The sequence below is a fragment of the Streptomyces sp. NPDC018964 genome (assembly GCF_044390325.1).
Taxonomy (GTDB): domain Bacteria; phylum Actinomycetota; class Actinomycetes; order Streptomycetales; family Streptomycetaceae; genus Streptomyces.
Window position 1 is genome coordinate 13,734 of sequence record NZ_JBIRYZ010000032.1, and the last position, 56,802, is coordinate 70,535.

At 73.3% G+C, this 56,802-nt stretch carries 49 protein-coding genes and 1 pseudogene (1 of these 50 cut by a window edge); 24 read left to right on the plus strand and 26 right to left on the minus strand.

Annotated features, from left to right (window positions below):
* The first annotated feature begins 312 nt into the window (after positions 1-312).
* The 6 genes from ACH5AO_RS33835 (at position 313) to ACH5AO_RS33860 (ending at position 7,406) form a co-directional block, all read left to right on the plus strand.
* Positions 313-960, plus strand: a complete 648-nt coding sequence (locus ACH5AO_RS33835) for a ScbR family autoregulator-binding transcription factor (protein WP_398931446.1) — start codon at positions 313-315, stop codon at positions 958-960.
* A gap of 41 nt (positions 961-1,001) precedes the next feature.
* Complete coding sequence (locus tag ACH5AO_RS33840) at positions 1,002-2,180, plus strand: damage-control phosphatase ARMT1 family protein (protein ID WP_398931448.1); 1,179 nt, start codon at positions 1,002-1,004, stop codon at positions 2,178-2,180.
* Between the two features lie 94 nt (positions 2,181-2,274).
* Positions 2,275-4,434, plus strand: a complete 2,160-nt coding sequence (gene cyc2 / locus ACH5AO_RS33845; RefSeq protein WP_398931450.1) for a germacradienol/geosmin synthase Cyc2 — start codon at positions 2,275-2,277, stop codon at positions 4,432-4,434.
* 186 nt (positions 4,435-4,620) lie between these two features.
* Complete coding sequence (locus ACH5AO_RS33850; protein WP_398931453.1) at positions 4,621-5,052, plus strand: PDZ domain-containing protein; 432 nt, start codon at positions 4,621-4,623, stop codon at positions 5,050-5,052.
* Between the two features lie 211 nt (positions 5,053-5,263).
* Positions 5,264-6,391, plus strand: coding sequence for an aminopeptidase P family protein (locus tag ACH5AO_RS33855; RefSeq protein ID WP_398931455.1), 1,128 nt, complete (start codon positions 5,264-5,266; stop codon positions 6,389-6,391).
* A gap of 49 nt (positions 6,392-6,440) precedes the next feature.
* Complete coding sequence (locus tag ACH5AO_RS33860) at positions 6,441-7,406, plus strand: aminoglycoside phosphotransferase family protein (protein ID WP_398931457.1); 966 nt, start codon at positions 6,441-6,443, stop codon at positions 7,404-7,406.
* Between the two features lie 418 nt (positions 7,407-7,824).
* Here the strand turns inward: ACH5AO_RS33860 and treZ are convergent, their stop codons facing one another.
* On the minus strand, positions 7,825-9,570 hold the full coding sequence (gene treZ / locus ACH5AO_RS33865) for a malto-oligosyltrehalose trehalohydrolase (protein ID WP_398931459.1): 1,746 nt from the start codon (positions 9,568-9,570) through the stop codon (positions 7,825-7,827).
* Between the two features lie 175 nt (positions 9,571-9,745).
* On the opposite strand from treZ, the gene ACH5AO_RS33870 reads away from it, so the two are divergent.
* The 3 genes from ACH5AO_RS33870 to ACH5AO_RS33880 all read left to right on the plus strand — a co-directional run bounded on the left by ACH5AO_RS33870 (position 9,746) and on the right by ACH5AO_RS33880 (position 12,190).
* The gene (locus ACH5AO_RS33870) at positions 9,746-10,297 is read left to right on the plus strand and encodes an FHA domain-containing protein (protein WP_398931461.1); all 552 of its coding nucleotides are present in this window, start codon (positions 9,746-9,748) and stop codon (positions 10,295-10,297) included.
* A 127-nt stretch (positions 10,298-10,424) separates the two neighbouring features.
* Complete coding sequence (locus ACH5AO_RS33875; RefSeq protein ID WP_398931560.1) at positions 10,425-11,768, plus strand: M14 family zinc carboxypeptidase; 1,344 nt, start codon at positions 10,425-10,427, stop codon at positions 11,766-11,768.
* Positions 11,769-11,779: 11 nt separating this feature from the next.
* Entirely contained in the window at positions 11,780-12,190 is a 411-nt protein-coding gene (locus ACH5AO_RS33880) for an SSI family serine proteinase inhibitor (RefSeq protein ID WP_398931463.1), read from the plus strand.
* A gap of 476 nt (positions 12,191-12,666) precedes the next feature.
* On the opposite strand, the gene treY is transcribed toward ACH5AO_RS33880, so the two are convergent.
* Positions 12,667-15,009, minus strand: coding sequence for a malto-oligosyltrehalose synthase (gene treY, locus ACH5AO_RS33885; RefSeq protein ID WP_398931465.1), 2,343 nt, complete (start codon positions 15,007-15,009; stop codon positions 12,667-12,669).
* A gap of 225 nt (positions 15,010-15,234) precedes the next feature.
* Complete coding sequence (glgX, locus tag ACH5AO_RS33890) at positions 15,235-17,358, minus strand: glycogen debranching protein GlgX (RefSeq protein ID WP_398931467.1); 2,124 nt, start codon at positions 17,356-17,358, stop codon at positions 15,235-15,237.
* 281 nt (positions 17,359-17,639) lie between these two features.
* On the opposite strand from glgX, the gene ACH5AO_RS33895 reads away from it, so the two are divergent.
* The gene (locus ACH5AO_RS33895; RefSeq protein ID WP_398931562.1) at positions 17,640-18,911 is read left to right on the plus strand and encodes an SAV2148 family HEPN domain-containing protein; all 1,272 of its coding nucleotides are present in this window, start codon (positions 17,640-17,642) and stop codon (positions 18,909-18,911) included.
* Between the two features lie 108 nt (positions 18,912-19,019).
* Complete coding sequence (locus ACH5AO_RS33900; RefSeq protein WP_398931469.1) at positions 19,020-19,742, plus strand: 3'-5' exonuclease; 723 nt, start codon at positions 19,020-19,022, stop codon at positions 19,740-19,742.
* A gap of 50 nt (positions 19,743-19,792) precedes the next feature.
* On the opposite strand, the gene ACH5AO_RS33905 is transcribed toward ACH5AO_RS33900, so the two are convergent.
* Positions 19,793-20,656: a phosphotransferase enzyme family protein gene (locus tag ACH5AO_RS33905; protein WP_398931471.1), complete on the minus strand. Its 864-nt coding sequence runs from the start codon at positions 20,654-20,656 to the stop codon at positions 19,793-19,795.
* A 182-nt stretch (positions 20,657-20,838) separates the two neighbouring features.
* Here ACH5AO_RS33905 and ACH5AO_RS33910 point away from each other — a divergent pair, with 182 nt between their 5' ends.
* From ACH5AO_RS33910 to mgt, 4 genes are read left to right on the plus strand one after another with little or no spacing between them, the layout of a single operon-like run.
* On the plus strand, positions 20,839-21,777 hold the full coding sequence (locus ACH5AO_RS33910; RefSeq protein ID WP_398931473.1) for a carbohydrate ABC transporter permease: 939 nt from the start codon (positions 20,839-20,841) through the stop codon (positions 21,775-21,777).
* Complete coding sequence (locus ACH5AO_RS33915) at positions 21,774-22,607, plus strand: carbohydrate ABC transporter permease (protein ID WP_398931475.1); 834 nt, start codon at positions 21,774-21,776, stop codon at positions 22,605-22,607. Before ACH5AO_RS33910 ends, ACH5AO_RS33915 begins: the two co-directional genes overlap by 4 nt.
* A complete protein-coding gene (locus ACH5AO_RS33920; RefSeq protein ID WP_398931477.1) occupies positions 22,607-23,887 on the plus strand; it encodes an ABC transporter substrate-binding protein in 1,281 nt (426 codons plus the stop codon). Before ACH5AO_RS33915 ends, ACH5AO_RS33920 begins: the two co-directional genes overlap by 1 nt.
* A 12-nt stretch (positions 23,888-23,899) precedes the next feature.
* Positions 23,900-25,135, plus strand: coding sequence for a macrolide-inactivating glycosyltransferase (gene mgt, locus ACH5AO_RS33925; RefSeq protein ID WP_398931479.1), 1,236 nt, complete (start codon positions 23,900-23,902; stop codon positions 25,133-25,135).
* A gap of 166 nt (positions 25,136-25,301) precedes the next feature.
* Here the strand turns inward: mgt and ACH5AO_RS33930 are convergent, their stop codons facing one another.
* Positions 25,302-27,557, minus strand: coding sequence for an MMPL family transporter (locus ACH5AO_RS33930; protein WP_398931481.1), 2,256 nt, complete (start codon positions 27,555-27,557; stop codon positions 25,302-25,304).
* Between the two features lie 270 nt (positions 27,558-27,827).
* On the opposite strand from ACH5AO_RS33930, the gene ACH5AO_RS33935 reads away from it, so the two are divergent.
* Positions 27,828-28,379 (plus strand): DUF1697 domain-containing protein, encoded by a 552-nt coding sequence (locus ACH5AO_RS33935; protein ID WP_398931483.1) that lies wholly within the window; start codon positions 27,828-27,830, stop codon positions 28,377-28,379.
* A gap of 2 nt (positions 28,380-28,381) precedes the next feature.
* On the opposite strand, the gene ACH5AO_RS33940 is transcribed toward ACH5AO_RS33935, so the two are convergent.
* The 15 genes from ACH5AO_RS33940 to ACH5AO_RS34010 all read right to left on the minus strand — a co-directional run bounded on the left by ACH5AO_RS33940 (position 28,382) and on the right by ACH5AO_RS34010 (position 43,384).
* Positions 28,382-29,119, minus strand: coding sequence for a sirohydrochlorin chelatase (locus ACH5AO_RS33940; protein WP_398931485.1), 738 nt, complete (start codon positions 29,117-29,119; stop codon positions 28,382-28,384).
* 8 nt (positions 29,120-29,127) lie between these two features.
* Complete coding sequence (locus tag ACH5AO_RS33945; protein WP_398931487.1) at positions 29,128-30,024, minus strand: ABC transporter permease; 897 nt, start codon at positions 30,022-30,024, stop codon at positions 29,128-29,130.
* Complete coding sequence (locus ACH5AO_RS33950; RefSeq protein WP_398931490.1) at positions 30,011-30,799, minus strand: ABC transporter ATP-binding protein; 789 nt, start codon at positions 30,797-30,799, stop codon at positions 30,011-30,013. Before ACH5AO_RS33950 ends, ACH5AO_RS33945 begins: the two co-directional genes overlap by 14 nt.
* Before the next feature lie 36 nt (positions 30,800-30,835).
* A complete protein-coding gene (locus ACH5AO_RS33955; RefSeq protein WP_398931492.1) occupies positions 30,836-31,939 on the minus strand; it encodes an aliphatic sulfonate ABC transporter substrate-binding protein in 1,104 nt (367 codons plus the stop codon).
* A gap of 227 nt (positions 31,940-32,166) precedes the next feature.
* Positions 32,167-33,501 carry a sulfate adenylyltransferase subunit 1 gene (locus tag ACH5AO_RS33960; protein WP_398931494.1) on the minus strand — a complete coding sequence of 445 codons (1,335 nt, stop codon included), beginning with the start codon at positions 33,499-33,501 and terminating at the stop codon, positions 32,167-32,169.
* A 2-nt stretch (positions 33,502-33,503) separates the two neighbouring features.
* On the minus strand, positions 33,504-34,439 hold the full coding sequence (gene cysD / locus ACH5AO_RS33965) for a sulfate adenylyltransferase subunit CysD (RefSeq protein WP_398931496.1): 936 nt from the start codon (positions 34,437-34,439) through the stop codon (positions 33,504-33,506).
* Positions 34,436-34,972, minus strand: a complete 537-nt coding sequence (cysC, locus tag ACH5AO_RS33970) for an adenylyl-sulfate kinase (protein WP_030861310.1) — start codon at positions 34,970-34,972, stop codon at positions 34,436-34,438. Before cysC ends, cysD begins: the two co-directional genes overlap by 4 nt.
* Positions 34,973-35,015: 43 nt before the next feature.
* On the minus strand, positions 35,016-35,726 hold the full coding sequence (locus tag ACH5AO_RS33975) for a phosphoadenylyl-sulfate reductase (protein ID WP_030861308.1): 711 nt from the start codon (positions 35,724-35,726) through the stop codon (positions 35,016-35,018).
* Complete coding sequence (locus tag ACH5AO_RS33980) at positions 35,723-35,902, minus strand: hypothetical protein (protein ID WP_398931498.1); 180 nt, start codon at positions 35,900-35,902, stop codon at positions 35,723-35,725. The genes ACH5AO_RS33975 and ACH5AO_RS33980 overlap by 4 nt, the downstream gene beginning before the upstream one ends.
* Positions 35,899-37,614 (minus strand): nitrite/sulfite reductase, encoded by a 1,716-nt coding sequence (locus tag ACH5AO_RS33985; RefSeq protein ID WP_398931500.1) that lies wholly within the window; start codon positions 37,612-37,614, stop codon positions 35,899-35,901. Before ACH5AO_RS33985 ends, ACH5AO_RS33980 begins: the two co-directional genes overlap by 4 nt.
* Before the next feature lie 128 nt (positions 37,615-37,742).
* On the minus strand, positions 37,743-37,898 hold the full coding sequence (locus ACH5AO_RS33990; RefSeq protein WP_398931502.1) for a putative leader peptide: 156 nt from the start codon (positions 37,896-37,898) through the stop codon (positions 37,743-37,745).
* Between the two features lie 55 nt (positions 37,899-37,953).
* Positions 37,954-38,526: a GNAT family N-acetyltransferase gene (locus ACH5AO_RS33995; protein ID WP_398931504.1), complete on the minus strand. Its 573-nt coding sequence runs from the start codon at positions 38,524-38,526 to the stop codon at positions 37,954-37,956.
* 63 nt (positions 38,527-38,589) lie between these two features.
* Positions 38,590-39,861, minus strand: coding sequence for a hypothetical protein (locus ACH5AO_RS34000; protein WP_398931507.1), 1,272 nt, complete (start codon positions 39,859-39,861; stop codon positions 38,590-38,592).
* A 199-nt stretch (positions 39,862-40,060) separates the two neighbouring features.
* A complete protein-coding gene (locus ACH5AO_RS34005; protein WP_398931509.1) occupies positions 40,061-41,350 on the minus strand; it encodes a GAF domain-containing protein in 1,290 nt (429 codons plus the stop codon).
* A 399-nt stretch (positions 41,351-41,749) separates the two neighbouring features.
* Positions 41,750-43,384 carry an acyl-CoA dehydrogenase family protein gene (locus tag ACH5AO_RS34010; RefSeq protein WP_398931511.1) on the minus strand — a complete coding sequence of 545 codons (1,635 nt, stop codon included), beginning with the start codon at positions 43,382-43,384 and terminating at the stop codon, positions 41,750-41,752.
* A 90-nt stretch (positions 43,385-43,474) separates the two neighbouring features.
* Here ACH5AO_RS34010 and ACH5AO_RS34015 point away from each other — a divergent pair, with 90 nt between their 5' ends.
* The gene (locus ACH5AO_RS34015) at positions 43,475-44,614 is read left to right on the plus strand and encodes a YihY/virulence factor BrkB family protein (protein WP_398931513.1); all 1,140 of its coding nucleotides are present in this window, start codon (positions 43,475-43,477) and stop codon (positions 44,612-44,614) included.
* A 128-nt stretch (positions 44,615-44,742) separates the two neighbouring features.
* Here the strand turns inward: ACH5AO_RS34015 and ACH5AO_RS34020 are convergent, their stop codons facing one another.
* Entirely contained in the window at positions 44,743-45,576 is an 834-nt protein-coding gene (locus ACH5AO_RS34020; RefSeq protein ID WP_398931515.1) for an NmrA family NAD(P)-binding protein, read from the minus strand.
* A gap of 81 nt (positions 45,577-45,657) precedes the next feature.
* Here ACH5AO_RS34020 and ACH5AO_RS34025 point away from each other — a divergent pair, with 81 nt between their 5' ends.
* Both ACH5AO_RS34025 and ACH5AO_RS34030 read left to right on the plus strand, forming a co-directional pair.
* Complete coding sequence (locus tag ACH5AO_RS34025) at positions 45,658-46,593, plus strand: AraC family transcriptional regulator (protein ID WP_398931517.1); 936 nt, start codon at positions 45,658-45,660, stop codon at positions 46,591-46,593.
* A 9-nt stretch (positions 46,594-46,602) separates the two neighbouring features.
* Positions 46,603-47,289 (plus strand): annotated as a pseudogene (locus tag ACH5AO_RS34030) (helix-turn-helix domain-containing protein); the annotation flags it as partial.
* Here ACH5AO_RS34030 and ACH5AO_RS34035 read toward each other — a convergent pair.
* A complete protein-coding gene (locus ACH5AO_RS34035; RefSeq protein ID WP_398931518.1) occupies positions 47,272-47,676 on the minus strand; it encodes a VOC family protein in 405 nt (134 codons plus the stop codon). The pseudogene ACH5AO_RS34030 and the gene ACH5AO_RS34035 sit on opposite strands and share 18 nt — an antisense overlap.
* Positions 47,677-47,742: 66 nt before the next feature.
* The gene (locus ACH5AO_RS34040) at positions 47,743-48,864 is read right to left on the minus strand and encodes an NADAR family protein (RefSeq protein ID WP_398931520.1); all 1,122 of its coding nucleotides are present in this window, start codon (positions 48,862-48,864) and stop codon (positions 47,743-47,745) included.
* A 72-nt stretch (positions 48,865-48,936) separates the two neighbouring features.
* On the opposite strand from ACH5AO_RS34040, the gene ACH5AO_RS34045 reads away from it, so the two are divergent.
* Positions 48,937-49,599 (plus strand): ThuA domain-containing protein, encoded by a 663-nt coding sequence (locus ACH5AO_RS34045; protein ID WP_398931522.1) that lies wholly within the window; start codon positions 48,937-48,939, stop codon positions 49,597-49,599.
* A 1-nt stretch (position 49,600) separates the two neighbouring features.
* Here the strand turns inward: ACH5AO_RS34045 and ACH5AO_RS34050 are convergent, their stop codons facing one another.
* Both ACH5AO_RS34050 and ACH5AO_RS34055 read right to left on the minus strand, forming a co-directional pair.
* A complete protein-coding gene (locus ACH5AO_RS34050) occupies positions 49,601-50,827 on the minus strand; it encodes an MFS transporter (RefSeq protein ID WP_398931524.1) in 1,227 nt (408 codons plus the stop codon).
* Between the two features lie 315 nt (positions 50,828-51,142).
* Positions 51,143-52,222: a LacI family DNA-binding transcriptional regulator gene (locus ACH5AO_RS34055; RefSeq protein ID WP_398931526.1), complete on the minus strand. Its 1,080-nt coding sequence runs from the start codon at positions 52,220-52,222 to the stop codon at positions 51,143-51,145.
* Between the two features lie 188 nt (positions 52,223-52,410).
* On the opposite strand from ACH5AO_RS34055, the gene ACH5AO_RS34060 reads away from it, so the two are divergent.
* The 3 genes from ACH5AO_RS34060 to ACH5AO_RS34070 all read left to right on the plus strand — a co-directional run bounded on the left by ACH5AO_RS34060 (position 52,411) and on the right by ACH5AO_RS34070 (position 55,342).
* Entirely contained in the window at positions 52,411-53,961 is a 1,551-nt protein-coding gene (locus ACH5AO_RS34060) for a carboxylesterase/lipase family protein (RefSeq protein ID WP_398931528.1), read from the plus strand.
* 153 nt (positions 53,962-54,114) lie between these two features.
* Positions 54,115-54,882 carry an SDR family NAD(P)-dependent oxidoreductase gene (locus ACH5AO_RS34065; RefSeq protein ID WP_398931530.1) on the plus strand — a complete coding sequence of 256 codons (768 nt, stop codon included), beginning with the start codon at positions 54,115-54,117 and terminating at the stop codon, positions 54,880-54,882.
* 28 nt (positions 54,883-54,910) lie between these two features.
* Positions 54,911-55,342 carry a MerR family transcriptional regulator gene (locus ACH5AO_RS34070; protein ID WP_398931532.1) on the plus strand — a complete coding sequence of 144 codons (432 nt, stop codon included), beginning with the start codon at positions 54,911-54,913 and terminating at the stop codon, positions 55,340-55,342.
* Here ACH5AO_RS34070 and ACH5AO_RS34075 read toward each other — a convergent pair.
* Entirely contained in the window at positions 55,314-56,141 is an 828-nt protein-coding gene (locus tag ACH5AO_RS34075; protein WP_398931534.1) for an MOSC domain-containing protein, read from the minus strand. The genes ACH5AO_RS34070 and ACH5AO_RS34075 overlap by 29 nt on opposite strands.
* A gap of 504 nt (positions 56,142-56,645) precedes the next feature.
* Between ACH5AO_RS34075 and ACH5AO_RS34080 the strand changes: the two genes are divergently transcribed.
* Positions 56,646-56,802 carry the 5' end (the start) of a MerR family transcriptional regulator gene (locus tag ACH5AO_RS34080; protein ID WP_398931536.1) on the plus strand. The gene runs 701 nt beyond the window's last position, so only the first 157 of its 858 coding nucleotides appear in the window; it begins with the start codon at positions 56,646-56,648; the stop codon falls past the right edge of the window.

Genomic DNA, 56,802 nt, shown 5'->3' on the forward strand with positions numbered 1-56,802 from the left:
GGGGGCCCGCCGCCGCCCCCCCCGGGGGGCCCCCCCGGGGGGGGGGGGCCCGCCCCCCCCCCCCCGGGGGGGGGGGGGGGGGGGGGGGCCGGGCGCCCCCCCCCCCCCCCCGCCGTTCCCTTGTGCCCCTCACCCGGCACACCCGGATACCAAACGCGCTGTTTTCTTTCCGAGGGGGCGTTCGCTTTGCCCGATGTGTTCAAGTCCGGTGGGGCGGCCGCGTGATCGGATTCATCGCAGTGTGAGTTATCGTGTACCTGGAGTGAAGGTAAACAGCACGGACCGTTCCTTTCCGGCTGAGGAGTTCAGGCGATGGCGAGGCAGGTACGCGCCGAGCAGACCCGCGCGACGATCATCACGGCCGCCGCCGAGCTGTTCGACCGGCAGGGCTATGAATCGACCAGTCTCAGCGACATCGTCGAGCACGCCCAGGTCACCAAGGGGGCCCTCTACTTCCACTTCGCCGCGAAGGAGGACCTCGCCCACGCCATCCTGGAACTCCAGTCCGCGACCAGCCGCCGACTGGCCCGGGACACCGGGACGCGGGGACACACCTCCCTGGAGGCGCTGATGCGCCTCACCTTCTGCATAGCCAGGATGTCGGCCGAGGACCCCGTCCTGAGGGCCGGACTGCGGCTCGCCACCGGCGGCACCCGCCCGCGCCCCCCGCTGAGCCACCCCTTCACCGAGTGGCTGGACATCGTCACGACCCGGCTCCTCGGCGCCGTCAAGGAGTCCGACGTCCACCCGGACGTCGACATCGACGTCGTGGCGCACTCCCTGGTCTGCTTCTTCGTCGGCACCCGCGTCGTCGGCCACTTCCGTGAATCCGTCGCCCGGCAGCCCCGCCGTACGGCCGAGATGTGGCAGATCCTCATCCGGGGCCTGGTCCCCGTCACCCGGCGCGCCCGCTACCTCAGCCTGGCCGCACGGCTGGAACGCGAGAGCGCGCCGGTGTGACCCGCGGCGCGCGACCATCGGCGCGCGTTACGGTGAGCCGCATGTCCGACCACCCCACCGCGCCCGTCATCGTCGCCGACGAGCCCGGCACCTTCCCGCACAGCGTGCTGACCGAGCGGCACCCCGCGATCATCCGGCAGGTACGCGAGACCTTCCCGTACGGGCCCGAGCAGCACCGCGCGCTCGACGCCCTGCTCGCCGACTGCGCCGGGGGCACGATCGAACCCCTCCCCGCCGACGCGCACGACCGGCGGCACTGGGAGACCTGGGGGATGGACGCCTACGCCGGCCGCTCCTGGTACGACGTGCCGTGGTTGTGGTCCGAGAGCTGGTTCTACCGCCGACTGCTGCACGCGGTGGGCTACTTCACCCCCGGCCCCTGGCAGGGCATCGACCCGTTCCGCCCCGCCAAGCTCGCCGAACTCGACTCGCCCGCCACGGACGAGGAACTCGCCGCGCTCGACGACCTCGCCGCACGCCCGGCGGACGAACGGGCCCGCGCCCTGCTGCACGGCTCCCTGTGGGGCAACCGCGCCGACCTCGGCTTCCGGCTGTCCACCGGGGGAGCGGAGGAGACGGCCGCCGTACCCGCCCTGGTGGCCGACGACAGCGAACGGCTGTGGTCCCTGCTCGGCGCCTCCCCCGCGGGCACGCTGTGCCTGGTCGCCGACAACGCGGGCCGCGAACTCGTCCCGGACCTGCTGCTCATCGCCCACCTGCTGGCGCACGGCCGGATCGCCCGCGCGGTGCTGCACGTCAAGCCGTACCCGTACTACGTCTCCGACGCCACCACCGCCGACGTCGTCGACGCGGTGCGCCGGCTCACCGGTGCCGAGGGCACGGCGGCCGAGTACGGCCGCGGCCTGTGGGCCGCCCTCACCGACGGCCGGCTCACCCTCCGCGCCCACCCGTTCTCCTGCGCGCCGCTGCCGTACGAGGACATGCCGGACGACCTGCGCGCGGACTTCGCCGCCGCCGCGCTCACCGTCGTCAAGGGCGACCTCAACTACCGTCGCCTCGTGGGCGACCGGTACTGGCCCCCGACCACCCCGTTCGCGGAGGTCACGGCCTACTTCCCGGGCCCGGTCGCCGCCCTGCGCACCCTGAAGTCCGACGTGATCACCGGTCTGACCGCCGGCACCGAGGCGGCACTGGTCGCGGCGGAGGAGCAGCGCTGGCGCACCGGCGGCACCCACGCGCTGATCCAGGTCCGGACATAGGCCGGGAACTCCCGAACCGGGCACTGTTCACGCGATGGTGTGATCACGTCCCGGTCTGCGGATGCCGCCACCGGGCCGCGGGTAGCCCCCGGCCATGACGCAACCGTTCGAACTCCCGCACTTCTACCTGCCGCATCCCGCGCGGCTCAATCCGCACGTCGACGAGGCCCGCGCCCATTCGACCGACTGGGCGCGCGACATGGGCATGCTGGAAGGCAGCGGGGTCTGGGAGCAGGCCGACCTCGACGCGCACGACTACGGCCTGCTCTGCGCCTACACCCATCCCGACTGCGACGGGCCCGCCCTCTCGCTCATCACCGACTGGTACGTGTGGGTCTTCTTCTTCGACGACCACTTCCTGGAGAAGTTCAAACGCACCCAGGACCGTGCCGCAGGCAAGGCCCACCTGGACCGGCTGCCGCTGTTCATGCCGCTCGACCCGGCGGCTCCCGTGCCCGAACCGGAGAACCCGGTCGAGGCGGGCCTCGCCGACCTGTGGGCGCGCACCGTGCCGGCGATGTCCGCCGGCTGGCGCCGCCGGTTCGCCCGCGCCACCGAACACCTCCTCAACGAGTCGATGTGGGAGCTGTCCAACATCAACGAGGGGCGGATCGCCAACCCCGTCGAATACATCGAGATGCGCCGCAAGGTGGGCGGCGCCCCCTGGTCCGCCGGGCTCGTGGAGTACGCCACCGCCGAAGTGCCCGCCGCCGTCGCCGGGACCAGGCCGCTGCGGGTGCTGATGGAGACCTTCTCCGACGCCGTGCACCTGCGCAACGACCTGTTCTCCTACCAGCGGGAGGTCGAGGACGAGGGCGAACTCAGCAACGGAGTGCTCGTCCTGGAGACCTTCTTCGGCTGCACCACCCAGGAGGCCGCCGACATCGTGGGCGACGTCCTCACCTCGCGGCTCCACCAGTTCGAGCACACCGCGTTCACCGAAGTCCCCGCCGTCGCGCTGGAGAACGGGCTCACCCCGGCCGAGACCGCGGCGATCGGGGCGTACACCAAGGGCCTGCAGGACTGGCAGTCCGGCGGCCACGAATGGCACCTGCGCTCCAGCCGCTACATGAACGAGGGCGCCCGGTCAACCTCCCCCTGGCAGTCCCCGACCGGCCCCGGCACGTCCGCCGCCGACGTCGGCGCGCTCCTCGCCGGAGCGGGGGCCGAGCGGCTGCGCTCCTACACGCACGTGCCGTACCGGAAGGTCGGCCCGTCGATCATCCCCGACATCCGCATGCCGTTCCCGCTGGAGCTCAGCCCCGCGCTCGACGGCGCGCGGCGGCACCTGCTGGAGTGGTCGCGGCGGATGGGCATCCTCGGTGAAGGCGTCTGGGACGAGGACAAGCTCGAGAGCTGCGACCTGCCCCTGTGCGCGGCGGGCCTCGACCCGGACGCCACCCAGGAGCAGCTCGACCTCGCCTCCGGCTGGCTGGCCTTCGGCACCTACGGCGACGACTACTACCCCCTCGTCTACGGCCACCGCCGCGATCTGGCCGCCGCCCGGCTGACCACGGCCCGCCTGTCGGCCTGCATGCCCCTCGACGCGGGCGAGGTCCCGCCGCCGCCCGTCAACGCCATGGAACGGTCCCTGATCGACCTGTGGGCACGCACCACGGCCGGCATGACACCCGACGAGCGCCGCCCCCTGCGGGCGGCCGTCGACACGATGACCGAGGCCTGGGTGTGGGAGCTGTCCAACCAGATCCAGAACCGCGTCCCGGACCCCGTGGACTACCTGGAGATGCGGCGCGCCACCTTCGGCTCCGACCTCACCCTGGGGCTCTGCCGCGCCGGACACGGGCCGGCGGTACCGCCGGAGGTCTACCGCAGCGGTCCCGTCCGCTCCCTGGAGAACGCGGCGATCGACTACGCGTGCCTCCTCAACGACATCTTCTCGTACCAGAAGGAGATCGAGTTCGAGGGCGAGATGCACAACGCGGTCCTCGTCGTGCAGAACTTCTTCGGCGTCGACTATCCGACGGCGCTCCCCGTGGTGCAGGACCTGATGAACCAGCGCATGCGCCAGTTCGAGCACGTCGGGGAGCACGAACTGCCCGTCGTCTACGACGACTTCCAGTTGTCGGACGAGGCGCGGGCGATCATGCGGGGCTATGTGACGGACCTGCGGAACTGGATGGCGGGCATCCTCAACTGGCACCGCAGCGTCGACCGGTACAAGGACGAGTACCTGTCCGGCCGGGTCCACGGCTTCCTCCCGGACCGCGCACCGGCACCGCCGGTCCCCGTCTGACGCCCAGCACTGCCAGCACAGCGCGTACAGCGTGCACCGACCGCACTGCCGCGGAGGCGAACCATGGAACAGACCCCGTTACGGCCCAGGCCGATGCCCGGTGACGGGGGCGGGGGTGGAGACGGCGGATCCCGGGGCGGGCCGGGCTCCGGCCCGCCCGGCAGGCGCCCCGGGCGCCGGCGGCCGGTGGCCGTGCTGCTCGGAGTGCTGGCGGGGACGGTCCTGGTGCTCGCGGGAGCCGGGCTGGGGGCGGTGGGGGCCACGGTCGTCGGCACGGGCGGGCTCGCCGGGCCGAAGCGGCAGGCCGGGGCGGCCCCGGCACCGGCACCGCGGTCCGCCCCGCCCGTGCCCGTGGTCACCAGGCTCGGCGTGGAGGTGGCCGACGACAGGAGACCCGGGGCGCTGGTCGTCGCCGTGCACGTGCCCGGTCCGGGGGCCTCGGCCGGTCTCGTGCCCGGTGACGTCCTCCTCGTCTTCGGCACCGCCCGCGTCGACTCGGCCGCCGACCTGGCACGCGCCGTCTCCCGGGCCCGACCGGGAGACGAGGTGAGACTGACGGTGCGCCACCGTGGCGGCGGCTACCAGCAGCTGACGGCCGTCCCCGGTATCGTCACGTGACCACGCCGGGGAGACCGGTGGGCCGGCCCTCGCCGTCCCGTACCCGGAGGGGCCCCGTGCACGGAAGGGGAGCGCTCGGACACCGGCCGTGGCGGGGTGCGGGGCGTGGGTCGGCGGGTCGCGGGGCGGACACGGCGAACCGGCTCGCGCCGCCCCCGCCCGCCGGGCAGGATGCTGCCCGTAACCCGCTGTCGCCCTGGGAGGCCCCCGAATGACCGGCGCCGTGCCCGCGTCCTTCACCGCCGACGACTACGAGGCCCGCATGGAGCGTGCGGCGCGGCAGGCCGCCGACGCCGGGCTCGCCGGGCTGCTCGTGGCACCCGGCCCCGACCTGGTGTGGCTCACCGGCTACGCCCCCACCGCCGTCACCGAGCGGCTCACCCTGCTGGTCCTGGCGGCCGGCCGGGACCCCGTGCTCGTCGTCCCCACCCTGGAGGCCCCGGACGCCGAGCGCGCCCCCGGCGCCTCCGCTCTCACCCTGCGGGACTGGACCGACGGCAAGGACCCCTACGCCACCGCCGCCGCCCTGCTGGACGCGGACGGACGGTTCGGCATCAGCGACAACGCCTGGGCCATGCACCTGCTGGGCCTGCAGAAGGCGCTGCCCGGCACCTCGTACGCCTCCCTCACCGAGGCCCTGCCGATGCTCCGCGCCGTCAAGGACGCGGCGGAGCTGGAGCTCCTGGCCGCCGCCGGGGCCGCGGCGGACGCGGCCTTCGAGGAGATCAGGAACGTCGCCTTCGCCGGCCGCCGCGAGACCGACGTCGCCGCCGACCTGGCCGCCCTGCTGCGCCGGTTCGGACACTCCCAGGTCGACTTCACGATCGTCGCCTCGGGACCCAACGGCGCCAACCCGCACCACGAGATCGGCGACCGCGTCATCGAACGCGGCGACATGGTCGTCCTCGACTTCGGCGGCCTCAAGGACGGATACGGCTCCGACACCTCCCGCACCGTCCACGTCGGCGAACCCATCGACGAGGAGCGCCGGGTGCACGACCTCGTGCGCGAGGCTCAGGAGGCGGGCTTCCGCGCGGTGCGGCCCGGAGTCGCCTGCCAGGAGGTCGACCGCGCCGCCCGCGCGGTCATCGCCGACGCCGGGTACGGGGAGTACTTCATCCACCGCACCGGGCACGGCATCGGCGTCACCACGCACGAGCCGCCCTACATGATCGAGGGCGAGGAGCGGCCCCTCGTCCCCGGCATGTGCTTCTCCGTGGAACCCGGCGTCTACCTGCCCGGCCGGTTCGGCGTGCGCATCGAGGACATCGTGACCGTGACCGAGGACGGCGGACGGCGGTTGAACAACACCACGCGGGAGATGGTCATAGTGGACTGAACGGCCCCCTCGACCCCTCCCCGCCTCCCCGAACGGCAACGGCGCGATCATGACCCAGGCACCGACACCCACCGCGGACACCGTCCGCCGACTGGCCCGCTCCCTGCTGCAGGACAGCGGGAAGGGCGGCGGCAAGGGCGGCGGCGCGGATTCCGCCGCGGACCCCGACGTCCGGCCCGCCTCCGCGGGCGCCGGGCCCGCCACCTGGTGGGTCGGCACCCGCCATGTGCTGCGCCTCGCCCCGGACCGTGAGGCGAGCGTGCGCCGCCGCCGCGAGCTGCGGCTGCGCGACCTCGTCCGCCCGCACGTCCCGGTCGCGCTGCCGTCCGCCGTGGCGCACGGCGAGTGGGCGCCCGGTCTGTTCTGCAGCCTGGACACCCGGCTGGCCGGTGGCACGGGGGAGGAGCACGCCGTCTCCGCCGTCGGTGAGGCCGACCTGGCGGGGCTGCTCACGGGGCTGCGGGAGGTGCCGGTGCGACAGGCGGAGACGCTCGGCGTGCCGCACGTCCCCGCGCGCTCCCTGGAGGCCCTGCGCCGGGCCGCCGCGGAGGCCGCCGGGCGGCTCGCCGAGGCCGACGAGTTCGACCCGGCCCGGATGAACCAGCTCACCGCGCCCGCCGCGGTCCAGCTCGCCGTCCAGCCCGGCACGGCCGTTCTCGTCCACCACGCCCTCACCGGCGGACACCTCGTGGTGAGCACGGACGGCAGGGTGCGCGGCGTCCTCGGCTGGGACGCGGCGGTGGTCGGCGACCCCGCCGAGGACATCGCGGGCCTCGCGCTCGCCGTGGGCGCCCCGGCCGCCGTACGTGCCGCCACCCTCGCCGGCTACGGGGCCCGCCCGTGTCTGCGCGGCCTGTGGCTGGCCCGCTGCGACTCCGTGCTCCGCCTCGCCGAGTCCCTCACCGGCAGCACCACCGTCCCGCCGTCCGTCCCGCGTACCCGGCTGGGCCGCGCCTGGGAGCCGATCATGCTGGAAAGGGTGACGGACTTCGGCCGCGCGGACGACACGCCGTAGAGGGCCCGCCCGGCACGATCCCCGGAGAGCCCCGGCCATGACGCGCCCCACCCGCCCCGACCACCGGCGAGACCGCTCCGGAGCCACCCGGTTCCTGGACCGGTCCCGTTCCCGGACCTGGTTCCGGACTCGAACCCGGCCACAGACCCGTTCCCAGCCCCGGACCGTTGCCGGTCTTGACCCGGCCTCGGCCACGGTCTTGATCCGGTTCCGGCCACGATTCCGGCCATGGTCCCGGTCCTGGTCCCGGTCCCGGTCCTGGTCCCGGTCCTGGTCCCGGCCACGGACCCGGTCTCGAACCCGGACCGTTCCCGGTCTTGATCCCGCCCTGGCCGCGGTCCCGTTCCCAGTCCTGAAGCGGGGCCGGGCTCGGGGCCGGGGCAGGCGTGTGGTGGCCTTCGCGGGTGCCGGGCGGTCCTCAGTCCTGGAGGAGGACGACCGCCGAACGGCCCGGCAGCCGCAGCACCCCGTCCGCGCCCGGAGTCTCCACCGGCTCCCACGCCGCGAGGACGCGCGCCCCGGGGACGCCCAGGGGGATCGCCACCGGCTCGGCGCCGAGGTTCACCGCGACCCGGACGTCCCCCCGCCGGAAGGCCAGCCAGCGGCGCTCCTCGTCGTAAGCCACCTTGGTGTCGCCGAGGTCGGGGTCGGTGAGGTCCGGCTGTTCCCGGCGCAGGGCGATCAGGAGCTGGTACCAGGACAGCACGCGCGCATGGGGCTCGCGTTCCGGCTCCGACCAGTCGAGGCAGGAGCGGTCACGGGTGGCGGGGTCCTGCGGGTCGGGCACGTCCTGCTCGGCCCAGCCGTGCGCAGCGAACTCCCGGCGCCTGCCGTCGCTCACCGCCTTGGCGAGTTCCGGGTCGGTGTGGTCGGTGAAGAACTGCCAGGGCGTGCCCGCCGCCCACTCCTCACCCATGAACAGCATGGGGGTGAAGGGAGCGGTCAGCGTGAGGGCCGCCGCACAGGCCAGCAGGCCGGGGGAGACCAGGGCGGCCAGCCGGTCCCCCTGGGCGCGGTTGCCGACCTGGTCGTGGGTCTGGCCGTAGCCGAGGAGCCGGTGCCCGGCCACCCGGTTGCGGTCCAGGGGGCGGCCGTGGTGCCGGCCCCGGAAGCTGGAGTACGTCCCGTCGTGGAAGAAGCCGCCGGTGAGCGTCTTGGCGAGGGCCGCGAACGGGGCGCGCGCGAAGTCGGCGTAGTAGCCCTGCGCCTCACCGGTCAGCGCGGTGTGCAGGGCGTGGTGGAAGTCGTCGTTCCACTGTGCGTGCAGTCCGAAGCCGCCCTCCGCGCGGGGCCGGACGATCCTGGGGTCGTTCAGATCCGACTCGGCGATCAGGAAGAGGGGCCGGCCGGTGTCGGCGGCGAGGGCGTCCACGGCCCCGGACAGCTCCTCCAGGAAGTGGCACGCGCGCGTGTCCACCAGCGCGTGGACCGCGTCGAGGCGCAGCCCGTCGATCCGGTAGTCCCGCAGCCAGGCCAGCGCGCTGTCCACGAGGAACGCGCGCACCTCGTCGGAGCCGGGCGCGTCCAGGTTGACCGCCGCCCCCCACGGGGTGTGATGGGTGTCCGTGAAGTACGGCCCGAACCGCGGCAGGTAATTCCCGGACGGCCCCAGGTGGTTGTGCACGACGTCCAGGACGACGCCGAGGCCGAGGGCGTGGGCCCGGTCGACGAACCGTTTCAGTCCCTCGGGTCCGCCGTACGGCTCGTGCACCGCCCACAGCGAGACCCCTTCGTACCCCCATCCGTGCCGGCCGGGGAACGGGCACACCGGCATCAGCTCCACATGGGTCACGCCCAGCTGCGCGAGATGGCCGAGCCGCTCGGCGGCGGCGTCGAAGGTGCCCTCGCGCGTGTACGTGCCCACGTGCAGCTCGTACAGGACCGCGCCGGGCAGCGGGCGCCCCGTCCACTCCGTGCGCCAGGCGAACCGGTCGTGGTCGACGACGGCGCTCAGGCCGTCCGGGCCGTCCGGCTGCCGGCGCGAGCGCGGATCGGGCAGGACGGGACCGCCGTCCAGCGCGAAGCCGTACCGGGAGCCGTCGTGCGCCTCGGCCTCCCCCCGCCACCACCCCTCCCGCTGCGGATCGCGTTCCAACGCGCGCGTGACGCCGTCGCACTCGAGCGTCACTCGGCCGGCCTGCGGTGCCCACACCTCGAACTGCACGGACGGTTCCCCTTCGTCTGCTCACCGTGATGTAGCCCGTCCATCGTGCTCCATGGGAGATCAATTCGCCGGTGGATCCGCCCTTTTGCGGCAGGTGTCGCCGGGCGGGCCCACGCGTGCGGCCGTTTCCCCGCTTTCTGGACAGCCCGGCCGTCACTGACCGACAATCGGCGGCGTGACGTCGTCCTTCGAGTTCCACACGTACCCCGCGCGGCCCTCCGACGCGGAGCGCGACAAGGCGCTGAGCGTGCTGCGGGACGGTGTCGCCATGGGCCGCCTGTCCCACGACACGTTCGTCCGGCGGATGGAACTCGCGCTCGTGGCGCGCCGTTCCGACGAACTCGCCGGGCTCATCGCCGACCTCCCGCGGGAAAGCCGCTTCTCCCGCCTGGTGTTCGGCACCGTGGAGGCCGTCTCCGGATTCACCGTGCGGCTGCGCCGGGCCTGGCAGGCCGAGAAGCTCCCCAAGCTGCTGCTGCCGCACCCGGCGACCGGCCACCCCCTGCGCATAGGCCGTGATCCCGGCAGCGGGCTGCGGCTCAGCCACGAGACGGTCTCCCGCGTGCACGCCGAACTCCGCCACCAGGGCGGCCTCTGGGTGCTGCGGGACCTCGGCTCCACCAACGGCACCACGGTGAACGGGCGCCGGGTGGTCGGCGCGGCCGTCGTCCGCGAGGGCGACCAGATCGGCTTCGGGCAGATCACCTACCGGCTCGCGACACACTGACACCCGGCGGTCCCCGGCGAAATCCCGGCGATCGTCGAGGTGTTGACGTACCCCCGAAGTCGTGACTGACTGTGTGTACACCACGCACTCCCGGTGAAACGACGGCGCCGCTCCGTGGAGGTGTGTCCTGCCGCCCCTCCCGCACTACCCGACCGTCGACGAACTGGGCGCGCGGGCCGCCGCCCTCGTCGCCCGGCATCCCCACGACGCCCGTCTGCGCCGTGTCGGCGTCTCCCGCGCGGGCACCCCCCTGTGGCTGCTCAGCGTCGGCCACGGCAGCCGCCAGGCCCTCGTCGTCGCCGGGCCGCACGCCAACGAGCCGGTGGGCGGCGCCACCGTGCTGCGGCTGGCCGAGCGCGCCCTGGCCGACCCCCGGCTCACCGAGGGCGCCGACGCCACCTGGAACCTGCTGCTCTGCCTCGACCCCGACGGACTGCGCCGCAACGAGCGCTGGCTGACCGGCCCTTACGTCCTCGGCCACCACTTCCGGAACTTCTTCCGGCCCGGTTTCCTGGAACAACCCGAATGGCTGCCCGACGGCGCGGCCGCCGCCGCGCTGCCCGAGACCCGTGCCCTGCTCGCCCTCCAGGACGAACTGCGGCCCTTCCTCCAGTGCTCCCTGCACGGCGTCGACGTCGGCGGCGGCTTCGTCGAGCTCACCCGTGACCTGCCCGGCCTCGACCGGCGGGTCGCGGGCATCGCCGCCCGCCTCGGCGTCCCGCGCGAGCTCGGCGCCTACGACGCCCTGTACTGGCCCGGACTCGGCCCCGCCGTCTACCGCATCCCGCCCCCGCGCCGCCGCGACCTCGCCGCCGCCATCACCGAGGCCGCCGTCGAGTCGACGTGGTTCCACCCGCACGGGTACGGCACCGTCACCGCGGTCGTCGAGGCACCCATGTGGGGGGTGACGGACGTCGGGGACGCTTCCCCGTACGCCGGCGTGGAGGCGGAGCTGCGGTCCGTCAGCCGCACCCTGCGCCAGGACACCCTGCTGCTGGCGGGCCTGACGAACCGGATCCGGCCGTATCTCGCCGGCGTACCCGACGCGGCGCGGCTGCTCGCCCCGGTCGACGACTACCTCCTGGTCTGCCCGGGGCTCGCCGACGCGTGGGATCCCGACCGAGGGAACGATTCTGCTCATCCGCTGCCGCCCATGACCACCGCCCGCCTCGCCGCCCTGCGCCTCTCCGGACGGCGGCTGGCCCTGCGCACCGCCGGGCTGCTGCACCAGCTGGTGACGCGCTCCGGGCACGACCCGGCCGGGGCGCTGCCGGAGCTGGACCGGCTCATCGACGCGCGGTGCGCCGACTGCCGGGACGTGTTCGGGGCGCGCTGGATCGCGGTCGCACGCCAGGCCGAGTACCAGGCGCGGGTCGTCCTCGCCGTGTTCGGGCTGGCCGGACGCGAAGCCTTCCGTTCGGGTGAGCCGGGGTGGGGTCCGGACACCGTCGTGCCGATGTACCGGGAATGACACACATCTCAGTGAAAACGGTACGGGCGGGACTGGTCACCGCCCTCGTCCTGCTCGCGTGCGCGGTGCCCGCGAGGGCCGGTGCCGGGCACTTCGCCGAGGAGGCCGAGGACAACTGGCTGAGGCTCACGGTCAGCCACGGAGGGGCGCGGTCCGCCGAGCAGGGCGGCACCGTGCTGCGGTGCGACCCGCCCGGGGGCCACCGGTACGCCGACGCCGCCTGCGCGGAGCTGGCCGCGGCGGACGGGCACATCGCCGACATCCCGGCGAAGCAGGTCAACTGCCCGCCGGACTACGTCCCGGTGACCGCCCACGCCGAAGGGAAGTGGCGCGGACGGGCCGTCGAGTACACCGGGACCTTCTCGAACACCTGCGTGCTGACCGCCCGGACGGGCTCGGTCTTCGCCCTGGACGAGGCGTAGCGCCGCCCGCGGCGGTGTCGCGCGGTGCTGTCGGCCGGCCTGCTCGCGGGCGTGTTGGGCCGCCGCCGGCATCGCGCGGGACCGGTGTTCGACCTGATGGTCCACCACCACCCGGCGAACGCGGCGCTCCAGTACGCGATCAGCCCCTCCGGGCGGGCCGCCGCCCCGCGTCGCTCTCCCGCGGCGCCCGGCGCGCGAACGCGTCCACGCTCCCCCACAGGCGCCCGCGTGCCGTCGGCGGGCGGCGTGCGGGCCGGGCCGACACACAGGCAGGTGCGACGGCCGGCCCGCGCGGGAGACCCCCACCTGCCGCGGAACGCACGGACCGGGCGTCCCGGCGGCCGGCACGCGGGCGGCGGAGACCCGTTCGGCCACCGTCGGACAGCGCGGCTCCAGCAGCGGACCCACCTCCCCCCGTCACCACCCGAATCCGCATGGCGCGGGACTCCACGGCGGGCAGGTGGCGTCAAGGACGTTCAGTCCGGGAGCCGCTCCAGCAGCGCCACGGGTGAGCGCCCGAGCAGTTCCGCCAGGCGCGCGTGCCCGCCGAACTCCCGTCCGGTCCCCAGCACATCGGCCCACCGTCCCGGCGGCAGGGGCAGGCGGGTGTCGCGCCAGCCGCCCGCCTCCGCCAGCCGGAGCGACAGCCGGGTCACGGCGGTGAGCACCGCACCGGAGCGCGTGAAGGCCAGACAGTGCGCCGCCGCGGGCCCCTCGGCGGACAGCGGTTCGTACGAGGCCGTGTCGCCGAAGACGTCAGGCCGCCGCGCCCGCAGCCGCAGCGCCGCCCGCGTCACCGCCTCCTTCTCCTCGCCGCTCCCGTCGTCCCCGCCGCCCGCGAACCGCACGGCCCGTCGGTTGTCCGGGTCGACCAGTGCCCGGTACTCGTGCTCCGTGCCCTGGTAGAGGTCGGGCACCCCCGGCATCGTCAGGTGGACCAGCGCCGTGCCCAGGACGTTCGCCCGGATGTGCGTCTCCAGCGAGGCGCGCAGCGCCGCCACCCGCTCGCCCGGCACCCCGCACGGCCCCGCCGCCACGAACCGCGTCACCGCCTCCTCGTACGACGGCTCCTGCTCGGTCCAGCTCGTGTACAGGCCCGCCTCCCGTACATGCTTCAGCAGCGCCCCCCGTACCCGTTCCTCCTCCGCCGGGCCGAGTCCGAACACCGTCTGCCAGGCCGCCCACGCCAGCTGCGCGTCCGGGACGTCCTCGCCCGCGCGGGTGACCTCCGCCAGGAGGTCCGCCCAGCGCTCCGGGCACTCGGTGAGCACCCGCAGCGCCGCCCGCACGTCGGCACTGCGCTTGGTGTCGTGCGTGGAGACGACCGTCCCGGTCGACGGCCAGTCGCGCTGCACGTGCGCGCAGTACGCGTGGAACCGCTCCGGGGAGACCGCCGGGTCACCGGGGTTCCCGCCCACCTCCGTCGCCGACAGCAACGGCACGTAGCGGTAGAACGCCGTGTCCTCCACGGACTTGGCCCGCAGCGCCGACGCGGTCTGCGCGAACCGCGTACGGAACTCCACGTGCTCCGCGCCGTCCCCGTACCGCCCGAGCACCAGGTCCCGTACGACGTCCACCGCCCCGGCCTCCTCGGGGACGGCGAAGGCGAGCCGGGCCTCGGCGGCGGCCTCCTCGGTGACCACCGCGGACGCGTCCACGGAGTCGTACGGGCGGTACACCTCCAGCCGTACCAGCAGTTCCTGGAGGGCGGTGCGCAGCGCCCAGGGCGCGCGGTCGCGCAGCGCCGGCTCCGGCGAGGTCGCGCACAGCCGGTCCGCGACCCGGGTCAGCCGGTCCACCTCGGCGGCCAGTTCGTGCGTGAGTACCTTGTACGCGGCCCGCCGCACCGTGGCGTCCCAGTCGCCGCCCCGGTCCGTCTGCGGGGCCGCGAACCGCCGGTACCGGCCGAGCAGCTCCCCGAACCCCGCCGGGTCGGTGAACAGCCCGTCCACGTGCCGCAGGGCGTCGTAGCCGGTGGTGCCGGCGACCGGCCAGGAGGCCGGCAGCGGCTCGCCGTCGGAGAGGATCTTCTCCACCACCGTCCACCGGCCGCCCGTGGCCTCGTGCAGCCGCCGCAGATAGCCGTCGGGGTCGGCCAGCCCGTCGGGGTGATCGACGCGCAGCCCGTCGACCACGCCCTCCCGGAGCAGCTGGAGGATCTTGGCGTGCGTGGCCTCGAACACCTCCGGGTCCTCCACCCGCACCCCGATCAGCTCGGAGATGCTGAAGAACCGCCGGTAGTTCAGCTCGGTCCGCGCCAGGCGCCACCACACGGGGCGGTACCACTGCGCGTCCAGCAGCTCCGGCAGCGGCAGCCCGGCCGTCCCCTCGCGCAGCGGGAACGCGTGGTCGTGGTAGCGCAGCACGTCGCCGTCGGTCTTCAGGTGCCCGGCCTCCTGGCCGAGCGGTCCCCCGAGCACCGGCAGCAGCACCTGGCCGCCCCGCGCCTCCCAGTCGATGTCGAACCACCGCGCGTAGGGCGACTCGGGGCCCTCGCGCAGCACCTCCCACAGGGCCCGGTTGTGGCGCGGGGACATCGCCATGTGGTTCGGGACGATGTCCACGACCAGGCCGAGCCCGTGCTCCCGCGCGGTGCGCGCCAGCTCCCGCAGGCCGCTCTCGCCGCCGAGTTCCTCGCGCACGCGCGTGTGGTCCACGACGTCGTAGCCGTGCTGTGAGCCGGGGACGGCTTCCAGGACGGGGGACAGGTGCAGGTGGGACACGCCGAGCGAGGCGATGTACGGTACGGCGTCCGCCGCGGCCTGGAAGGGGAAGCCGGGTTGCAGTTGCAGGCGGTAGGTGGCCGTGGGCGGGATCATGGGGTGTTCCTCCGTTCGGGGTACGGGTGGGATGTTTCTTCGCCCCCGCCGCCCCTTCCCGTCCCGAACCTGGGGCTCCGCCCCAGACCCCGCTCCTCAAACGCCGGAGAGGCTGAGATTCAGCCCCTCTGGGGGTACCCCCTCTGGGGGAGTTTGAGGAGCGGGGGTCCGGGAGCAGCGCCCCCGGGGAACGGGAAGGGGCGGCGGGGGCGACGACACCGACGGCTACACCGGCCGTCGCAGGACCGTCATGCTGCGATCCGTCAGCGTCAGCCGCGTACCGGCCGCCACCTTCGGCCCGCTCCCCGGCGGAACACCCTCCGCACGGGCCGTGTCCACGACCACCTCCCACTGCCGCCCATGATCCACCGGCACCACGAAGTCCAGCGGTTTCGGCGAGGCGTTGAACATCAGCAGGAACGAGTCGTCCGTGATGCGCTCCCCGCGCTGACCGGGCTCGGAGATCGCGTTGCCGTTGAGGAACACCGTCAGCGCCGACGCCCGCGCCGAGTCCCAGTCCCGCTGGGTCATCTCCGCGCCCTCGGGGGTGAACCAGGCGATGTCGGAGAGGTCGTCGTGGGTGCCCTCCACCGGCCGGCCGTGGAAGAAGCGGCGCCGCCGGAACACCGGGTGGTCCTTGCGCAGCCACACCATCGCGCGGGTGAACTCCAGCAGCTGCCTGCGGACGTCCTCCTCGTCGTCGTCCGGCCAGTCCAGCCAGGCCAGCTCGTTGTCCTGGCAGTAGGCGTTGTTGTTGCCGCGCTGGGTGCGGGCCACCTCGTCGCCGTGGCTGAGCATCGGCACGCCCTGGGACAGCATCAGCGTGGCGATGAAGTTGCGCATCTGCCGGGCCCGCAGCCGCAGCACGTCCGGGTCGTCGGTCTCGCCCTCGGCGCCGCAGTTCCAGGACCGGTTGTGGCTCTCGCCGTCCCGGTTGTCCTCGCCGTTGGCCTCGTTGTGCTTGTCGTTGTACGACACCAGGTCGTGCAGGGTGAAGCCGTCGTGGCAGGTCACGAAGTTGATCGAGGCCAGCGGGCGGCGCCCGTCGTCCTGGTACAGGTCGGAGGAGCCGGTCAGCCGGGAGGCGAACTCCGCGAGCGCGCGCGGCTCGCCCCGCCACAGGTCCCGCACGGTGTCGCGGTACTTGCCGTTCCACTCGGTCCACAGCGGCGGGAAGTTGCCCACCTGGTAGCCGCCCTCGCCGACGTCCCACGGCTCGGCGATCAGCTTCACCTGGGAGACGACCGGGTCCTGCTGCACCAGGTCGAAGAACGACGACAGCCGGTCCACCTCGTGGAACTGCCGCGCGAGGGTCGCCGCCAGGTCGAAGCGGAACCCGTCGACGTGCATCTCGGTGACCCAGTACCGCAGCGAGTCCATGATCATTTGCAGTACGTGCGGGGACCGCATGAGCAGCGAGTTCCCCGTGCCCGTCGTGTCCATGTAGTACCGGGGGTCGTCGGTCAGCCGGTAGTACGACGGGTTGTCGATGCCCTTGAGGGACAGCGTGGGGCCCAGGTGGTTGCCCTCGGCGGTGTGGTTGTAGACCACGTCGAGGATCACCTCGATCCCGGCCTCGTGCAGCGCCTTCACCGCCGACTTGAACTCCAGCACCTGCTGGCCCCGGTCGCCCCAGGACGCGTAGGCGTTGTGCGGGGCGAAGAAACCGATCGTGTTGTAGCCCCAGTAGTTGTTCAGGCCCATGTCCACCAGACGGTGGTCGTTGACGAACTGGTGTACCGGCATCAGCTCCAGCGCCGTCACCCCCAGCCCGGTCAGGTGCTCGATCACCGCCGGGTGCGCGAGGGCCGCGTAGGTGCCGCGCAGCTCCTCCGGCAGCCCCGGGTGGCGCATGGTGAGGCCCTTGACGTGGGCCTCGTAGATCACCGTGTGGTGGTACTCCGTACGGGGGCGCCGGTCGTCGCCCCAGTCGAAGTACGGATTGACCACGACCGACGTCATCGTGTGCGGCGCCGAGTCGAGGTCGTTGCGCCGGTCACGGTCGTCGAAGTGGTAGCCGTACACTTCCTCGCCCCAGTCGATCTCCCCGCTGATCGCACGCGCGTACGGATCGAGCAGCAGCTTCGCCGAATTGCAGCGCAGCCCCCGCTCGGGGGCGTACGGCCCGTGCACACGGAAGCCGTACCGCTGCCCGGGCATGACCCCGGGCAGGTACGCGTGCCGGACGAACGCGTCGCTCTCGCGCAGTTCGACCGCGGTCTCGGAGCCGTCGTCGTGCAGCAGACACAGCTCCACTCGGTCCGCGGCCTCCGTGAAGACCGCGAAATTCGTTCCGGCGCCGTCGTACGTGGCACCGAGCGGATACGCCTCGCCAGGCCAGACCTGCATGGATACGACTCTTTCAGGTGTACGGCGCCGGTGGGGCGCCTTGGCTCCGAGTGTTTCCGTGTCTCTGCGAAGTCTCCTCGAAAGGGTGGGAACCACCTTCTACCCAGGCCCCCGGGTCCGATGACCTCCGCCCGCCGTCGATCTTGCTATGAATCCGCTCACTCCCGGGCGTCCTCGGAACGGAACGGTCCCGTGAATACGGGAAGTTGGGAAACGACCCTGTCCATCGGGCTGCACCGTGCGCCGCTGGCGGAGTACTCTCCTTGATCGTCGGGACGGGAGTGCTCGGGGGAGCGGAAGGCGGTACGCGGGTGGGCGCGGGAGGGCTGGAACTGCCCCCGGGTGACGACGGTCACGAGGGGAGTGGTTCCACGGGCGTCCCGCCCGGTGCGGTGTCCCTGGCACGGCCGATGGACGCGGGCTCGATCGGGCCGGAGCTGGACTGGGACGCCGACGCCTGGCGCGAGGTGCGCACCCGCGCCCAGCGGGCCGGCCGCGCCTACATCTGGCTGAACCTCGTCGAGCAGCGGCTGCGCGCGGTCGTGGCCGCCGTCCTGCGCCCCGTCTACGAGCCCGTGCACGGCGACGACTGGGTGGTCGCCGCCGCCGGGCCCACCGGACAGGAGTGGGTGCAGCGCGCGGCCGCGGTGCGCGAGGTGAGCCGCCGCAAGGGCTATCTGCTCGACCCGGCCGACGACAACGTCCTGTCCTTCCTCACCCTGCCGCAGCTGCGCGAGCTGATGGTGGCGCACTGGCCCTGCTTCGAGCCGTACTTCGACGACCGCCGGGACGTCGAACTCGCCCTGGACGAGCTGGAGGTCACCCGCAACGTCGTCTCCCGCAACCGCGCGCTGTCCGAGGCGGTGCTCAGCCAGGCCGAGCGGGCCTCCGCGCGGCTCCTCGAGATGCTCGGCGCCGGCGGCGACGTGCCGTCCGCGCGCCGGCTGCCCGTCGACGCGGTCGAGGACCTGGTCGGCGACCGGTACGCCGACGTGGTCGCCGTCCACCCCGACCGGGTGCGGCTGCTGCGCCAGTTCCCGGCCGAGGACATCTTCGGCGGGGCCCGCCGGCTCGACGCCCTCGGCATCGGCCTCAACCTGCTGGTGCAGAACTTCTCCGGGCGCCGTCTGGTGCGGCTCGCGGAGTCCGGCTGCCGGGTGCGGCTGCTGTTCCTGAACCCCGCCTCCAGCGCGGTCAAGCGCCGCGAGCGGGAGCTCGGACTCAAGCGAGGCGAGCTCGGCCGCAGTGTCGAGATGAACATCCTGCACATGCGCCGGGTCCGCTCCCGGCTGCGCGACCCCGGCGCCTTCGAGATCCAGGTCTACGACGAGACGCCCCGCTGCACCGCCTACCTCGTGGACGGGGACGGCTCGGACGGCGTCGCGGTCGTGCAGAACCACCTGCGCCGGGCCCGGGGCATGGAGGCGCCGGTGCTGGTCCTGCGCAACGGGGTCAAGGTGGTCAAACCGGGCGAGGTCGAGGAAGGCGGGCTGTTCCCCACGTACCGCGAGGAGTTCGAGACGATGTGGACGGATTCGCGCCCGGTGTCGTGAACGTCCCTGGTCGGGGCCTGTGGGCGGAGCTCGATCCTCCGATTGTCAGTGGCGCGTGCGAAGGTGGGAACCACTGGGGGAACGCACCACACAGAAGGGGGACGGCCCATGGGCTGGCACCGCGAGCTGCTGATCGGCTTCGACCTGGAGACGACGGGTACCGATCCGCACGAGGCACGGATCGTCACGGGGGCCGTGATCGAGGTCAGGGCGGGGGAGGCGGGGGGCCGCCGGGAATGGCTGGCCGACCCGGGCGTACCGATCCCGAAGGACGCGGTGGCCGTGCACGGCATCAGCAACGAGCGGGCGACCGCCGAGGGCAGCCCCGCGGACCGGGTCGCCGACGCCATCGCCGACGCCCTCACCGCCCACTGGAGGAAAGGCGTCCCGGTCGTCGCCTACAACGCGGCCTTCGACCTTTCCCTGCTCTCCGCCGAACTGCGGCGGTACGGGCTGCCGTCCCTGCGCGACCGCCTGGACGGCGCCGACCCCGGACCGGTCATCGACCCGTACACCATCGACCGCTCCGTCGACCGCTACCGGCGCGGCAAGCGCAACCTCGAAGCGGTCTGCACGGAGTACGGCGTCGTCCTCGACACGGCGCACGACGCGACCGCCGACGCCCTCGCCGCGGCCCGGCTGGCCTGCGCGATAGCCGACCGCCACCCCAAGGTGGCGGCCCTCGACCCGGCGGAGCTGCACCGCCGCCAGATCGAGTGGTACGCCGCGTGGGCGGCGGACTTCCAGGACTTCCTGCGCCGCAAGGGCGATGCCACCGCGGTGATCGACGGCACCTGGCCGCTGCGGGAGCCGGCGGGCGAGCGGGTCTGACGCGCCGGGCGGCCCGAAGGCCAGAGGGGCGGAGGTCGGAGGGACGGAGGTCAGAAGGGATACCAGCGCACGGTCTCGTCCCCGTCCCGCAGCGACGCCACCCGGCGGCGGAACTCGGCCAGCGCCTTGGGGTTGCCCGGCGCGTGCTGGGCGACCCAGGCGCAGCTGGCGGTCTCCCGCGCGCCGCGCAGCACCGAGCAGCCCTCCCAGGCCCGCACGTCCCAGCCGTAGGCGGCGGTGAAGGACGCGTACGCCTCGTCCGGCAGCCCGTAGCGGTCGTGGGAGAGGGCCATGACCACCAGGTCGTGCTCGCGCAAGTCGGCCGAGAAGGTCTCCAGGTCGACCAGGACCGGCCCGTCCGGCCCGACGTGCACATTGCGGGGCAGCGCGTCCCCGTGGACGGGGCCCGGCGGCAGCTCGGGCGTCAGCGCCGCCGCGGCCGACGCGAAGCCGTCGCGCCGCTCGCGCAGATACGCCGCGTCCGCGGGGTCGATGGCGTCGCCCGCCAGCCGCAGCCAGCGTTCCACGCCGCCCAGCAGTTCGCGGGGCGGAAGACCGAAGGGGGGAGTGGGCAGTGCGTGGACCAGCCGCAGCAGTTCGGCCAGATCCCGGGGGCCGGCGGGCCGTACCGCCTCCGGCAGCCGGTGCCACACGGTCACCGGGTGCCCGTCGACCAGCAGCGCCTCCGGCTCGGCCGTCCGCACCGCCGGCACGCCCTCCTCTGCCAGCCACCCCGCGACGGCCAGCTCCCGGCGGGCCCGCTCCAGCAGCTCGGAGTCCCGGCCCACCTTGACGACCAGGCCGCCGGCGGCGAACACCGCGTTCTCCCCGAGGGAGAGCAGCCGCGCGTCCGCCGCCGCGCCGGGCAGCACCCCGGCCGCCGCCAGCACGTCCCGTGCCCGTGCCTCGTCCATCCGTCCGCCTCCGTGTCCATGCGCGTCCGACCGCCGGTCCCGTCCGACCGCCGGTAACCGGCCATTCGCCGGCCAGTGTCGCATTCGCACAGGTGGCGGCGGTGTGCGCGGTGCCTTGACGAGGCAGGACGTCTTCACGACCATGACCTGGCCCACCCGCGCCGCGCAAAGGGGCTGATTCCGTGACATCGGTGACCGAGGTGAGGAGACCGGCGCCCCGCGCGCCCGGTCCGCGCCGCAGGGCCGGACGGGCCGTCGACCACGGCCCGTGGTTCCTGGTGCTGCCCGCACTGATCCCGATCCTCGTCCTCAGCGTCGGCCCGCTGCTCTACGGCATCCTGCTGGCCTTCACCGACGCCCAGTCCGGCCGCACCGAGCCGACCCGGTGGATCGGCACCCTCAACTTCCAGGACCTGCTGCACGACACGCTGTTCTGGGAGTCGTTCCGCATCGGCCTGGTGTGGGCCGTCGGGGTGACGGTGCCCCAGTTCCTGCTGGCGCTCGGCCTCGCCCTGCTGCTCCACCAGGACCTGAAGCTGCGCTGGCTGGCCCGCGCCCTGGCGATCGTCCCCTGGGCGATGCCCGAGGTAGTCGTCGGCATCATGTGGCGGATCGTCTACAACCCGGACGCCGGCCTCCTCAACGAGACACTGCGCGACCTCGGCCTGGGGGACGGCCGGGACTGGCTCAGCGGGCTCGCCACCGCCCTGCCCGCGGTGATCGTCGTCGGCGTGTGGGCCGGAATGCCCCAGACCACGGTCGCGCTCCTCGCCGGGCTCCAGAACACCCCGCGCGAGCTGCACGAGGCGGCGGCCGTCGACGGCGCCGGCGCCTGGCGCCGCTTCCGCACGGTCACCTGGCCCGCCATCCGCCCCGTCGCCCTCGCCGTCACGGCGCTCAACCTGATCTGGAACTTCAACTCCTTCGCCCTGGTCTACGTCCTGACCAGCGGCGGCCCCGGCGGACGCACCCGGCTGCCCATGCTCTTCGCCTACGAGGAGGCCTTCCGCTACGGGCAGTTCGGCTACGCGGCGGCGATGGGCTGCGTCATGGTCGCCGCGATCTCGATCGCGCTGGCCGTCTTCCTCGCCGGCCGGCTCCGAGGAGGTGACACGGCATGAGGACCTCCACCGGCGCCCGCGTCGGCCAGTACGCCGCACTGCTCGCGTACCTCGTCTTCCTCGCCTTCCCGTTGCTCTGGCTGCTCTCCACCGCGTTCAAGCCACCGACCGAGCTGGCCGGCCTGCATCCGACCTGGATCCCCCGGGACCCCACCCTCGCCAACTTCCGCCAGGCCTTCGACGAACAGCCACTGCTGCGGGCCGCCCTCAACTCCCTGCTCGCCGCAATCGCGTCGGCCGTCGTCGCCGTCGTCGTCGCCACCCCGATGGCGTACGTGACGGCCCGTCACCGCACGGCGCTCGCCCGGGCCGCGACCGGCTGGGTGGTGGTCAGCCAGGCGTTCCCGTTCGTGCTGCTGATCATCCCGCTGTTCCTGGTGCTGAAGAACCTGCGGCTGATCGACTCCGTGCCCGGCCTGGTGCTGGTCTACGTGGTCTGGGCGCTGCCCTTCGCCCTGTGGATGCTCACCGGATACGTCCGTGCCGTGCCGGCCGAACTGGAGGAGGCGGCGGCCGTCGACGGGGCCGGGCGGCTGCGGATCCTGGTGTCGGTGACCGCGCCGCTGCTCGCGCCGGGGATCGTGGCGACCGCGCTGTTCGCCTTCGTCACCGCGTGGAACGAGTTCTTCTTCGCCCTCGTCCTGCTCAAGACCCCTCAGAAGCAGACCCTGCCGGTCGTCCTCACCCACTTCATCGGTGCCGAGGGAGTCGCCGACCTCGGCCCGCTGGCGGCCGCCGCGTTCCTCGCGACGCTGCCCTCCCTGGTCGTCTTCGCGATCATCCAGCGGCGGATCACGGGCGGCATGCTCGCCGGGGCGGTGAAGAGCTGATGCGGACCAGAATCCTCGTGGCGGCGCTCGCCGTCGCCCTGCTCCTCGCGAGTTGCTCCTCCGGCGGCACCCGCGACGACGGCCGCGTCACCCTGCGCTTCCAGTCCCTGGCCTGGCAGAAGGAGTCGGTCGAGGCCACCGAGGAACTGGTCGAGGAGTGGAACGCCACCCACCCGGACGTCCAGGTGGAGTACGTCCAGGGCAGCTGGGACAGCGTCCACGACCAGCTCCTCACCTCCTTCGAGGGCGGCGAGGCCCCCGACATCATCCATGACGCCTCCGACGACCTCGCCGACTTCGCCTACGGCGGTTACCTGGCCGACCTGACGGAGCTGCTGCCCGAGCGGCTGAGGTCCGACATCCCGCCCCGCGGCTGGGAGACCGTCACCTTCGACGACGGCGTCTACGGAGTCCCCTTCCTCCAGGAACCGCGCGTGCTCATCGCCAACGCCACCTGGCTGAAGGAGTCCGGCGTCCGCGTCCCGACCCCGGAACAGCCCTGGAGCTGGGCGGAGTTCCGGAAGGTGACGAAGGAGCTCGCGGGGGACGGGACGTACGGCGTCGCCTGGCCGCTCAAGGAGCTCGTCTCCGCCACCCTCAACCTGTCCCTCTCCGCGGGCGGCCGGCTCTTCCACCGGGGCGCCGACGGCAAGGTGACCGTGCGCTTCGAGGAGGGCGACGAGACCGTCCCGCGCACCGTCCACGAGCAGGTGAACACCGACCGCAGCGCCTCGCCCACCACGCTCGGCAGCGGCGGCTCCGACACCCTGCCCGGCTTCTTCGCCGGCAAGTACGCGATGGTGCCGCTCGGCTTCTCCTACCGCCAGCAGATCGTCCAGCAGGCGCCGGAGGGCTTCGACTGGCAGGTGCTGCCCGCCCCGGCCGGGACCGGCGGACTCACCCAGGGAGTCAGCCCGCAGACCCTCTCCGTCGCCCAGGACTGCCCGTACAAGAAGGAGGCCGTCGCCTTCCTCGACTTCCTGCTCCAGCCGCGGAACATGGTCCGCCTGGCCCTCGGCGACTGGATGCTCCCCACCGGCCGCCAGGCCCTCGCCGACCCGGCCCTGCACACCGCCGAACACGGCTGGGCCACCGGCACGGCCCTCGCCACTCATCTGCGCCCGGCCCCCGCGCAGACGGTACGGGGCTACCCGGAGTGGAAGGACAAGGTCGCCACCCCCGCGCTCCAGGAGTACTACAGCGGGGCGATCGGCCTCGACGAGCTGCGCGAGCGGCTGGAGGGGGACGGCAACCTGGTCCTGGCCCGCTACCAGCGCTGAGCGGCACGCGGAATGTGGTTGCACGAGACGTCTCGTCTCGTCTATGGTCGGCTCATGACCACCCCCGCACACATCGCCATGTTCTCCATCGCCGCCCACGGGCACGTGAACCCGAGCCTCGAGGTGATCCGCGAGCTCGTGGCGCGCGGCCACCGGGTCACGTACGCGATCCCGCCGCTCTTCGCCGAGAAGGTCGCCGAGACCGGCGCCGAGCCCAAGCTGTGGAGCAGCACGCTGCCCGGCCCCGACGACGACCCGGAGGCCTGGGGCACCACCCTGCTCGACAACGTGGAGCCGTTCCTGAACGACGCCATTCAGGCGCTCCCGCAGCTCATCGAGGCCTACGAGGGCGACACCCCCGACCTCGTGCTGCACGACATCACCTCCTACCCGGCGCGCGTGCTCGGCCACCGCTGGGGTGTGCCCGTCATCTCCCTCTCACCGAACCTCGTCGCCTGGGACGGGTACGAGAAGGAGGTCGCCGAGCCGATGTGGGAGGAACCGAAGAAGACCGAGCGGGGGCAGGCGTACTACGCCCGCTTCCACGCCTGGCTGGAGGAGAACGGGATCACCATGCACCCCGACGACTTCGGGGGCCGTCCCGCCCGCTCCATCGTCCTGATCCCCAAGGCGCTCCAGCCGAACGCCGACCGGGTCGACGAGAGCGTGCACTCCTTCGTCGGGGCCTGCCAGGGCGACCGGAGCGCCGAGGGCGACTGGCAGCGGCCCGCCGGGGCCGAGAAGGTCGTCCTGGTGTCGCTCGGGTCGTCCTTCACCAAGCAGCCGGCCTTCTACCGGGAGTGCGTCAAGGCGTTCGCCGGCCTGCCCGGCTGGCACCTGGTGCTCCAGGTCGGCAAGCACGTCGACCCCGCCGAGCTGGGGGACGTCCCCGAGAACGTCGAGGTGCGGTCCTGGGTGCCGCAGCTCGCGATCCTGAGGCAGGCCGACCTGTTCGTCACCCACGCGGGGGCCGGCGGCAGCCAGGAGGGGCTGGCCACGGCCACCCCGATGATCGCCGTACCGCAGGCCGTGGACCAGTTCGGCAACGCGGACATGCTGCAGGGGCTGGGGGTGGCCCGGCACGTCCCGGCGGACGAGGCGAAGGCCGCGGTACTGAGGGCGGCGGCCCTCGCCCTCATCGACGACCCGGAGGTCGCACGGCGGCTGAAGGCCATCCAGGCCGAGATGGCCGAGGAGGGCGGGACGCGCCGGGCGGCCGACCTGATCGAGGCGGAGCTGCCGAGGTAACTGCGGGCAGTCGTGCCTCCCCCAGTGCCTTGAAGGGCCTGGGCGGTGCCCCCAGCGGCACGGGTGGGCGCGGCGGCACCCCGTACGCGCCGGGCGGCGCGACCCACCCCCGCCCACGAAGAAGGGCCCGGCGGAAAACCGCCGGGCCCTTGCCGCGCCTACCGGATCACACCGGCACCCGCTCCCCCTCGTCGTCCCGTGACGTCGGCGGCGTCACCGCCGCCGCCTCCGGCGACTCGTCGTGGGTGAGGTCGGGCATCCGGTGCAGCCACTTCGGCAGGTACCAGTTGCGCTCGCCGAGCAGCGTCATCACCGCCGGCAGCAGCACGCCCCGGATGACCGTCGCGTCGATCAGCACCGCCGCCGCGAGGCCGACGCCCATCTGCTTCATGGACTGCATGGACAGCGTCCCGAAGATCCCGAACACGGCGACCATGATGACCGCGGCACTGGTGACCACGCCGGCCGTGGTGACCACGCCGTGCTGGACCGCGTCCCGCGTCGTACGGCCCCGCAGCCGGGCCTCGCGGATCCGGGAGACCACGAACACGTGGTAGTCCGTCGACAGGCCGAACAGGATCACGAAGAGGAACAGCGGCAGCCACGTGATGATCGCGCCGACGCCCTCCGCGCCCACCAGGGACGCGCCCCAGCCGTGCTGGAAGACCGCCACGAGGATGCCGTACGCGGCGCCCACCGACAGCAGGTTCAGCACGATCGAGGTGACCGCGACCGCCAGCGAGCGGAACGACAGCAGCATCACCAGGAAGGCGAAGACCACCACGAAGGCGAAGACCGGGACCACGGAGCCGACCAGCTGGTCGTTGAAGTCCTTGTTCCCGGCGACCTGCCCGGTGATCGGCGCCTCGACGCCGTCGACCTCGCCGAGCGTGGCGGGCCGCACCTCGTCGCGCAGCGTGTCCAGGCTCTCGGCCGCCTTGTCCTGGTCGGAGCCGCCCACCAGCGGGACGTAGACGAACGCGACGTTCCGCTGGTCGTGCAGCTTGATCTCGACCGGGCCGCGCGAGGCCCCCGAACTGATCGCCCGCTCACGGAACTCGGCGAGCGCGGCCTTCACCTCGGGCGCGTTGATGTCGTCCGCCTTGACGACCACCTCGGCCGGCTCGGAGCCGCCCGGGAAGGCGTCGTTCACCCGGTTGTACGTCTGCACGATCGGCAGCGAGTCGCCGAACTCCTGGTCCAGGGTGAGGTTCTGCGTCTTCATCCCGACCGCCGGAGCGGCCACCGCCAGCAGCGCACCGGTCGCCACCACGACCGACAGCACCGGCTTGGCGAGCACCCGCTTCAGTACGGCCGACCAGAACCGGCTGTCACCGTTGCCGCCGGTGCGCCGCCGGCGCAGGAACGGCACGCGGCCCTTCTCGACCCGCTCGCCCAGCAGCGACAGGAGCGCGGGCAGGACGGTGACGGAGCCGACCATGGCGACCGCCACGACCATCAGCGAGGCCAGGCCCATCGCCTCGAACTCGGCGATCCCGGTGAACAGCATGCCCGCCATGGCGACACACACCGTGACACCGGAGACGACGATCGCGCGGCCACTGGTCGCGGCGGCGATCCGCAGCGCGGTCCGCGCGTCCCGTCCGGCCGCCCGCTCCTCACGCTCACGGCGCAGGTAGAACAGGCAGTAGTCGACCCCGACGGCCAGGCCGACAAGGAGCATCACCGAGTTCGCGGTCTCGCTCATCGGCTGCAGATGACTGACCAGGCCCATCAGACCCATCGTCGCCATGATCGCGGTGATCGCCAGCGCCACCGGCAGCAGCGCCGCCACCAGCGCGCCGAACGCGATCAGCAGGATGCCGAGGGCCACCGGCACCGCGGAGTACTCGGCCTTCTTGAAGTCGTCGCCGAACGCGTCGTCGAACGTCTTCATCATGCTGGCGCCGCCGATCTCCTCGATCCGCAGCGACTCGTGGTCCTTCTGGACGTCCTCCACGGCGTTCAGCACCGGCTCGATCCGCTCACCGGCGGTGTCCGAGTCGCCGCGCACGTCGAACTGGACCAGCGCGCTGCGCCCGTCCTCGGAGATGGTGCCGCTCTCGTACGGCGAGACGACGTCCGTGACCTCGCCGGTCTTCTCCACGGCCGCGACGACCGCGCCGACCGCCGACCGGAACGCGGCGTCCGTGGCCGTGAGACCCTCGTCCTTCGCCTGGACGAGCACGGTCTCACCGGCCGGCTCCTCGATGCCGGCGTCCTCGATGATGCGGGCGGCGGTGCTGGTCTCTCCCTTGAGCTGATCGCTGTCGCCGACGTCGACCCGGCCCGCGGCCGAACCGAGTCCCATCGCCAGCACGACGAACAGCACCCAGATGCCGACGGCCGCCCAGCGGTGCCGGGCGCTCCAGCCGCCGGCCCGTGCGGCGAGGCCCCGCACCCGTGATTGTCCGTTCCCCATGACGGGCTCGCTCCCTCGTGTTCGGCAGCGACCCCCTGCCGCCACCTGACCCTTTCGAAGGTAGGGGCCGGATAAGTCCGTCTCCTCGTGCTGACCGGTGAAGCTCGGGGACCCCGGGTCATCCCCTCGGTGCCCGGCTCCTCCCCACTGGGGAGGACAGTGACCCCTTACACGTATCCGGGCGTGTCGGGGCCGGTGGCCAGGGTTCCGGTGCGCCACCGTCGTAGGGCACACCCCCGCGGGGTACGACGGCGGTCCTAGGGTGTCCCCATGGCGACGACGAGATACGCGGCGCTGCTGCGCGGGATCAACGTGGGCGGCAGCAGGAAAGTCCCGATGGCCGAACTGCGCGCCCTCATGGAGGGCCTCGGCCACGACGGGGTGCGCACCCACCTGCAGAGCGGCCAGGCGGTGTTCACCGCCCCGCACGGCGACGAGGAGTCACTGGCCGCGGAGCTGTCGACGGAGATCGAGCGGCGCTTCGGCTTCGCCGTGGACGTGATCGTGCGCGACCACGCCTATCTGAAGGGCATCGTCGACGCCTGCCCGTTCCCGGCCGACGAACTGGAGCCCAAGCAGCTCCACGTCACCTACTTCTCCGCGCCCGTCACCCCCGAGCGCTTCGCCGAGATCGACCAGCAGGCGTACCTCCCCGAGGAGTTCCGCCTCGGCGACCGCGCCCTCTACCTCTACGCCCCGAACGGCCTGGGCCGCTCCAGACTCGCCGAACACCTCTCCAAGCCGCGCCTGACCAAGGGCGTCGTCGCCACCAGCCGCAACTGGAACACGGTGCTCAAACTGGTGGAGCTCACCGGGGACTGAGGTCAGGCGCCGACCGCCGCGAGCAGCGGTACCCGCGCCTCGTCGTACCGCTCCAGCAGCAGCCGCGCCACCTCCGGCGCCGGGCCGAGCACGTCCGCCAGGACGTCCGCCTCCGCCGCGCCCCGGGCGATCCGGTCCGGGAGGAAACCGGGGGCCAGGACGTACGGGGCGACGGCGACGCGTGCGCAGCCGAGGGCACGCAGTTCGCGGACCGCCTGCTCGGTGCGGGGGAGGGACGCGGAGGCGAACGCAGGCCGCACGGCGCACCAACCGGTGTGCCGCCACTCCCGCGCGATTGCTGCGATCACTGCGATCGCCTCCGGGTCGGAGGACCCCGCCGAGGCCAGGACGACCCCGGTCGAGGACTTGTCGGCGGGCGCGAGGCCCGCCTCGTACAGCCGCCGCTCCAGCGCCGCCGTCAGCAGCGGTGAGGGGCCCAGCACCTCGGCCTGGCGGATCCGCAGCCGCGGCGGGGCGTCCGCCAGCACCGCCGGGATGTCCGCCTTGGCGTGGAAGGCGCGGGTCAGCAGCAGCGGGAGGGCGACCACGTCGCGGACGCCCTCCGCGTCCAGGGACTCCAGCACCCCCGTGACGGACGGGATGTTGAAGTCCAGGAACCCGGTCTCCACGCGCAGCCCCGGCCGCAGCGACCGCACCCGCCGCACCAGGGCGTGCACGGTCGCGGCGTGCCGCGGATCGCGGCTGCCGTGGGCGACGACGAGAAGGACCGGACGGCGCATGATGTCCCTCAGCCCTTCACCAGCAGACCGCGGCTGCGCAGCACCCACCGCTCCAGCGGACTGAAGATCAGCAGGTCGATGGCGATGCCGACGGTCAGGATCAGCAGGATGGCCTCGAAGACCATGGCCATGTCGCTGGCGTTGCGGCCGTTCTCCAGCAGCTGCCCGAGACCCACGCCGAGGTCGGGGAAGGACGCGATGATCTCCGCGGCCATCAGCGAACGCCAGGAGAACGCCCAGCCCTGCTTCAGCCCCGCCACATAGCCCGGCAGCGCGGCCGGCAGCACGATGTGCCAGGTGCCCTTCAGCCCCGTCGCGCCCAGCGTCCGCCCGGCCCGCAGGAACAGCGGGGGCACCTGGTCGACGCCGGAGACCAGGCCGTTGGCGATCGAGGGGACCGCCCCGAGCAGGATGACGGCGTACATCATCTGGTTGTTCAGCCCCAGCCAGATCACCGCCGGCGGCACCCACGCCACCGACGGCAGCGACTGCAGACCGGACAGGATCGGCCCGATCGCCGCGCGCACGAACCTCACCCGCGCCACCAGCAGCCCCAGCGGGGTGCCGATCAGCAGCGCGAAGAAGAAGCCGAGCAGACCGCGCGAGACGCTGGTCCAGATGTAGCCGAGCAGCTCGCCCTGGAGCCACGCCTGGCGCAGCACGTCCCACACCGCGCCCGGCGAGGGCAGCTTGGTCGGATCGTCGACGATCTTGAAGGAGACCAGGGCCTGCCACACCGCCAGCACCAGGGCGACGGCGATGAGCGGCGGCAGGATCTTCTCCACGAAGGTCTGCCGCAGCGGCTTGCGTCCGGTCTGCACCGTCTCCAGTGCGTCGAGGCCCGCCTCCAGACCGGCGAGGTCGCCCCCGTCCCTGTCCTTGGCGGTCGTCTCAGTGCTGGCCATGACGGCGGATCTCCCCACGGAGTTCTTCGGTGATCTCTACGGACAGTTCCGCCACGGCGGTGTCCTCGATACGGCGCGGATGCGGGATGTCCACCGTCCACTCGCGGGCGATCCGGCCCGGACGGGACGACAGCAGCACCACCCGCTGTGCGAGCCGCACGGCCTCGCGCACGTTGTGCGTGACGAACAGGACGGACAGCCGCGTCTCGCTCCAGATCCTGGTCAGCTCGTCGTGCAGCACGTCCCGGGTGATGGCGTCCAGCGCCGCGAACGGCTCGTCCATCAGCAGCAGCCGGCTGTCCTGGGCGATCGCCCGCGCCAGCGCCACCCGCTGGCGCATACCGCCGGACAGCTCGTGCACCCGCTTGCCGTGCGAGCCCTTCAGCCGGACCAGCTCGAGGAGTTCCTCGGCCCGCTCGCGGCGCTCGGTCTTCTGCACGCCTCGCAGCTTCAGGGCGAGTTCGATGTTCTTGCCCGCGGTCAGCCACGGGAAGAGGGCGTGCTCCTGGAACATCAGGGCCGGCCGCCCGTCCGTGCCGATCGTGCCGGCCGTGGGGCGGTCGAGCCCCGCGACCAGGTTGAGCAGGGTGGACTTGCCGCAGCCCGAGGCACCCAGGAGGGTGACGAACTCACCGGGTGCGACATCGAGGCTGATGTCGTCCAGCACGAGCTGCTGTCCGGCGGGGCCCGCGAACGACTTCGAGACGTGCTCGATGCGGGCGGCGTGGGTGGCCGCCTCGGTGCCGTCGGCGGCCTTGGCGAGGGTCGTGGCCATGGTCGTCACCTCCTGGGGACTCTTCGTGATCCGGGCTTACCTGGCGCCGAGTCCGGCGTCGTCGACGGCCGGTTCGCCGGCGGTCTTCAGGACCTCGTTGAGCAGCGTGAGGTCGTAGATGCCGGCCAGGTCCGGCTCCTCCAGCAGTCCCGCCTCGACGGCGTGCTCCGCCTGGGCGTCGAGCGTGGCGGCCAGCGGGTCGTCGGTGAACTCGATCGACTCCCACGCCGGGTCCAGCACCTCGGCGGGCAGTGCCTTGCCGGAGTCGGCCTCCAGCTGCTCGTTGGCGGCGGCCTTCGCCTCCTCCGGGTGGGCGTTGATCCACTCGTTGGTCTCGACGGACGCCCTCAGTACCGCCTCGACGGCCTTCGGGTGCTCCTCGAGGAACTCCTGGCGCACGATGATGTTCGTGATCACGAACTTCTCGTCCGGCCACAGCGTCGCCTCGTCCAGCAGCACCTTGCCGCCCTCGGCGACCAGCTTCGACGCGGTCGGCTCCGGCACCCAGGCGCCGTCGATCGAGCCTGCTTTGAACGCGTCCGGGGTGACCTTGTTGTCGCTGCGGACGACCGTGACGTCGCCCTTGCCGCTCTGCGCGTCGACCTTCCAGCCCTGCTCGGCCGCCCAGTTGAGGAACGCGACGTCCTGGGTGTTGCCGAGCTGCGGGGTCGCGATCCGCTTGCCCTTGACGTCCTCCAAGGACGTGATCGTGTCCGGGTTCACCACGAGGCTCACCCCGCCGGACGCCGAACCGCCGATGATCCGCAGGTTCTTGCCGCCGGACTTGGTGTAGCCGTTGACGGCGGGGGACGGGCCGATGAACCCGATGTCGAGGGAGCCGGAGTTGAGCGCCTCGATCTCCGAGGGTCCCGCGTTGAAGACGGCGTACTTCGCCTCGGTGCCGCCGAGTTCCCTCTGGAACAGGCCCTTCTTGTTGCCCACCAGCGCGGTGCCGTGCGTGAGGTTGCCGAAGTAGCCGATCCTGACGGAGTCGAGACCGTCGGTCTTCTTCGCCCCGGCGGCGACCTTCGCGGTGTCGTCGTCCTTGGCCTGGGAGCCGTAGCCGCAGGCTGCCAGGGTGAGCAGCGGCAGCACGGCCATGACCGCGAGGGCGCGGCGCGGGGCGGAGGTGGCAGGCACGGGAGGTGTTCCTCTCGGAGGCCCGGCGGTCACGGTCCTGGTCTCAGACCGTGGCCGGGAAGTCGGCGGGTTTTCGTCTACGGCGGCGGGGGGTGAGGGCGCGCGAGCGGTGCGCGTACGTCAGCGCGCACACCGGGCCACCCCGCCCTGCCCGGCGCCGAGGGCGCCGCTGCCGACGCGGCCGCCCTCCTTCGCGAACCCGGAGTAGAAATCGGTGGGGTTCATGCTCAGAAGTCCCACCCGTCGTCCTCGGCCTCGTCCTTGACGGGCTCCGGTGCGGCGAAGGACTCACCGACCATGCCGGCGGTGAGCGTGGTGCCGTCGCTGGGGTCGATGAGGATGAACGAACCGGTGCGCCGTGAGTCCGCGTAGGAGTCGGCGGGCAGCGGTTCGGCGGTGCGGATCTTCACCCGGCCGATGTCGTTGGCGGTGAGCTGCCCGGGGTGCGGGTGCAGCGACAGGTCGTCCAGCGTCAGCCGGGACGGGATGTCCTTGACGATCGCCTTGACGGTGCGGGTGCCGTGCTTGAGCAGGACCCGGTGGCCGACGGTCAGCGGCTGGTCGGCGACGTGGCACACGGTGGCCTCGACGTCCTGGGTGGTGGCCGGCGCGTCCTTGCTGGGGACGATCAGGTCACCGCGGGAGATGTCGATGTCGTCGGCCAGCAGCAGCGTCACCGACTGCGGCGTCCAGGCGACGTCGACCGGCTCGCCCAGCAGGTCGATCCCCGTGACCGTCGTCGTCCGCCCGGACGGCAGTACGGTCACCGGGTCGCCCACCCGGAACGTGCCGGCGGCGATCTGGCCGGCGTAGCCGCGGTAGTCGGGGTGCTCGGCGCTCTGCGGCCGGATCACGTACTGCACGGGCAGCCGGGCGTGGCAGTGCGCCAGGTCGTGGCTGACCGGGACGGTCTCCAGGTGCTCCAGCACGGTGGGGCCGCCGTACCAGTCCATGTGCGCGGACGGCTCCACCACGTTGTCGCCGACCAGCGCCGAGATCGGGATCGCGGTGACCTCGGGGACGCCCAGTTCGGTCGCGTACGCCGTGAACTCCTCGGCGATTCGGGCGAACACGGACTCCTCGTAGTCGACCAGGTCCATCTTGTTGACGGCGAGGACGACGTGCGGCACGCGCAGCAGGGCGGCGATGGCGGCGTGCCGGCGGGTCTGCTCGACGACGCCGTTGCGGGCGTCGACCAGGATCACCGTCAGCTCGGCCGTGGAGGCGCCGGTGACCATGTTCCGCGTGTACTGCACGTGGCCGGGGGTGTCGGCGAGGATGAACCGGCGCCGGGGCGTGGCGAAGTAGCGGTAGGCCACGTCGATGGTGATGCCCTGCTCCCGCTCGGCCCGCAGGCCGTCGGTGAGCAGCGCGAGGTCGGGCGTCTCCTGCCCGCGGCTCGCCGACGCCCGCTCCACGGCCTCCAGTTGGTCGGTGAGGACCGACTTGGAGTCGTGCAGCAGCCGGCCCACCAGGGTGGACTTGCCGTCGTCGACGGAGCCGGCGGTGGCGAACCGCAGCAGCGTGGTGGCCGCGAGCTCCTCGGTGGTGATGGTGCTCATCTTTAGAAGTACCCCTCGCGCTTGCGGTCTTCCATCGCGGCCTCGGAGAGCTTGTCGTCGGCGCGGGTGGCGCCGCGCTCGGTGAGCCGGGAGGCGGCGATCTCGGTGATCACCTTCTCGATGGTGTCGGCGTCGGAGTCCACCGCGCCGGTGCAGGACATGTCGCCCACGGTCCGGTAGCGCACCAGCCGCTTCTCGACCTTCTCGCCGTCCTTCGGGCCGCCCCACTCACCGGCGGTCAGCCACATGCCGGAGCGCTGGAACACCTCGCGCTCGTGCGCGTAGTAGATCTCCGGCAGTTCGATGTTCTCGCGGGCGATGTACTGCCACACGTCCAGCTCGGTCCAGTTGGACAGCGGGAACACGCGGACGTGCTCACCGGGGGCGTGCCGGCCGTTGTACAGGTTCCACAGCTCGGGGCGCTGGCGGCGCGGGTCCCACTGGGAGAACTCGTCGCGCAGCGAGAACACCCGCTCCTTGGCGCGGGCCTTCTCCTCGTCGCGGCGGCCACCGCCGAAGACGGCGTCGAACCGCTCGCTCTGGATCTTCTCGGTGAGCGGCACGGTCTGCAGCGGGTTGCGGGTGCCGTCCGGGCGCTCCTTGAGCACCCCGCGGTCGATGTAGTCCTGCACGGAGGCGACGTGCAGCCGCAGCCCGTGCTTGGCGACCGTACGGTCGCGGTAGTCGAGGACCTCGGGGAAGTTGTGCCCGGTGTCGACGTGCAGCAGCGAGAACGGGACCGGCGCCGGGGTGAACGCCTTCAGCGCCAGGTGCAGCATGAGGATGGAGTCCTTGCCGCCGGAGAACAGGATCACCGGCTTCTCGAACTCGCCCGCCACCTCGCGGAAGATGTGCACCGCCTCGGACTCGAGGGCGTCCAGGTGGGAGAGGGCGTACGGGCTGTCCGTGCCCTCCTTCACGGTGGCGACGGTCGTCATGCCAGTCCCCTTTCGCTGAGCGCGGCGTACACCGACGCCGCGGACTCCTGCACGGTCTGGTTCTGGGACTCGATCCGCAGATCGGGTGTCTCGGGCTCCTCGTACGGGTCGTCCACGCCGGTCAGTCCGGTGAGTTCACCCGCGGCCTGCTTGGCGTACAGGCCCTTCACGTCGCGTACGGAGCACACCTCGACCGGGGTCGCCACGTGCACCTCGACGTACGGCGTGCCGTTCGTCTCGTGCCGCTTGCGGACCGCGTCCCGGCTGTCCGCGTACGGCGCGATGACCGGGACGAGCGCGAGGACGCCGTTGCGGGCGAGCAGTTCGGCGACGAAGCCGATGCGCTGCACGTTGGTGTGCCGGTCCTCGCGGGTGAAGCCGAGGCCCGCGGAGAGGAACTCGCGGATCTCGTCGCCGTCGAGGACCTCGACCCGGCGGCCCTGCTCGCGCAGCCGGCCCGCCAGCTCGTGGGCGATGGTGGTCTTGCCCGCGCTCGGCAGACCCGTGAGCCAGACGGTGGCTCCGGTCGTCACGTGGTTCTCCCTGGATGTCGATGGTCCGGTGGTCGTCGTCATGTCAGCCGTGCAGCCCGCACTCGGTCTTGGCGCGGCCCGCCCAGCGGCCGGCGCGGGCGTCCTCACCCTCCAGCACCCGGCGGGTGCAGGGCGCGCAGCCCACGGAGGCGTAGCCGTCCATCAGCAGCGGATTCGTGAGGACGCCGTGCTCGTCGACGTACGCTTGCACATCTTCCTGTGACCACTTCGCGATGGGGGAGATCTTCACCTTCCGCCGCTTCTCGTCCCAGCCGACGACCGGGGTGTTCGCCCGGGTCGGGGACTCGTCGCGGCGCAGGCCGGTCGCCCAGGCCACGTAATCCTTCAGGCCCTCCTCCAGCGGCCGGACCTTGCGGAGCTTGCAGCACAGGTCGGGGTCGCGGTCGTGCAGCCTCGGGCCGTACTCCGCGTCCTGCTCGGCGACCGTCTGCCGCGGGGTCAGCGTGATGACGTTCACGTCCATCACGGCCTCCACCGCGTCGCGGGTGCCGATGGTCTCCGGGAAGTGGTAGCCGGTGTCGAGGAACACCACGTCCACGCCGGGCATCGCGCGGGAGGCGAGGTGGGCGACGACCGCGTCCTCCATCGAGGAGGTCACGCAGAACCCCTTGCCGAAGGTCTCGGCGGCCCACCGGAGGATCTCCAGCGCGGAGGCGTCCTCCAGCTCCCGGCCCGCCCGCTCGGCCAGTGCCTTCAGCTCCTCGGTGGTGCGCTCTTCCTGAACAGCCGTCATGTCCGGTCCCCTCCCGTGTCGGATCGCCGGGGTCCCCGGGCCAGCAGCCCGAGGAACTTCAGCTGAAAGGCTCGGTTGCACGCGCCGCATTCCCACGCCCCGTGGCCTTGTTCGGCCGGGCGCAGGTCCTCGTCTCCGCAGTAGGGGCAGTAGAACGGCGCGGCACGCTCGCTCACGACAGGGCCTCCTCCGACGCGCGGCCGACCCAGGTCGCGAACCGCTCGCCGTCCTCGCGCTCCTCCTGGAAGCGCTTGAGGACCCGCTCGATGTAGTCGGGCAGCTCGTCCGCGGTCACCTTCAGGCCGCGCACCTTGCGGCCGAAGCCGGCCTCCAGGCCGAGGGCTCCGCCGAGGTGCACCTGGTAGCCCTCGACCTGCCGTCCCTGCTCGTCGAGCATCAGCTGGCCCTTGAGACCGATGTCCGCGACCTGGATACGGGCGCAGGCGTTCGGGCAGCCGTTGAGGTTGATGGTGATCGGCTCGTCGAACTCCGGGATGCGGCGCTCGAGTTCGTCGATCAGCGAGGCGCCGCGCGCCTTGGTCTCGACGATGGCGATCTTGCAGAACTCGATGCCGGTGCAGGCCATCGTGCCGCGCCGGAACGGGGAGGGCCTGGCGCTGAGGTCCAGTGCCTCCAGGGACTCGACGAGGGAGTCGACCCGGTCCTCCGCGACATCGAGGATGATCATCTTCTGTTCGACGGTGGTACGGACCCGGCCGGAGCCGTGCGCCTCCGCGAGGTCGGCGATCTTCGTGAGGGTGGTGCCGTCGACGCGGCCGACGCGCGGGGCGAAACCGACGTAGAAGCGGCCGTCCTTCTGGCGGTGCACGCCGATGTGGTCACGCCACTGCCGCACCGGCTGATCGGGCGCGGGCCCGTCGGTCAGCTTGCGCTTCAGGTACTCGTCCTCCAGCACCTGGCGGAACTTCTCCGGGCCCCAGTCGGCGACCAGGAACTTCAGGCGGGCCCGGTTGCGCAGCCGGCGGTAGCCGTAGTCACGGAAGATCGACAGGACGCCCTCATAGACGTCGGGGACGTCCTCCAGCGGCACCCAGGTGCCCAGCCGCACACCCAGCTTGGGGTTGGTGGACAGTCCGCCGCCGACCCACAGGTCGAAGCCCGGACCGTGCTCGGGGTGGCGGACGCCGACGAACGCGACGTCGTTGATCTCGTGCACCACGTCGAGGACGGGCGAGCCGGAGATGGCCGTCTTGAACTTCCGGGGCAGGTTCGAATACGCCTTGTTGCCCAGGACGCGGCGCTTCATCTCCTCCAGCGCCGGGGTGCCGTCGATGATCTCGTCCTCGGCGATGCCGGCGACGGGAGAGGCGATCATCACGCGGGGGGTGTCGCCGCAGGCGGTGACCGTGGACAGGCCGACGGCCTCCAGCCGGTCCCAGATCTCGGGGACGTCCTCGACCCGGATCCAGTGGTACTGGATGTTCTGCCGGTCGGTGATGTCGGCGGTGCCGCGCGCGAACTCCTGCGAGATCTCGCCGATGACCCGCAGCTGCCGGGTCGTCAGCGCCCCGCCGTCGATGCGCACCCGCATCATGAAGTACTCGTCGTCCAGCTCCTCCGGCTCCAGGATCGCGGTCTTGCCGCCGTCGATCCCGGGCTTGCGCTGGGTGTACAGACCCCACCAGCGCATCCGGCCGCGCAGGTCGCTGGGGTCGATCGAGTCGAAACCGCGCTTGGAGTAGATCGTCTCAATGCGTGTCCGCACATTGAGACCGTCGTCGTCCTTCTTCACCTGCTCGTTGCTGTTGAGCGGGGTGAAGTGACCCGCGGCCCACTGTCCCTCTCCGCGGTGACGGCTCACCTTGCGGCGGGGAGTCGCGGCGGCAGGCTTCTGCGCGGGGGCAGGCTTCTGCGGGGTGGCGGCCATGGTTGATACGTCCTTCGGGACAGGCGGGAATGCGGCTCTGACCTGCGCTTACATGCGCACGGGTACGAGTGCGCGTCATTGCGCGGGGAGTGAGGCGAAGAAGAGATGTCGGGCGGTGCTGGGTGCTCTCAGCGCGCCGGACAGATGGCGCTGGACATGCGGCCGAGGTCGACGTGCCGCCGACTCACCAAGGCGGTTCCAGTTCCAGGCATGACGGAAGCGTGGCACGGCGATCTGGACACAGTCCAGCTTCGTCCGGGATGCGGACATCCTTGTCTCGGCATGAGAGACAAGGGTGTCTTTGGTCACAAGCTCCGCAGGTGGTCTTGTCCGTGCTGGTCAGGCGGGGTATGCCCCGGCCCACGGACCCGGCGTCGGCGCCTCCGGCTCCTCCTCGACCTTGGTGTCGAACAGGGTGAAGCCGCGGCGCAGGTAGTTGTCCAGGGCGTGCTCGCCGTCCTTGCTGCAGGTGTGCAGCCACACCCGCGTGGTCGGCTTCAGCCCCGGCCGGCGGTCCGCCAGGTCCCAGGCGCGGGCCGTGCCGTACGACAGCAGGTGCCCGCCGATGCGCCGCCCCCGGAAGGCGGGCAGCAGCCCGAAGTAGACGATCTCGACCACCCCGCCCTCCTGGGCCTCCAGCTCCACGTACCCGGCCGGCGTCCCCCGGTCGTAGGCGACCCACGTCTCCACCTCGGGCCGGTCCAGGTGCTCCAGCCACCGCGCGTACGTCCAGCCCAGCCGGTCGGTCCAGCGGATGTCCCCGCCGACCGAGGCGTACAGGAAACGGCTGAACTCGGGGGAGGGCACCTCGGAGCGGACGACCCGCACGTCCCCCTCGGGCACGGCGGCCGGAAGGAGGTCGGTGGGCGCGGTCTGCTCCAGGGACCAGGTGGTCACGGAGATGGTCGTCATGCCCGAAAGGGAACCACCCGGCACGCGCCCCTGTCGAACGCCTGATCAGGGTGCGGACAGGTCCTAGTCCAGGGACCGGTCCACGGACGCCAGCGGCAGGGCGAACAGCATCCGGCCGGACTGGGACCACACGTCGCCGCTCTCCTCCCAGTAGGACAGGGACGCCGCCCGACCGCTCCAGCAGCGGTGCGTCTCGTCCGCGCCGCAGCGGGTGGGGCGCGCCCCGTCCGTGTCCTGCCGCCACAGCGTGCCGCGCTCCTCCGGCGTCCCGGTCGTCCGGCCCAGGTACCAGCCCGACCGGTACGACAGCACGCCGCGCACACCGGTCAGCTCCGTCTCGTACACCCCGACCGGGTCCGTGTCGAGCAGTCCCGCACGCTCCGGCCCGGTGCTGAACGCGTACCGCCACAGCCGGGTCGGCCCGTCCTCGTCCGCGGGCACCGCCTCGTACGCGACCAGGCTGTCGGGCGCGGTGCTGCGGTCCAGGGAGAGGCCGCCCGGCCGGGGCGCGCCGGCCCCGCCGGTCCGGTAGGAGGCGACGGCCGGCAGCACGTACCGCGCTCCCGCCGCCGACCAGCCGCCGGGCACCCGTCCCACCGACGTGCCGTCCACGGTGGCCCGCTGGACCCGTGCCAGGTCGTACACGTACAGCGCGCTGTCGTCCGCCGGACCCGCGGTGACCAGCAGTTTGTCCTGGTACCAGACCATGCCGGACACGGCGGAGCCCAGCCCGCGGTAGTCACGGCCGCCGTCCACGGGGACGGTCAGCAGGGCCCAGGTGTAACGGAGGTCGTCGGGGTCGCCGGCGTCCACGAAGGCGACGCGGGCCAGACCGTCCTCGGACGGCGTGCCGGTGCTGCGGCTCCACCCCGAGAGGATCACCCGGTGCTCGCCCCAGCGGCCGTCGTCGTCCGCGTCCCCGGAGGTGGTGACCGCGCCGGACCGCCAGCCGTCGGTGTCGGCGCCCGGCCAGCAGTACGCGCGGGTCGCCGCGGGCTCGACCGGCAGGGCCCGCCGGTCGTCGTCCGTACAGTCCTCCGCTCCGCCCAGGGAGCCGTCGGGATCGGCGAGCACGGAACCGACACCGACCGGCCGGCCCATCCCGTCGGAGAGCCGGTCCAGCGCGTCGCGCGGCACGTGGTGCTCGGTCAGCCGCAGCGGCGCGGTCCCGGCGGGCGCGGTGAGCGGCTTCAGCGCTCCGGGGTCGTCGGCGTCGGTGGCCTGGGAGGCGCTGATCATGGTGGCGGCCGCGGTCAGCGCGAGGGCGGTCCCGGCCAGCACCGCCCGCAGCGCCCTGCCCTGCCTGCGTCGACGGTGTCTGCCGCGATGCTTCATGACGTCCTCCCGAGACGAGCCAACTGCGTCCGGTGTTCCGAGGGTTGACCGTGGAGCAGCTGGGGTGGCGCGTAGCGGGATGCTACGGCAGCCGGCCGGCCGGGGAGCGGAAGACCCTGCAAATATGCGAAACAGCGACCTTCCGAGGCACTCCGGAGTACGTCTGTACGGCCCCGCGCGGTCTTGACGGGCGGGGGAGTCAGTCCTCCCGCACCGGCCGCCGTCGACGGCCCGCGGCCGGGTCCGCCCGGTGGGGGAACGGACCGTGGGGGCCGTCCGGGAGCAGGAGCTCCACCTCAGTGGCCTCCGTGAAGCGGTAGGGGCGGTGGTCCAGCAGGGGGCCCAGGTAGCGGCGTACGCGGGACATCTCCGCGCGGACCGTCACCGTGCGGGCCGGGTCGCCGAAGACGTCCCGGGCGAGGTCCGCGGCACTGCGCCCCGAGCGGCGCACGGCCAGCAGGTACAGCAACTCGGCGTGCCGGGGGCTCAGTTCCCGGGTCCAGGAGCCCGCTTCGCCGGACACCTCCACCGACCGGCGGCGCGGCTCCCGCAGGTCCAGCACGATCCGGGTCGCGGCACGTGCCACCGGTTCGTCCGCCGCCCGCACCAGCCAGCCCCCGGCCAGCGGCTCCAGCGAGCAGCGGCCCAGCGCCGGCAGCCACCGCATGCCCGCCGACACCGACGCGGGCAGCGCCAGCCGCTCCGTGTACGGCATCCCCGTCACCGCCGCCGTCCACCCCTGCCGGTCCACGACCAGCGCCCGTCCGTCGATCCGGGCCAGCACCGGCGCCGCCACCGCCCGCAGCCGCTCCAGCGACCGCAGATGTGTCTCCCGCAGCCGCGCCTCGGCGAGCTTGGCCACCGAATCGACCCACGCCAGCGTGGCCGGGTGCACCGTCTCCAGCGGCCCGCTCACGTCCACCACGCCGATCAGCCGCCCGTCGCGGGGATCGGTGATCGGCGCCCCGGCACACGTCCAGGTGGCGTGCGACCGTACGAAGTGCTCGGCGGCGAACACCTGCACGGGGTGCCGCGTCACCGCCGGCGTCCCCACCCCGTTGGTGCCGACGACCTCCTCGCGCCAGTCCGCGCCGATCTCGAGGCCCAGCTCGTCGGCCTTGCGCAGCACCGGCGCGCTGCCCTCCCGCCACAGCACCCGGCCCTCTCCGTCGGCCACCACCATGATCTGGTGGGCGACGTCCGCGACCGACAGCAGCCCCTCCCGCAGCACCGGCAGCACCTGCCGCAGCGGCGACGCCTCCCGCCGCCGCTGCACCTCCTCCGAGGACAGCAGACCGCTGCGGAAGCCGTGGTCCGGGTCCACACCGCTGCGCAGCATCCGCTCCCAGGACTGCCCGATCACCGGGCGGGGAGCCACGGGCGTGCGCTGCCCGGAGAGCGCGGCGGAGCGGACCTCGTCGAGCACCCGCGCCGCACGCGCCGTGTCGACGGCGGCCAGCTGCGTCACGTCCATCGGTGAGAGCGCCACCGGTCGGTCCTCCAGGAAGAGAGCTGTCGGGACTCATACTGCCGTCCGCCCCGGGGACGAATGCCCGGTACGGCCACGGAGGCGGCACGTTGCAACCCCTTGCAACCCTGGTGGAGGGCCCTCGGCTGTCCGAGACTTGAGCGACGCCGTCCCGAGCGGCGTCCACGGCTCGTAAGGGGCCCGTGCGGCGGGGGTGGTGCCGTGTCGGCGCAGCACCACCCCCGCGTCGTGCCCGCGGCAGCTCGACGGTGTGCGCGGCACGGGGTGCGGCTTGATGTGCGTCGGCGGCTGTCGGGCCGTGGGGGGCTGATCGCGCGGTTCCCCGCGCCCCTTGGGGCGGCGGCTGTCGGGTCGTGGGTGGCTGGTCGCGCGGTTCCCCGCGCCCCTTGGGCGGGCCCCTCAGGACACCGGCCGGGCCCGCTCCACCACCGACGCCAGGTCCAGCGTGTGCGGCAGCGTCCCGAACGCCGCGCCCCCGTCCCCGCCCAGCCGCGCCGCGCAGAACGCGTCCGCCACCTCCGGCGGCGCGTACCGCACCAGCAGCGACCCCTGGAGCACCAGCGCGAGGCGCTCCGTCAGCCGCCGCGCCCGCGCCTCGACGCCCTCCAGGTCCGCCAGTTCGGTCAGCAGGTCCTTGATCGCGGCGTCCAGCCGGTGATCCGCCCCGCGTGCCCGCCCGACCTCCCGCAGATACGCGTCCAGCGCCGTCGGCTCCCGGCGCAGCACCCGCAGCACGTCCAGCGCCTGGACGTTGCCCGCGCCCTCCCAGACGGAGTTCAGCGGCGACTCCCGCACCAGCCGGGGCATCCCCGACTCCTCGACGTACCCGTTGCCGCCCAGGCACTCCGCCGCCTCCACCGCGAGCGGCGCGCACCGCTTGGTCACCCAGTACTTCGCCGCCGGCACCGCGATCCGCAGCAGCGCCCGCTCCTGCTCGCCCCCGTCGTCGTACGCCGCCGCGAGACGCAGCGCCAGCGTGGTGGCCGCCTCCGACTCCAGCGCCAGATCGGCCAGTACGTTGCGCATCAGCGGCTTGTCGACGAGCTTCCCGCCGAACGCCTCCCGGTACGCGCAGTGGTGCACCGCCTGCGCCACGGCCTGCCGCATCAGCCCCGCCGAACCCAGCACGCAGTCCAGCCGGGTCGCCGCCACCATCCCGATGATGGTGCGCACCCCGAGCCCCTCCTCGCCGACCCGGCGCGCCCACGTCCCGGCGAACTCGACCTCGGCCGACGCGTTGGACCGGTTGCCCAGCTTGTCCTTCAGCCGCTGGATCAGGAACACGTTGCGCGTGCCGTCCTCCAGCACCCGCGGCACCAGGAAGCACGTCAGCCCGCCGGGCGCCTGCGCCAGCACCAGGAAGGCGTCCGACATCGGCGCCGAGCAGAACCACTTGTGCCCGGTCAGCTCGTACGCGCCGTCCTCGGCCAGCGGGCGCGCCGCCGTCGTGTTCGCCCGTACGTCGCTGCCGCCCTGCTTCTCCGTCATGCCCATCCCGAACAGGGCACCGGGCTTCTGCCCCGGCGGCCGCAGGGCACGGTCGTAGACCGTCGACGTCAGCCGGGGCTCCCACTCCGCCGCCAGCGCCGGATCGGCGCGCAGCGCGGGGACCGCCGCGTGGGTCATCGACAGCGGGCAGCCGTTGCCTGCCTCGACCTGCGTCCACACCACGAACGCCGCCGCCCGCCGCACGTGCCCGCCCGGCCGCCCCCAGGCCGCCGTCAGCCCCGCCGAGACGCCCTTGCCGAGCAGCCGGTGCCAGGACGGATGGAAGTCGACCTCGTCGATCCGGTGACCGTAGCGGTCGTGGGTGCGCAGCCGCGGCGGGTTCTCGTTCGCCAGCACCCCCCACTCCTGCACCTGCGCGGACCCGGCGGTCCGCCCCAGCCCCGACAGCTCGGAGAGGCCCTCGTCCCGTACGTCCGGCGCCAGATGCCGCTCGACCGCCTCCACCAGTGCCCGGTCGGCGCCGAACACGTCGTACTGGACCAGCGGGGGAGCCTGATTGGTCACGCTGTGCGTGGTGCCTGCCATGTCCACGAACCTACCCCGCGGTACGCCGGCCTCACCCACCGATCCGGCCTGAGGGTGAGTGCCACCTGGTACGACGGATACCTTTAGGTCGTGCAGCCAGCAAGTGAATCCCCCGACGCGCCCTCCGGCCGCCTCCACCGGGCCCGGGCCCTCTACCGGAACGTCTCCAAACGCAGGACCGCCTGGCTGCTGCTGAAGGACACCGTCAACTCGTGCATGGAGTACCGCATCCTGGGCCTGGCGGCCGAGGCGGCGTTCTTCACGCTGCTGTCGGTGCCCCCGCTGCTGCTCAGCCTGATCGGCCTGCTCGGCTACGTCGATGCCTGGACCGGCGCCGACACCATCCAGAGCGTGCAGCGCAACCTCCTGGACGCCTCCCGGACGGTGCTGTCCGACCGGGGCGTGACGGAGGTCGCCGAGCCGATCCTGAGGGACGTCACCAAGGGCGGTCGGCCCGACGTGATCTCCCTCGGTTTCCTGATCGCCGTGTGGTCGGGTTCCCGCGCGGTGAACGTCTTCATCGAGACCATCACCGTCATGTACGGCCTCGACGGCGTGCGGGGCATCGTCAAGACCCGGCTGCTGGCCTTCCTGCTGTTCATCGTGGCCCTGCTGATCGGCTCGATCGCGCTGCCGCTGATGGTGGCGGGACCGGACGCGGTCGTCCGGGTGGTGCCCTGGTCGACGACGCTCGTCCAGATCCTCTACTGGCCGGTCGTCATCCTGCTCTCCGTCGCCTTCCTGACCACGCTGTACCACGTCTCCGTGCCCGTGCGCTCCCCGTGGATCGAGGACGTGCCCGGCGCGCTGGTCGCCCTCGCGATGTGGGTGCTCGGCAGCTTCCTGCTGCGGCTCTACCTGACCAACACCGTCGAGGGCCCCACCATCTACGGCTCCCTCGCCGCCCCCGTCGCCGTCCTGCTGTGGATCGGTGTCTCCGCGTTCGCCGTGCTCGTCGGCGCCGCGGTCAACGCGGCCATCGACCGCGTCTGGCCGGCCGCCGCGACGGCCGCGGCCCGCGAGGCCAACGAGCGGCTGCGGCAGGCGCAGGTCGCCGAGTACGTCGCCCGCACCGCCGCGGCCGGCGCGGCCGACCCCGACATGCCCTCCGAGTTCCCCGAACGCTGGTCCCGCTTCCTGCCCCCGGAGGACGTCACCTCACGACTGCGCACGCACGTGAAGTCCGCCCACCCGAGGAACGGGGAGGGGCCGGGGCACGAGGAGAAGTGAGCAGTTTCCCGACCCCGCTCCTCGAACGCCGGCATCCCAGCCCCCCCCCGGCGTTCGAGGAGCGGGGGTCCGGGGGCAGCGCCCCGGGACGGGACGGGTAAGGGCGGCGGGGGCGAAAACCCCTCGGCTCACGCCTTCCAGACGCCGGCCGCCGCCTCCTCCGCCACGAAGCCGGCGAAGTCCCGCGGCTCCCGCCCCAGCACCCGCCGCACCCCGTCCTCCACCCGCGCGTTCCGGCCGTCCAGCAGCGTCCCGAACAGCTCGGTGAGGAACGCGGCCTCCTCCCGCGGCACCCCGAAACCGACCAGCGCCTCACCGTAGTCCCGTGCCGGCACCGCCCGGTACGTCAGCGGCCGGCCCGTCGCCGCCGCGATCTCCGCGACCGCCTCGCCCCAGGTCAGCAGCCGGGGCCCGGTGAGGGACAGCGTCCGCCCCGCGTACCGCTCCCCATCCGTCACCGCGGCCACCACCACCTCCGCGACGTCCCGCACGTCCACGAACGGCTCCGCCACCCCACCCGCCGGGAACACCAGCTCCCCGCGCCGCACCTCCGCCGCCAGCGGCCCCTCGCTGAAGTTCTGCGCGAACCACGCGGCCCGTACGACCGTCCAGTCCGCGCCCGACGCCCGCAGCGCCTCCTCGGTGGGCAGGGCCTGGTCCTCGCCCCGCGCGGACAGCAGCACCAGCCGCCGCACCCCCAGCCCGACCGCCGTGCCGGCCAGCTCGCCGACCGCCTCGGCGGTACCGGGCGCGCCGACGTCGGCGGGGTGGACGAGATAGGCCGCGTCCGCACCCCGCAGGGCGTCCGCCCACGTCGACCGGTCCGCCCAGTCGAACCCGGTCGCCCGTGACGCCGCCCGCACCGTCAGCCCCGCCGCCCCGGCGGCCCGCGCCACCCGGCTCCCCGTACGCCCCGTCGCGCCCGTCACCACGATCGTCGTGTTCCCGATGTCCTGTGTCATGCCGACGAGTCAACTCCCGCACACCGCACGGAACCATCGCCGAACGGCTCGTTCCCATGAGCCCGCGTCTACGCTGACCCCATGGACGCTCTCACCGGCCTGCTCGAGGGTCCGCGCGCCCGGGGCGCGTTCATGATCCGGGCGTGTTTCGACCCGCCGTGGGCGATCCGCGTGGAGGACCGCGCCCCCCTGACGGTGATGCTGCTCGTCCGCGGCGAGGCGTGGATCGTGCCGGACGGGGGGGAGCGCATCCGGCTGCGCCCCGGCGACCTCGCCGTCGCACGCGGCCCCGACCCCTACACCTGCGCCGACGACCCGGCCACGCCCCCGCAGGCGCTGATCCTGCCCGGCGGCGAGTGCCACCACCCCGACGGACGACCCCTCAACGGCGTCATGGACCTCGGCGTCCGCACCTGGGGCGACCGGCCGGAGAGCGGGACGGTGATGCTGATCGGCACCTACCGGATGCGGGGCGAGATCGGCGGCCGGCTCCTCGACGCGCTGCCGCCGCTGCTCTCCCTCACCACCGACGTCTGGGACTGCCCGCTCACCCCCTTCCTCATGGACGAGGTCGTGCGCGACGCCCCCGGCCAGGAGGTTGTCCTGGACCGGCTGCTGGACCTGCTGGTCATCGCCGCCCTGCGGGCCTGGTTCGCCCGCCCGGAGGCGGAGCCGCCCGCCTGGTACCGGGCCAGGACCGACCCGGTCGTGGGCCCGGTCGTCCGCCTGCTCCAGGACGACCCCGCCCACCCGTGGACGGTCGCCTCACTCGCCGCGAAGGCCGGCGTCTCCCGCGCCGCGTTCGCCCGCCGCTTCACCGGACTCGTCGGCGAACCCCCGATGGCGTACCTCACCGGCTGGCGCCTCGCCCTCGCCGCGGACCGCCTCCGCGACACCGACGACACCCTCGGCGCGATCGCCCGCCAGGTCGGCTACGGCAGCGCCTTCGCCCTGTCCACGGCCTTCAAACGGGCCTACGGCGTCAGCCCGCAGGAGTGGCGGAACCGGGCGGCGTAGCCTGGGGCCGTGTACCGGGAGCGGGCGTCACGGATGACGGGCGCGGTCGTGTGGACCAACAGGCCGTCCACCGCCGGGGAGGGCCGGGTGCTCCCCGACGGCTGCATGGACCTGCTCTGGAACGAGGGCCGCCTGCTGGTCGCCGGCCCCGACACCCGCGCCCACCTCACCGAGGGCCGGCCGAGCGCCTGGGCGGGCGTCCGCTTCCCTCCCGGCACCGCGCCCGCGTTGCTGGGCGTGCCCGCCCACGAGCTGCGCGACCTCCGCGTCGCCCTGTCCGACCTGTGGCCGGCGGCCGACGTGCGCCGCATGACCGCCCGTGTGAACGCGGCGGACGATCCGGCGCACGCCCTGGAGGACCTGGCCCTGCGCCGGGCGGCGGAGACACCCCCGCCCGACCCCCTGCTCGGCCGCCTGGTCACCGCCCTCGACGCGGGCCGCACGGTCGCCGCCACCGCCGACGAACTGGGCGTGGGCGCCCGCCGGCTGCACCGCCGCTCGCTGGCCGCGTTCGGCTACGGTCCGAAGACCCTGGCCCGCATCCTCCGGATGCGCCGTGCCCTCGCCCTGGCCCGGACGGGCGTCCCCCTCGCGGAGACGGCCGCCCGGACCGGCTACGCCGACCAGGCCCACCTCTCCCGTGAGGTACGGGACCTGACGGGCCTGCCGCCGCGCGGGCTACTGACCGCTCGGGGCCAGCGGCGCGAACAGGTCCACCCCGTTCCCGTCCGGGTCGAGGAGGACGGCGTACCGCTGCCCCCACACGGCGTCCCACGGCTTGAGCTCGAAACCGCTCCCGGCGTCGACCATCTCCGCGAAAACCGTGTCGACCTCCGCGGGGCTGTCGCACCGCAGCGCCAGTGAGGTCCTGCCCCCGCCCGACGGCGCCTCCCATCCCGTGTGGAAGGACCGGACCACCTCCTCCGTGTCCAGCAGCAGCCGCAGCCCTCCCGGCAGCGCGGCCTCCACGTGTCCCTGCTCCTCGGCCCCCTCCGGGAAGGCGAACCCGAGCCGCCGGTAGAAGGCGACGGAGGCGGCCATGTCGGAGACGACCATCCCGATGGCATCGAATCGTGCACTCATGCGGCCCACCGTAGGGCCGCCCCGCCGGCCCGGTCTTGAAGGAAACGGACATCCGCCGGGCGACGCTCACGCCCCGGGCAGGCAGCCCGCCCGTCCGGCGTGCAGTTCGGAGCGGACCAGTTCCAGCAGGCGGCCCGTCCAGTTCCGGCCGCGCCCGCCGTTGTCGCCCCAGAAGCCCGACTCGACGTCGTCGTAGACGAGCGTGGCGTCGCCCGTGGACAGCAGGACGCGGGCCAGGTCCGGATGCTGGGCGTACTTGGCCCGCAGCAGGCGGGTCATCACGGCCGTGCGGGCCTGCTCCCACCCCTCGCGCGGGCCGGCGGCGGCCGCCAGACGGTGTGCGGCGAAGGCGTTCCCCGCCCCGGCGACCGCTTCCCGGACGGCGGGGTCGGCGGTGGACAGGGCCCAGTAGGCGTGGGCGACCGTGGGGAAGGTGGTCCCGTCGACGGTGACGGGGGCCGGGTAGTCGTTGCGCAGGGCCCTCGTGCCGGGGTCGTCCAGCGGCTCGGGTGTGTGGCTCTGGTGGAGGTGGACCGCGGGGGCGACGGCGCTCACCGGTCCGTCGGCCGGGACGGATGCGCGCCGTCCGGCCCTCTCCCGCGCCTCTTCCTCGAAGTAGGCGAGCGCCTCCTCGTACTCCTCCCGTGTGATCCCCTCGTCCGGCCGCCGGCCGCCGGACCCGTCGGGCCCGTGCACCAGGATCCACAACGGCCGGTCCTTCTCGTGCGGGTCGCCCAGCGCGTAGGGGCGCCGTGTCTCGGGAATCGCGAAGTAGGCGTCACGGGCGGCGGCCCGTTTCCCCTCGGTCCGGTCGGCCAGGAACGCGTCGACGGCGGCCAGGCAGCGGTCCGTGGAGTCCGGGCGCCCGTTGAGCCGGTCGACGGTGTCGCGTACCTCGCCCATCAGCGCTTCGGGGGTGAGCCACGTGCGCGGCTCGCCGAACTCCCACTCGGCCAGCTCGTGGGCGAACGCCCGGCCGCCCTCGGGCAGCGCGGTCGCCACCCGTCCGCCGCGCAGCTCCTCCTCGAACTCCTCCAGGGTGACCAGCCCCCAGCAGTCGACGAGCCCGTCCGCGTAGACGAACAGGTCGGTCAGGTGGTAGCCCCTGTTGCGGACGAAGACGTGCCGCCACGTCCCGGGGACGCGTACGCCGTCCGCCATGCGGTAGGTGACCCGGTTGTCGAACATCCGCACATTCTGGAGGACCGCGACGCCCGCCCGGTACCGAGGTGCCGGCACCCGCCGCATAGGCTCCCGCCCATGACCGCCCCCGCACGCCCCGCGCTCCTCGTGTACACCCGCACCACCGACTACCGGCACGACTCCATCCCCGCGGGCGTCGCCGCCCTGCGCGCCCTCGGCGACTTCACCGTCGACGCCACCGAGGACCCGGCCGCCTTCGAGGAACCGCTCGACCGCTACGCCGTCGTCGTCTTCCTCTCCACCAGCGGCGAGGTGCTCACCCCGGCCGGGAGGCGGCGGCTCGCCGCGTACGTCGAGGCGGGCGGCGGGTTCGCCGGGGTGCACGCCGCCGCCTGCACGGAGTACGACTGGCCGTACTACGGCGAACTCCTCGGCGCCCGCTTCGACCGGCACCCCGCCTTCCAGCCGGGCCGCGCCCTGACCGAGGACCACGACCACCCGGCGACCCGGCACCTGCCCGCCGTCTGGGAGTTCACCGACGAGTGGTACGACTTCCGCACCAATCCCCGCGGATCGGTGCGGGTCCTGCTCCGCGCCGACGAGTCGTCGTACGACGGCGGCGGCATGGGCGAGGACCACCCGCTGGCCTGGTGCCGCGAGCAGGGCGCCGGCCGCGTCTTCTACACCGCCCTCGGCCACGCCGCCGAGGCCTACGACGACCCCGCCTTCCGCGCCCACCTGCGCGGCGGGATCACCTGGGCGGCCGGGGCGATCGGGTAGGTCAGTGCGGGCGGTGGGCCGCCGTGACCTGACCGGCCTCCGCCGGGGCACCGGCGCCGGACGAGGTGATCACCTCGGAGCGGCCGCCGTCCCGGTTCAGGAGGCCGCCCGTGAGGGCGAGGCCGAGACCGGCCACGGCGAGGACGGCGCCGACCAGGGCGGGGGAGGTCCAGCCCCAGCCCGCCGAGAGGGCCAGCCCGCCGAGCCAGGCGCCGCCCGCGTTGGCCAGGTTGAAGGCGGAGTGGTTGGAGGCCGCCGCCATCGTCGGGGCGTCCTTCGCCTTGGCCATGAGCAGCATCTGGACGGGCGTGGTGATGAGGGAGCCCAGCGCGCCGATGAAGGTGATCGTCACCAGGGCGGCCCAGGTGCTGTGGACGGTGAAGGAGAACGCCACCAGCGACGCGGCGAGCAGGGCGAGTCCCGCGTACAGCGTCGGGCGCAGGGCGCGGTCCGTGAGCGGGCCCGCGACCAGCGTGCCGAGCGTCATGCCGACGCCGTAGAGCGCGAGGACCAGGGTGGTCGAGGACTCGGAGATGCCCGTCACGTTCGTCAGGATGGGCACCAGGTAGCTGTAGACGGCGAAGAAGCCGCCGAATCCCACCACGGCGACGGCCAGGCCGATCGCGACCTGCCGGTTGCCCATCGCCCGCAGCTCGTGCCGGATGCCGGACTGACCGCCGCGGGGCTGGTGGGGGACGAAGAGGGCCAGCGCGGCGAGGGCGGCGAGACCGATGACGGCGATCGCGAGGAAGGCCGACCGCCAGCCCAGCTGCTGGCCCAGGGCCGTGCCGGCCGGGACGCCGACGATGTTCGCGACGGTGAGTCCGAGGAACATCTTCGAGACGGCGCGCGCGGCCCGCTCGGGGGCGACCAGCCGGGAGGCCACGACGGCGCCCACGCCGAACAGCGCCCCGTGCGGCAGCCCCGTCAGGAAGCGCGCGCCGAAGAGGAGGCCGTAGGTGGGGGCGAGCGCGGACGCGACGTTGCCGACCACGAACAGCCCGGACAGGAGCAGCAGCAGCCGCTTGTGGGGCACGCGCGCCCCGATGCCCGTCAGCACGGGGGCGCCGACGACGACGCCGAGCGCGTAGGCCGAGACGAGGTTGCCGGCGTCCGGCACGGAGACGCCGACCCCGTCGGCGATCTGGGGCAGCAGCCCCATGGTGGCGAACTCGGTCGTGCCGAGACCGAACGCGACGACGGCGAGGGCCAGCAGAGCCAGTGGCATGGTGCGGGGAAACCTTTCGAAGACAGCGGGCCGGATCGAGGGAGGGGAAGGACCGAGGTCGCCCCGGCTCTCGTGGCCGGTCGCGCTGAGCGCCATTGCCCCGCGCACCCCGGGACAGGGGAAGCCCATAAGGAGTGGAGCAAGAACGGCGAGCCGCGCATTCCAAGATCGGGCCGCATGCCGTCGTGAACTGCGTCACGCCGTACCGCGCGGGACGCCGCCCTCCGACCCCGCCCGGCCGCCTCCCGGGAGCCGGGCCCCCTGGAGGTGGCCGGACGTCGGGGTGTGTCCGTGCCGGAGGGTGGTGCCGTCCCGTCAGCCGTGACCGCCCGGACGGGGTCCGGGAGGCGCCGTGCTGGCGCGTTCCACCAGCCGGGTCGACAGTTCCGTACGGGTGCTCTCAGGGCGGTGGCCGTCCATCATGCGCAGCAGCAGCCGCAGGGCCGTCGCCGCCATCTCGGACAGGGGCTGGCGGACCGTCGTCAGGGCCGGGGTGAGCCAGCGGGCCTCGGGCAGGTCGTCGTAGCCGACCACGCTCATGTCGTCCGGCACGCGCAGCCCCCGCTCGGCCAGGGCCTCGTAGACGCCCAGCGCCATCCGGTCCGCGCAGACGAAGACGGCCGTGGGCGGCTCGGGCAGGTCGAGGAGTTCGCGCACCTGGCGGCTGGCCGCGTCCTCACCGGAGCCGGCGTGCCGGACGTACTCGGGGTGGTGCCGCACGCCCGCCGCCGCGAGGGCCGAGCGGTAGCCGGCGATCCGCGCGTCGGCGCACAGCGTGTGCCGGTGACCGGCGACGACCGCGATGCGCTCGTGCCCCAGGGCCAGCAGGTGCTCGGTCGCCGTCACCCCGCCCCGCCAGTCCGCCGCCCCGACCGAGACGGCGTCCGGCGGCGGTTCGAGCACCGGGTCGATCATCACGAACGGGATGCGGTGCTGCCTGAGCCACGCGTACTGCGGGTCGCTCAGCTCCGCCAGGTGGAACAGCACCCCCGACGATCCCCGCAGGACGAGTTTGTCCAGCCAGCCCCGCTCCGGCCGTTCCGGACGTTCCGGCCGCTCCGCGCGGCTCCGCGTCAGGGCCGCCGAGACGACGAGCTCGAGCCCCGCGTCGTCCGCCGCCTCCTCCGCGCCGTGCAGCACCGCGCCCGACCCGGAGGTCTCCAGCGAGTGGACCACGAGGTCCACCAGACGCGTCGCCCTCCCGCCGTCGAACCGGGGTCTCCTGATGTAACCGAGCCGGTCCAGTGCCTCGGTGACGCGGCGGCGGGTCTCGGGCGCCACGTCCTCGCGGCCGTTGACCACCTTGGACGCGGTCGGCACCGACACCCCCGCCTCACGGGCCACCACCGCCAGCGTCGGCCCGGCCGTCACGCCGGCACTCCCCGCACGGACCACGAGTACCCACCTCTCCGAATAGAAAGCGCTTCCTACTGTAGATCCGGCACACCGGAGCGGGAAGAACCCTCACGCGTACCGGGAATACCGAAGGACGTCGTGGCGCTCCCGTGTCACCGGCGGGTCCGTCCGGTGCGCGACGTGACACGGCACGACACGGCACGGCACGGTGAAGGGCTGGTGGGCGAATGACGGCAGTGGACCGGGGCGACCCCGTGACCAGAACCCCGTACGGAGCCGTGCGCGGCCGCTGGGAGCGGAACGTGGCCGTCTTCCGGGGCATCCCCTACGCGGCACCCCCCTTCGGCCCCCGCCGCTTCCGCCCGCCGGTCCCCCCGGACCGCTGGGACGGCGTACGGGAGGCCGCCGCCTTCGGACCGACGGCTCCCAAGCCCCCGTACTCGGAGGCCTTCGCCCAGTACCTCTCCGACCCGGACGTCCCCGGCGACGACTGCCTCAACCTCAACGTGTGGACCCCCGACCCCGCCCCCGGCGCCCGCCTCCCCGTCCTCATCTGGCTCCACGGCGGCGCCCTGACCAGGGGTTCCTCGGCCGTCCCCGTCTACGACGGCCACGCCTTCGCCCGCGACGGCGTGGTGTTCGTGTCGGTCAACTACCGCCTCGGCGTCGAGGGCTACGGCCTCTTCCCGGATGCCCCCGCCAACCCCGGCCTGCGCGACCAGCTCGCCGCGCTGCACTGGGTCCACGCGTCGATCGGGGCCTTCGGCGGCGACCCGGACCGCATCACCCTCGGCGGCCAGTCCGCCGGAGCGATCAGCACGGGCGCGCTCCTCGCCGCCCCGCAGGCCCAGGGGCTGGTCCGCCGGGCCGTCCTGCAGAGCGGCCCGCCGGAGACCACCGACCGCACCAAGGTGCGCCGCATGGTCCGCCGCATGGCGAACCGCCTGAAGATCCCCGCCACCGCCGAGGCCTTCGCCGCCGTCGACCGCGACCTGCTCCTCCGCGTCCAGGCCGACATCGGCCGCCTCAGCAGCCCGATACTCGGTGGCCCCGCCTTCGGCATCGTCACCGACGGCGACCTGGTCCCGCGCGACCCCCTGGAGGCGCTCACCGACGGCGCGGCCCCCGGCGTGGAGCTGCTGACCGGCTGGACCCGCGACGAGTACCGCCTCTGGCTCGTCCCCGGCGGCCTGGTCGAACGCGTCGACCGCCTCGGCGCGGTCGCCCTCGCCGGCGCGATGGCCCGCTGCCGCTGCGGCAGCGAGGTCCCGCGCGGCTACCGCGCCCTGCGCCCGGACGCCGGCACCGCGGAACTCGTCGGCCAGCTGGTCACCGACCACCTGCTCCGCATCCCCCTGCACCGCCTCGCCGACGGCCGCCGGGACCCTTCCTACGTCTACGAGTTCGCCTGGCCCTCCCGCCGCCCCGGCATGGGCGCCTGCCACGCCCTGGAACTCGGCTTCGTCTTCGACAGCGGCGACGAGCCCGCCGCCCGCAGACTCGCGGGCGAGGGCGCCCCGCAGGACCTGGCCGACGCGATGCACGGGGCGTGGGTGCGCTTCGTCACGGACGGCTCACCCGGCTGGGAGCGCTGGGACACCCACCACCCGGTGCAGGTGTACGGCGACGGCGACCCGCACGTCGAACACGGCCCCCGGGACCGCGAACTCGCCCTGTGGACCACGGACGCCCCCGCAGGCCCCGAACCCGCCACGCCCCCCGAACTCCGCTCGGTCATCCGCCGCCTGCGCCACAGCGGCGCACCGCGCCGCACCTGACCCGGGCGCGGGCCGAACGGGTCCGGCCCGCGGGGGCCCGGGACTCCGGGGCGCCGCCTGCCCGGGAGCGGGGGAAGCGAGGAACGGGCCGGCCCGTCCCGGCCCTCGTCCCCGGGGAAGCGTTGACCTTGACACTGGCGGCAGGGTCGCACGATGGCCGGCATGAACAGCACCGCAGCGCACAGCAGCAGGACCGTCGTCGTCACCGGAGCCGGCACCGGCATCGGCCGGGCCACCGCCCGTGCCTTCGCCGCCGAAGGGGCGCACGTGATCGCCGTCGGACGGCGAAGCGACCCCCTCACGCAGACCGCGGCCGGTCACGACCGGATCACGCCCCTGCCCGCCGACATCACCGCCGAGGGCGGGCCCGAACGGATCGTCCGGACCGTGGTGGAGACACACGGCCGACTGGACGTGCTGGTCAACAACGCCGGCATCGTGCGCGGCGGCGCCCTCGGCACGCTGACGCCGGAGACGATCACGGCTCAGCTCGACACCAACCTCGTCGCCCCCGTCCTGCTGGCCCAGGCCGCGCTGCCGCACCTGGAGGCGTCGGGCGGAGTGATCGTCAACGTCAGCACCTCGGTGGGCCAGCGGGCCTGGCCGGGCAACGCGGTCTACGCGGCGACCAAGACCGCCCTGGAACTGCTCACCCGCAGCTGGGCGGTCGAGCTGGCACCCCGCGGCGTCCGGGTCGTGGCGGTCGCCCCCGGAGCGATCGACACCCCCATCGGCGAGCACCAGGGCCTGACGCCGGAACGGAGGGCCGCGGTGCGGGAGTGGCAGCTGGCGCACACCCCGCTGGCCCGCGTCGGCCGCCCCGAGGAGGTGGCCTGGGCGATCACCCGACTCGCCGCACCGGCCGCCTCGTTCGTCACCGGAGTGGTGCTCCCGGTCGACGGCGGAGCGGTCGTGGCGTGATAGGAGTGACCCGGAGGGGGTGGGACGGGTGCGGATCGGTGAACTGGCCAAGGCGACCGGGGCGACCGCCCGTGCGCTGCGGCACTACGAGCAGGCCGGGCTGATCTCCTCCGAACGGGCCGCCAACGGCTACCGCCTCTACGAGGAGCGGGCCGTCGTACGGGTCCACAACATCCGGTACCTGCTGGCCGCCGGGCTCACCCTGGACGACGTACGCGTGTTCCTGCCCTGTCTGGACGGCGACGTGGCCGCCGCACCGCCCTCGGACAAGGGCCTGAAGGTCGCGCGGGAACGCCTGGCGGTCCTCGACGCACGCATCGCCGCCCAGACCGAGGCCCGCGACCGCCTGGAAGCCGCGCTCCGGGAGAGGACCGGCGACCCTCGTGTCCTCGGACCGGTGGTCGCCGAGGAGCCCGCTCACTCACCGTGCCTCAGAGCTCGGACGCACCCCACGAGGTGACGTCCACGGCGTCGCCGACGGACAGGGTGCCGGTGCGGACCACGGCGTACTTGGTCCCGTAGGCGACACCGCCCCCGGCGGCCCGCCGGTACCCGGCGAGGGTGCGCAGCGGCTCCGGGCCGGCCTTCGCCCCGGTCCCCTGATCGACCATGGTGACGGCACAGCGGATGGCGAGCTTGGCGTAGCCCAGCTCCGTGTCGCCGATGCGGAGGCGGTGGGCGCGGTCCTCGGTGTGCGGTTCGTCCCAGCCGTCGACCACGATGTTGGGCCGGAAACGGTTCATCGGCAGGGGCGGGACGCCGCGTTCGGCGAGCTTGCGGTCGAGCAGGCCGAGGGTGGCGCGGGAGACGACGTGCAGGGCGCAGCTGTCGGCGTAGGCGGAGGTGCCCGGGGTCCGGCCGTCGGTCACCCGGTCGTGTTCCGGCGGTACGCGCACGAGCCGGCTCGGCGCGCGGAGCACCTCCGTGAACCACTCGGCTGCCGCGTCACCCTGGTCGATGCCCTGGTGGAGCGTCCCGAGCAGGTCCACCTTCCGCCGGGCCCCGGCCGTGTCCACGCGGAGGTCCAGCGGTTCGACGCCCGGCGCGCGCAGCGTGAGCCGCTCGCCGCCGTCGCCGACCGTGGGCCGTACCAGGGCCAGCCGGGGATCCCGGCGCTGGGTCCGTCCCACTCCCTCCTCGCCGACGACCATGAACGTGCGGTCGTGCGCGAGCCCGGCGGGGGTGAGCGACGCCTCGCCCACCGACGTCCCGGCGCAGCCCTTGACGGGGTAGTACGTCAGCTCGACAACACTGGCCATGGTGGTGTTCCCCGTCATCCCTCGTGTCCCTGACCGGCTCGGATCGCCGCCCCGCTCAGAACGGTCCTCACTGCGAGCACCGGGTTGAGAGGCTCCACGAGTTCCGGGTGCGCACGGATTCCCCGAACCGCCGTCACGCATGAAGCATCCCGTACGAAGTCCTCCGCCGACCAGCGAATTCGCACAGCCCGGAGCTATGTACGGGGGACCTGACGGGCTTTCTCACCCAGGAGGGGCCGCCGTCCGGAAAGGGACGGTGTTCACACCGCGGTGCTCGGCCGCGCGACCTCCCCCTCGCGGAGCTACTCCCGGTCGGTACGGGACCGGAGGGGCCGGAGGAAGGGGTTCCCACCTCTCCCGGTTTTTCTTTTCTCCGCCCGTGCGGCGATCCGTACGGCACTTGACGGCGCGGGAGCTCGGGGCGCCTGCGGCGGCGGGTTTGCACGTGTCGTAACGGCATGTGGTCCAGTAGGCGGTGAGCACGACGTCGAGAGGTTCCCCCGCATGTCCCTTCCTGCGATTCCCCGCCGGGTCAAGATCGGCGATGCCGCCGCGTTCGCCGGGACCACACCCCGCGCCGTCCGCCACTACCACGCCATCGGGCTCCTCGCCGAACCGGAACGCGGGAGCGACGACCGCCGCCGCTACGGGTACGACGACA

What these genes read in the sequence shown, in the direction of transcription:
- ACH5AO_RS34035 (WP_398931518.1), bottom strand. Translation starts at nt 47,676, where the DNA reads ATGAGTGCACGATTCGATGCCATCGGGATGGTCGTCTCCGACATGGCC.
- ACH5AO_RS33940 (WP_398931485.1), bottom strand. Translation starts at nt 29,119, where the DNA reads ATGCGCCGTCCGGTCCTTCTCGTCGTCGCCCACGGCAGCCGCGATCCG.
- ACH5AO_RS34020 (WP_398931515.1), bottom strand. Translation starts at nt 45,576, where the DNA reads ATGACACAGGACATCGGGAACACGACGATCGTGGTGACGGGCGCGACG.
- ACH5AO_RS33900 (WP_398931469.1), top strand. Translation starts at nt 19,020, where the DNA reads ATGGGCTGGCACCGCGAGCTGCTGATCGGCTTCGACCTGGAGACGACG.
- ACH5AO_RS33920 (WP_398931477.1), top strand. Translation starts at nt 22,607, where the DNA reads ATGCGGACCAGAATCCTCGTGGCGGCGCTCGCCGTCGCCCTGCTCCTC.
- mgt (WP_398931479.1), top strand. Translation starts at nt 23,900, where the DNA reads ATGTGGTTGCACGAGACGTCTCGTCTCGTCTATGGTCGGCTCATGACC.
- ACH5AO_RS34065 (WP_398931530.1), top strand. Translation starts at nt 54,115, where the DNA reads ATGGCCGGCATGAACAGCACCGCAGCGCACAGCAGCAGGACCGTCGTC.
- ACH5AO_RS33960 (WP_398931494.1), bottom strand. Translation starts at nt 33,501, where the DNA reads ATGAGCACCATCACCACCGAGGAGCTCGCGGCCACCACGCTGCTGCGG.
- ACH5AO_RS33995 (WP_398931504.1), bottom strand. Translation starts at nt 38,526, where the DNA reads ATGACGACCATCTCCGTGACCACCTGGTCCCTGGAGCAGACCGCGCCC.
- cyc2 (WP_398931450.1), top strand. Translation starts at nt 2,275, where the DNA reads ATGACGCAACCGTTCGAACTCCCGCACTTCTACCTGCCGCATCCCGCG.
- ACH5AO_RS33905 (WP_398931471.1), bottom strand. Translation starts at nt 20,656, where the DNA reads ATGGACGAGGCACGGGCACGGGACGTGCTGGCGGCGGCCGGGGTGCTG.
- ACH5AO_RS33975 (WP_030861308.1), bottom strand. Translation starts at nt 35,726, where the DNA reads ATGACGGCTGTTCAGGAAGAGCGCACCACCGAGGAGCTGAAGGCACTG.
- ACH5AO_RS33990 (WP_398931502.1), bottom strand. Translation starts at nt 37,898, where the DNA reads ATGCCGAGACAAGGATGTCCGCATCCCGGACGAAGCTGGACTGTGTCC.
- ACH5AO_RS33860 (WP_398931457.1), top strand. Translation starts at nt 6,441, where the DNA reads ATGACCCAGGCACCGACACCCACCGCGGACACCGTCCGCCGACTGGCC.
- ACH5AO_RS33930 (WP_398931481.1), bottom strand. Translation starts at nt 27,557, where the DNA reads ATGGGGAACGGACAATCACGGGTGCGGGGCCTCGCCGCACGGGCCGGC.
- ACH5AO_RS33835 (WP_398931446.1), top strand. Translation starts at nt 313, where the DNA reads ATGGCGAGGCAGGTACGCGCCGAGCAGACCCGCGCGACGATCATCACG.
- ACH5AO_RS34075 (WP_398931534.1), bottom strand. Translation starts at nt 56,141, where the DNA reads ATGGCCAGTGTTGTCGAGCTGACGTACTACCCCGTCAAGGGCTGCGCC.
- ACH5AO_RS34045 (WP_398931522.1), top strand. Translation starts at nt 48,937, where the DNA reads ATGACCGCCCCCGCACGCCCCGCGCTCCTCGTGTACACCCGCACCACC.
- ACH5AO_RS34000 (WP_398931507.1), bottom strand. Translation starts at nt 39,861, where the DNA reads ATGAAGCATCGCGGCAGACACCGTCGACGCAGGCAGGGCAGGGCGCTG.
- ACH5AO_RS34010 (WP_398931511.1), bottom strand. Translation starts at nt 43,384, where the DNA reads ATGGCAGGCACCACGCACAGCGTGACCAATCAGGCTCCCCCGCTGGTC.
- ACH5AO_RS34025 (WP_398931517.1), top strand. Translation starts at nt 45,658, where the DNA reads ATGGACGCTCTCACCGGCCTGCTCGAGGGTCCGCGCGCCCGGGGCGCG.
- ACH5AO_RS34040 (WP_398931520.1), bottom strand. Translation starts at nt 48,864, where the DNA reads ATGTTCGACAACCGGGTCACCTACCGCATGGCGGACGGCGTACGCGTC.
- ACH5AO_RS33855 (WP_398931455.1), top strand. Translation starts at nt 5,264, where the DNA reads ATGACCGGCGCCGTGCCCGCGTCCTTCACCGCCGACGACTACGAGGCC.
- ACH5AO_RS33915 (WP_398931475.1), top strand. Translation starts at nt 21,774, where the DNA reads ATGAGGACCTCCACCGGCGCCCGCGTCGGCCAGTACGCCGCACTGCTC.
- ACH5AO_RS33950 (WP_398931490.1), bottom strand. Translation starts at nt 30,799, where the DNA reads ATGGCCACGACCCTCGCCAAGGCCGCCGACGGCACCGAGGCGGCCACC.
- ACH5AO_RS33935 (WP_398931483.1), top strand. Translation starts at nt 27,828, where the DNA reads ATGGCGACGACGAGATACGCGGCGCTGCTGCGCGGGATCAACGTGGGC.
- ACH5AO_RS33840 (WP_398931448.1), top strand. Translation starts at nt 1,002, where the DNA reads ATGTCCGACCACCCCACCGCGCCCGTCATCGTCGCCGACGAGCCCGGC.
- ACH5AO_RS34060 (WP_398931528.1), top strand. Translation starts at nt 52,411, where the DNA reads ATGACGGCAGTGGACCGGGGCGACCCCGTGACCAGAACCCCGTACGGA.
- cysD (WP_398931496.1), bottom strand. Translation starts at nt 34,439, where the DNA reads ATGACGACCGTCGCCACCGTGAAGGAGGGCACGGACAGCCCGTACGCC.
- ACH5AO_RS33945 (WP_398931487.1), bottom strand. Translation starts at nt 30,024, where the DNA reads ATGGCCAGCACTGAGACGACCGCCAAGGACAGGGACGGGGGCGACCTC.
- glgX (WP_398931467.1), bottom strand. Translation starts at nt 17,358, where the DNA reads ATGCAGGTCTGGCCTGGCGAGGCGTATCCGCTCGGTGCCACGTACGAC.
- ACH5AO_RS34050 (WP_398931524.1), bottom strand. Translation starts at nt 50,827, where the DNA reads ATGCCACTGGCTCTGCTGGCCCTCGCCGTCGTCGCGTTCGGTCTCGGC.
- ACH5AO_RS33985 (WP_398931500.1), bottom strand. Translation starts at nt 37,614, where the DNA reads ATGGCCGCCACCCCGCAGAAGCCTGCCCCCGCGCAGAAGCCTGCCGCC.
- treY (WP_398931465.1), bottom strand. Translation starts at nt 15,009, where the DNA reads ATGATCCCGCCCACGGCCACCTACCGCCTGCAACTGCAACCCGGCTTC.